The sequence below is a fragment of the Desulfosarcina cetonica JCM 12296 genome (assembly GCF_001311845.1).
In the GTDB taxonomy this organism is placed as follows: domain Bacteria; phylum Desulfobacterota; class Desulfobacteria; order Desulfobacterales; family Desulfosarcinaceae; genus Desulfosarcina; species Desulfosarcina cetonica.
The window spans coordinates 1-43,853 of sequence record NZ_BBCC01000034.1 but is presented as its reverse complement, the minus strand read 5'-3'; the positions used below and the strand labels follow the sequence as shown (position 1 = coordinate 43,853).

At 52.5% G+C, this 43,853-nt stretch carries 52 protein-coding genes and 3 pseudogenes; 23 read left to right on the top strand and 32 right to left on the bottom strand.

Features of this window, described 5'->3' with window-relative positions; translation table 11 throughout:
* The 3 genes from JCM12296_RS10420 to JCM12296_RS41645 form a co-directional block, all read right to left on the bottom strand.
* Positions 1-381: ABC transporter ATP-binding protein (locus JCM12296_RS10420; protein WP_157067520.1), on the bottom strand; the 381-nt coding region annotated here is incomplete at its 3' end.
* Positions 378-806: an efflux RND transporter periplasmic adaptor subunit gene (locus tag JCM12296_RS41650; protein ID WP_054692356.1), complete on the bottom strand. Its 429-nt coding sequence runs from the start codon at positions 804-806 to the stop codon at positions 378-380. The genes JCM12296_RS10420 and JCM12296_RS41650, both read right to left, overlap by 4 nt.
* Complete coding sequence (locus tag JCM12296_RS41645; RefSeq protein WP_246804128.1) at positions 760-1,164, bottom strand: efflux RND transporter periplasmic adaptor subunit; 405 nt, start codon at positions 1,162-1,164, stop codon at positions 760-762. The genes JCM12296_RS41650 and JCM12296_RS41645 overlap by 47 nt, the downstream gene beginning before the upstream one ends.
* A gap of 68 nt (positions 1,165-1,232) precedes the next feature.
* Between JCM12296_RS41645 and JCM12296_RS44070 the strand changes: the two genes are divergently transcribed.
* Positions 1,233-1,631 carry a hypothetical protein gene (locus tag JCM12296_RS44070; RefSeq protein ID WP_246804127.1) on the top strand — a complete coding sequence of 133 codons (399 nt, stop codon included), beginning with the start codon at positions 1,233-1,235 and terminating at the stop codon, positions 1,629-1,631.
* A 127-nt stretch (positions 1,632-1,758) separates the two neighbouring features.
* Here the strand turns inward: JCM12296_RS44070 and JCM12296_RS10405 are convergent, their stop codons facing one another.
* Both JCM12296_RS10405 and JCM12296_RS10400 read right to left on the bottom strand, forming a co-directional pair.
* Positions 1,759-2,178 (bottom strand): hypothetical protein, encoded by a 420-nt coding sequence (locus tag JCM12296_RS10405; protein ID WP_054692351.1) that lies wholly within the window; start codon positions 2,176-2,178, stop codon positions 1,759-1,761.
* A gap of 12 nt (positions 2,179-2,190) precedes the next feature.
* Entirely contained in the window at positions 2,191-2,451 is a 261-nt protein-coding gene (locus JCM12296_RS10400; RefSeq protein ID WP_054692348.1) for a hypothetical protein, read from the bottom strand.
* 495 nt (positions 2,452-2,946) lie between these two features.
* Between JCM12296_RS10400 and JCM12296_RS10395 the strand changes: the two genes are divergently transcribed.
* The 9 genes and pseudogenes from JCM12296_RS10395 (at position 2,947) to JCM12296_RS10360 (ending at position 11,340) form a co-directional block, all read left to right on the top strand.
* Positions 2,947-4,062 (top strand): NAD(P)/FAD-dependent oxidoreductase, encoded by a 1,116-nt coding sequence (locus tag JCM12296_RS10395; protein ID WP_054692344.1) that lies wholly within the window; start codon positions 2,947-2,949, stop codon positions 4,060-4,062.
* A gap of 348 nt (positions 4,063-4,410) precedes the next feature.
* Positions 4,411-6,351, top strand: a complete 1,941-nt coding sequence (locus JCM12296_RS10390; RefSeq protein ID WP_054692341.1) for a heterodisulfide reductase-related iron-sulfur binding cluster — start codon at positions 4,411-4,413, stop codon at positions 6,349-6,351.
* A gap of 41 nt (positions 6,352-6,392) precedes the next feature.
* Positions 6,393-6,853, top strand: a pseudogene (locus JCM12296_RS50365) (electron transfer flavoprotein subunit alpha/FixB family protein); the annotation flags it as partial.
* Positions 6,854-7,381: an electron transfer flavoprotein subunit alpha/FixB family protein gene (locus JCM12296_RS44060; protein WP_306304005.1), complete on the top strand. Its 528-nt coding sequence runs from the start codon at positions 6,854-6,856 to the stop codon at positions 7,379-7,381.
* A complete protein-coding gene (locus JCM12296_RS10375; protein WP_054692331.1) occupies positions 7,381-8,055 on the top strand; it encodes an electron transfer flavoprotein subunit beta/FixA family protein in 675 nt (224 codons plus the stop codon). The genes JCM12296_RS44060 and JCM12296_RS10375 overlap by 1 nt, the downstream gene beginning before the upstream one ends.
* Before the next feature lie 176 nt (positions 8,056-8,231).
* Positions 8,232-8,405 (top strand): annotated as a pseudogene (locus tag JCM12296_RS50360) (NAD(P)-binding protein); the annotation flags it as partial.
* Between the two features lie 545 nt (positions 8,406-8,950).
* Entirely contained in the window at positions 8,951-9,871 is a 921-nt protein-coding gene (locus JCM12296_RS44055) for a phytoene desaturase family protein (RefSeq protein WP_054692328.1), read from the top strand.
* A 148-nt stretch (positions 9,872-10,019) separates the two neighbouring features.
* A complete protein-coding gene (locus JCM12296_RS10365) occupies positions 10,020-10,829 on the top strand; it encodes an SDR family NAD(P)-dependent oxidoreductase (RefSeq protein ID WP_083456030.1) in 810 nt (269 codons plus the stop codon).
* Between the two features lie 214 nt (positions 10,830-11,043).
* A complete protein-coding gene (locus JCM12296_RS10360) occupies positions 11,044-11,340 on the top strand; it encodes a hypothetical protein (protein ID WP_054692324.1) in 297 nt (98 codons plus the stop codon).
* A gap of 99 nt (positions 11,341-11,439) precedes the next feature.
* Here JCM12296_RS10360 and JCM12296_RS47315 read toward each other — a convergent pair whose 3' ends face one another.
* The 6 genes from JCM12296_RS47315 to JCM12296_RS10330 all read right to left on the bottom strand — a co-directional run bounded on the left by JCM12296_RS47315 (position 11,440) and on the right by JCM12296_RS10330 (position 16,690).
* Positions 11,440-12,225 (bottom strand): AMP-binding protein, encoded by a 786-nt coding sequence (locus tag JCM12296_RS47315; protein ID WP_054692321.1) that lies wholly within the window; start codon positions 12,223-12,225, stop codon positions 11,440-11,442.
* Positions 12,225-13,034, bottom strand: a complete 810-nt coding sequence (locus JCM12296_RS10350; protein WP_054692319.1) for an AMP-binding protein — start codon at positions 13,032-13,034, stop codon at positions 12,225-12,227. Before JCM12296_RS10350 ends, JCM12296_RS47315 begins: the two co-directional genes overlap by 1 nt.
* 16 nt (positions 13,035-13,050) lie before the next feature.
* Positions 13,051-14,241: an acetyl-CoA acetyltransferase gene (locus JCM12296_RS10345; protein ID WP_054692316.1), complete on the bottom strand. Its 1,191-nt coding sequence runs from the start codon at positions 14,239-14,241 to the stop codon at positions 13,051-13,053.
* A 60-nt stretch (positions 14,242-14,301) separates the two neighbouring features.
* Complete coding sequence (locus tag JCM12296_RS10340; RefSeq protein ID WP_054692313.1) at positions 14,302-15,126, bottom strand: OB-fold domain-containing protein; 825 nt, start codon at positions 15,124-15,126, stop codon at positions 14,302-14,304.
* Complete coding sequence (locus JCM12296_RS39750; RefSeq protein WP_054692310.1) at positions 15,123-15,725, bottom strand: hydroxymethylglutaryl-CoA synthase family protein; 603 nt, start codon at positions 15,723-15,725, stop codon at positions 15,123-15,125. The genes JCM12296_RS10340 and JCM12296_RS39750 overlap by 4 nt, the downstream gene beginning before the upstream one ends.
* A gap of 221 nt (positions 15,726-15,946) precedes the next feature.
* Entirely contained in the window at positions 15,947-16,690 is a 744-nt protein-coding gene (locus JCM12296_RS10330) for a SphA family protein (protein ID WP_422698676.1), read from the bottom strand.
* 103 nt (positions 16,691-16,793) lie between these two features.
* On the opposite strand from JCM12296_RS10330, the gene JCM12296_RS39745 reads away from it, so the two are divergent.
* On the top strand, positions 16,794-16,961 hold the full coding sequence (locus JCM12296_RS39745) for a hypothetical protein (protein ID WP_172683840.1): 168 nt from the start codon (positions 16,794-16,796) through the stop codon (positions 16,959-16,961).
* A 137-nt stretch (positions 16,962-17,098) separates the two neighbouring features.
* On the opposite strand, the gene JCM12296_RS10325 is transcribed toward JCM12296_RS39745, so the two are convergent.
* Positions 17,099-17,626, bottom strand: coding sequence for a universal stress protein (locus JCM12296_RS10325; protein ID WP_054692308.1), 528 nt, complete (start codon positions 17,624-17,626; stop codon positions 17,099-17,101).
* 82 nt (positions 17,627-17,708) lie between these two features.
* Positions 17,709-18,974, bottom strand: coding sequence for a Tm-1-like ATP-binding domain-containing protein (locus JCM12296_RS10320; RefSeq protein WP_054692305.1), 1,266 nt, complete (start codon positions 18,972-18,974; stop codon positions 17,709-17,711).
* A gap of 1,117 nt (positions 18,975-20,091) precedes the next feature.
* Here JCM12296_RS10320 and JCM12296_RS10315 point away from each other — a divergent pair.
* Complete coding sequence (locus JCM12296_RS10315) at positions 20,092-21,024, top strand: LysR family transcriptional regulator (RefSeq protein WP_172683839.1); 933 nt, start codon at positions 20,092-20,094, stop codon at positions 21,022-21,024.
* A 10-nt stretch (positions 21,025-21,034) separates the two neighbouring features.
* Here JCM12296_RS10315 and JCM12296_RS10310 read toward each other — a convergent pair whose 3' ends face one another.
* The 6 genes and pseudogenes from JCM12296_RS10310 to JCM12296_RS10280 form a co-directional block, all read right to left on the bottom strand.
* Complete coding sequence (locus tag JCM12296_RS10310; protein WP_172683838.1) at positions 21,035-21,622, bottom strand: HD domain-containing protein; 588 nt, start codon at positions 21,620-21,622, stop codon at positions 21,035-21,037.
* Positions 21,623-21,719: 97 nt separating this feature from the next.
* Positions 21,720-22,706: a phenylacetate--CoA ligase family protein gene (locus tag JCM12296_RS10305; protein WP_054692296.1), complete on the bottom strand. Its 987-nt coding sequence runs from the start codon at positions 22,704-22,706 to the stop codon at positions 21,720-21,722.
* On the bottom strand, positions 22,703-23,041 hold the full coding sequence (locus tag JCM12296_RS10300; RefSeq protein ID WP_054692293.1) for a phenylacetate--CoA ligase family protein: 339 nt from the start codon (positions 23,039-23,041) through the stop codon (positions 22,703-22,705). The genes JCM12296_RS10305 and JCM12296_RS10300 overlap by 4 nt, the downstream gene beginning before the upstream one ends.
* Before the next feature lie 80 nt (positions 23,042-23,121).
* The gene (locus JCM12296_RS10295; RefSeq protein WP_054692290.1) at positions 23,122-24,600 is read right to left on the bottom strand and encodes an acetyl-CoA carboxylase biotin carboxylase subunit; all 1,479 of its coding nucleotides are present in this window, start codon (positions 24,598-24,600) and stop codon (positions 23,122-23,124) included.
* Positions 24,593-26,386: a pyruvate carboxylase subunit B gene (locus tag JCM12296_RS10290; protein ID WP_054692288.1), complete on the bottom strand. Its 1,794-nt coding sequence runs from the start codon at positions 26,384-26,386 to the stop codon at positions 24,593-24,595. Before JCM12296_RS10290 ends, JCM12296_RS10295 begins: the two co-directional genes overlap by 8 nt.
* Before the next feature lie 66 nt (positions 26,387-26,452).
* Positions 26,453-27,672: pseudogene (locus JCM12296_RS10280) on the bottom strand (Tm-1-like ATP-binding domain-containing protein).
* Between the two features lie 402 nt (positions 27,673-28,074).
* Here JCM12296_RS10280 and JCM12296_RS10275 point away from each other — a divergent pair.
* The 7 genes from JCM12296_RS10275 to JCM12296_RS10245 all read left to right on the top strand — a co-directional run bounded on the left by JCM12296_RS10275 (position 28,075) and on the right by JCM12296_RS10245 (position 33,502).
* On the top strand, positions 28,075-29,373 hold the full coding sequence (locus JCM12296_RS10275; protein WP_054692280.1) for a Tm-1-like ATP-binding domain-containing protein: 1,299 nt from the start codon (positions 28,075-28,077) through the stop codon (positions 29,371-29,373).
* Between the two features lie 215 nt (positions 29,374-29,588).
* Positions 29,589-29,921, top strand: a complete 333-nt coding sequence (locus tag JCM12296_RS10270; RefSeq protein ID WP_054692277.1) for a helix-turn-helix domain-containing protein — start codon at positions 29,589-29,591, stop codon at positions 29,919-29,921.
* Positions 29,918-30,154 (top strand): cupin domain-containing protein, encoded by a 237-nt coding sequence (locus JCM12296_RS10265; protein WP_157067516.1) that lies wholly within the window; start codon positions 29,918-29,920, stop codon positions 30,152-30,154. Before JCM12296_RS10270 ends, JCM12296_RS10265 begins: the two co-directional genes overlap by 4 nt.
* 362 nt (positions 30,155-30,516) lie before the next feature.
* Positions 30,517-31,068 carry a metal-dependent transcriptional regulator gene (locus tag JCM12296_RS10260; protein ID WP_054692271.1) on the top strand — a complete coding sequence of 184 codons (552 nt, stop codon included), beginning with the start codon at positions 30,517-30,519 and terminating at the stop codon, positions 31,066-31,068.
* A 446-nt stretch (positions 31,069-31,514) separates the two neighbouring features.
* On the top strand, positions 31,515-32,774 hold the full coding sequence (locus JCM12296_RS10255) for a DUF2325 domain-containing protein (protein ID WP_054692268.1): 1,260 nt from the start codon (positions 31,515-31,517) through the stop codon (positions 32,772-32,774).
* A 51-nt stretch (positions 32,775-32,825) separates the two neighbouring features.
* The gene (locus tag JCM12296_RS10250) at positions 32,826-33,269 is read left to right on the top strand and encodes a hypothetical protein (RefSeq protein WP_054692265.1); all 444 of its coding nucleotides are present in this window, start codon (positions 32,826-32,828) and stop codon (positions 33,267-33,269) included.
* Between the two features lie 26 nt (positions 33,270-33,295).
* Positions 33,296-33,502 carry a hypothetical protein gene (locus JCM12296_RS10245; protein WP_054692262.1) on the top strand — a complete coding sequence of 69 codons (207 nt, stop codon included), beginning with the start codon at positions 33,296-33,298 and terminating at the stop codon, positions 33,500-33,502.
* Positions 33,503-33,763: 261 nt separating this feature from the next.
* On the opposite strand, the gene JCM12296_RS10235 is transcribed toward JCM12296_RS10245, so the two are convergent.
* Positions 33,764-34,618, bottom strand: a complete 855-nt coding sequence (locus JCM12296_RS10235; protein WP_083456023.1) for a transporter substrate-binding domain-containing protein — start codon at positions 34,616-34,618, stop codon at positions 33,764-33,766.
* Positions 34,619-34,654: 36 nt separating this feature from the next.
* Here JCM12296_RS10235 and JCM12296_RS10230 point away from each other — a divergent pair, with 36 nt between their 5' ends.
* The 3 genes from JCM12296_RS10230 to JCM12296_RS10220 are packed head-to-tail and all read left to right on the top strand — an operon-like array spanning position 34,655 to position 36,898.
* Positions 34,655-35,059 (top strand): hypothetical protein, encoded by a 405-nt coding sequence (locus tag JCM12296_RS10230; RefSeq protein WP_054692258.1) that lies wholly within the window; start codon positions 34,655-34,657, stop codon positions 35,057-35,059.
* On the top strand, positions 35,060-35,314 hold the full coding sequence (locus JCM12296_RS10225) for a hypothetical protein (RefSeq protein ID WP_054692256.1): 255 nt from the start codon (positions 35,060-35,062) through the stop codon (positions 35,312-35,314).
* Between the two features lie 15 nt (positions 35,315-35,329).
* Positions 35,330-36,898 carry an RNA-binding domain-containing protein gene (locus JCM12296_RS10220; RefSeq protein WP_054692255.1) on the top strand — a complete coding sequence of 523 codons (1,569 nt, stop codon included), beginning with the start codon at positions 35,330-35,332 and terminating at the stop codon, positions 36,896-36,898.
* A gap of 67 nt (positions 36,899-36,965) precedes the next feature.
* Here the strand turns inward: JCM12296_RS10220 and JCM12296_RS10215 are convergent, their stop codons facing one another.
* From JCM12296_RS10215 to JCM12296_RS36195, 9 genes are all read right to left on the bottom strand, one after another.
* Positions 36,966-37,304 (bottom strand): type II toxin-antitoxin system PemK/MazF family toxin, encoded by a 339-nt coding sequence (locus tag JCM12296_RS10215; RefSeq protein ID WP_054692254.1) that lies wholly within the window; start codon positions 37,302-37,304, stop codon positions 36,966-36,968.
* Complete coding sequence (locus JCM12296_RS10210; protein WP_054692253.1) at positions 37,289-37,531, bottom strand: ribbon-helix-helix domain-containing protein; 243 nt, start codon at positions 37,529-37,531, stop codon at positions 37,289-37,291. The genes JCM12296_RS10215 and JCM12296_RS10210 overlap by 16 nt, the downstream gene beginning before the upstream one ends.
* An 88-nt stretch (positions 37,532-37,619) precedes the next feature.
* A complete protein-coding gene (locus tag JCM12296_RS10205; RefSeq protein ID WP_054692251.1) occupies positions 37,620-38,441 on the bottom strand; it encodes a peptidase MA family metallohydrolase in 822 nt (273 codons plus the stop codon).
* A 163-nt stretch (positions 38,442-38,604) separates the two neighbouring features.
* Positions 38,605-39,033, bottom strand: a complete 429-nt coding sequence (locus tag JCM12296_RS10200) for a hypothetical protein (RefSeq protein ID WP_054692250.1) — start codon at positions 39,031-39,033, stop codon at positions 38,605-38,607.
* Between the two features lie 84 nt (positions 39,034-39,117).
* Positions 39,118-39,792, bottom strand: a complete 675-nt coding sequence (locus tag JCM12296_RS10195) for a LysE family translocator (protein ID WP_218188037.1) — start codon at positions 39,790-39,792, stop codon at positions 39,118-39,120.
* A gap of 94 nt (positions 39,793-39,886) precedes the next feature.
* Complete coding sequence (locus JCM12296_RS10190; RefSeq protein ID WP_054692248.1) at positions 39,887-40,153, bottom strand: Txe/YoeB family addiction module toxin; 267 nt, start codon at positions 40,151-40,153, stop codon at positions 39,887-39,889.
* Positions 40,147-40,389 (bottom strand): type II toxin-antitoxin system Phd/YefM family antitoxin, encoded by a 243-nt coding sequence (locus JCM12296_RS36200; RefSeq protein WP_083456022.1) that lies wholly within the window; start codon positions 40,387-40,389, stop codon positions 40,147-40,149. The genes JCM12296_RS10190 and JCM12296_RS36200 overlap by 7 nt, the downstream gene beginning before the upstream one ends.
* 179 nt (positions 40,390-40,568) lie before the next feature.
* Positions 40,569-40,880 (bottom strand): HigA family addiction module antitoxin, encoded by a 312-nt coding sequence (locus tag JCM12296_RS10185; RefSeq protein WP_054692247.1) that lies wholly within the window; start codon positions 40,878-40,880, stop codon positions 40,569-40,571.
* Positions 40,881-40,892: 12 nt separating this feature from the next.
* Positions 40,893-41,171: a type II toxin-antitoxin system RelE/ParE family toxin gene (locus JCM12296_RS36195; protein WP_083456021.1), complete on the bottom strand. Its 279-nt coding sequence runs from the start codon at positions 41,169-41,171 to the stop codon at positions 40,893-40,895.
* 547 nt (positions 41,172-41,718) lie between these two features.
* On the opposite strand from JCM12296_RS36195, the gene JCM12296_RS10180 reads away from it, so the two are divergent.
* Entirely contained in the window at positions 41,719-41,928 is a 210-nt protein-coding gene (locus JCM12296_RS10180) for a tyrosine-type recombinase/integrase (protein WP_083456020.1), read from the top strand.
* 88 nt (positions 41,929-42,016) lie between these two features.
* Here JCM12296_RS10180 and JCM12296_RS10175 read toward each other — a convergent pair whose 3' ends face one another.
* The 3 genes from JCM12296_RS10175 to JCM12296_RS10165 all read right to left on the bottom strand — a co-directional run.
* Positions 42,017-42,832, bottom strand: a complete 816-nt coding sequence (locus JCM12296_RS10175; protein WP_083456019.1) for an SPASM domain-containing protein — start codon at positions 42,830-42,832, stop codon at positions 42,017-42,019.
* The gene (locus tag JCM12296_RS10170; protein WP_054692240.1) at positions 42,757-43,125 is read right to left on the bottom strand and encodes a hypothetical protein; all 369 of its coding nucleotides are present in this window, start codon (positions 43,123-43,125) and stop codon (positions 42,757-42,759) included. The genes JCM12296_RS10175 and JCM12296_RS10170 overlap by 76 nt, the downstream gene beginning before the upstream one ends.
* A gap of 27 nt (positions 43,126-43,152) precedes the next feature.
* Positions 43,153-43,853 (bottom strand): molybdopterin molybdotransferase MoeA (locus JCM12296_RS10165; RefSeq protein WP_172683836.1); only part of this gene is annotated, 701 nt, incomplete at its 5' end.

Genomic DNA, 43,853 nt, shown 5'->3' with positions numbered 1-43,853 from the left:
CTGCAGGGCGGCGGCCACGCGATCCTTGCGTTCCCTTACCGGCATGCCGGCCAGCACCAGGGGTAGGGCCACATTGTCGGCGGCGGTCAGTCGGGGGACCAGGTGAAAGAACTGGAAGATGAAACCGATGCGGAAGTGTCTGAGCCGGGCCTGCTGGTCGTCGCCCAGGGTGGTGGTATCTTTGTCGTCGAGCAGGTAATGTCCGCTGTCGGGACGGTCCAGCAGACCGAGAATGTTCAGCAGGGTCGATTTACCCGAACCCGACGGCCCCATGATGGAAAGATACTCGCCCTGGGTGATCTCCAGGTTTACATGGGCCAGGGCGTGTACCGGTTGACCGCCCACCTGGAAAATCCGGTTGACGTCTTCCAGGAGAATCACGGCGTCTCCTCGATCACCATGGCCCGGGCCCCATCCTCCAGGTTCGGCAGGTCGACATTGACCACCACCTGCGCGTCCGCTGTCAGGCCTTCACGCACCTCGGTGTAATCCCAATTGGACAGGCCGGCGACGATTTTGCGGCGCTCGATCGTGCCTTTGGCAGGAGCGAAAACATACACCGTATCCTCTGCCACCACCGCTTCGGTGGGGACCCGCAGGACATCCGGGCGCGTTTCCAGGATCACTTCGATATCGGCGCTGTATCCGGCCAGGAGCAAGGGGAAATCGTCCGTTCGGGTGAAGGCGGCCTCCACATCCACGGTGCGGGCCTGTTTTTCCACGTCCAGCACATAGTCGGACACCCGGCGCACGCGGCCCTCAAAGACCCGATTGCCGTAGGCATCCATGGTGATGCGTACGGGCATGCCCACCGAATGCCGGCCACATCCACTTCGTCAATGGGGGCGATGACATAAAAACAGCCCGATGCGATGATGTCGATGACCGGTGGGGTGGGGACCCCAGGGGGGAGGGGGTGACGTACTCATAGCGTTCCCCGTTGATTTCGGCGATGATCCCATCGAAGGGGGCATACAGGCGGGTGCGGGCCAGGTTGGCGCTGACCACGGCTAATTGCGCTTCGCGGACCCGCACCTCGCTGCGCGCGGCCTGGCACTCGGCCGCCAGGGCATCGGCTTCGGCCACGGTATTTTCCATGCGTTCCCGGGTACCGACCCTTGACTTGAAAAGCGTTTTTTGGCGTTCGGCGTTTTTTGCCGCCACGCGGCCCGTGAGCAGGCGGACCGTACCCGATCACGGGTGGCGGTAATTTCTCGACGGGAGAATTGGACTTGGGCCGCCAGATCTTCGTTCCACAACTCGAGGAGCAGTTCCCCTTCCTTGACCCGATCGCCTTCGGATATGGGCAACCGGGCGATTTGACCGCCTATGCTGGGGGAGAGCTTGGCCCGGCGGCAGGCCTTGACGGTTCCGGCGCGGGTGTTGGCCACGGTCCGTTCCACCCGCCCACGGGTAACCGGCTTGACCACCACCTTCAGCGGATCGGGGCGGGTGAAGTGACGGAAGCTCCACACCAGAGCCGCCAGGATGAAAATGACGATACTCCAGCGAAACGCTTTTCGCCAGGGATGGCGCTTTGGGGCCGGGGAAACGGTATCCACCTTGTCACCTTTGACGGATTCGTAAAAAAACCACTCAAGCACCTCCTGTGCAACGGGCATCAGCCGTGAAACGGACCATCGTCACCCACTGTATCATTCAGAGGGCGACGATGGCAATGGGACCTATTTGGCTCTCAGCCTTTGTTGGATGACCATAAACGGTCGGGTTGATCGTGCGCGAAAAGGGGGAACCGATTTATTCATCCGCCGGTGGCAGCCATATCCGCTGCAGTCGGTCAAAGCGCCGGTTCAGCCGCTGCGTCTGTTCCGAGGTGAGCACGGCATTCAGATCCTGGCGTGTTTTTTCCAGCTGTGCCAGAAGCTGCTGACGCATTTTTGTCCGCAGGATGTGCAGCGGGTCCAGATCCCGCTTGATGATTTGGGCGACCTGGCGGCGCTGGTCAGGACTCAAGTCCAGATACCGACGATGATTGATGCGTTCGGCGAATAGGGCCGGGTGGTGAAAGCTCTCCTGAAAGCGATCGTAGGCGATTTTCAGGGTCAGGCCGCCGCCGATGACCATGCCACAGGTAAAGACGACGGTCATCCAGAGGATTGTCCAGCGTCGCCGCCGTGTTGGTCGTGGCAGCCGTTCGTTGGGGGAATGGGTTTGCATATGCAGCCTCGTTTAAAGGAACCAGCCGACCGCCGATGCAAAATAGACGTTCAGCGGGTTGGTGAAGAAATCGACCAACGGCAAGATCGCCAGGGTTGTGCCGGCGGCGGCCGTCAGGGTGGTGGCGGCAACCACGGCCATCAATGGCAATGAGGGGCCGGACGGTTGACGAAGACGCGGAATGACCCGCCCGGTGACATCCACACGCGGCAGCGGCTCGTGGCGGGCATACCGGGCCAGGTTGTCGACAATGGCAAGGGGATCGGCTTTCATCTTTGTGCCTCCATCAGGATTCTCTTTCAAGTAAAGCGGTTAGACGTTTGCAAGCATAGTGGCTCAAGTTGGCCAATCGGTTACACCCGTCGTATTTTTTTTTTGCAAATAAAACCTTCCTGGCCGGAATAGATTTCCTGGTAATGCTTCCAGGAGAAAAGGGGACTTAATGAAGCCGCAAACCAGATTGGGCCTATGGGTTGCCGAAATGTCAAATTTTTGAATGGTTTACTTTGAGCTTATCCGAGTGCCGCGTGCTTACAGTAGATTAATAAAGAATAATAATTAAAATATGTTATAATTAAAAAAATCAGCGAAACTTTTCCGGGGGATTAAAAAATATTTTGTTGTGTTGACAAACACGAAACATTTGAATTAAATGTGAAAGGAGATTGAAAGCCATCTTTTTTCTCTTAGCCTGTTTTTTTCGACCCATATCGTGACCCAGACGTGTCAATCGATGCTCATCAACGGCCTTGATAAGGTGAGGTGTAGATGAAGAACCCGCTAAATGCCGATGTTATCGTCGTCGGCGCAGGGCCCGGTGGCGCCGCAAGTGCGAAATACTGTGCGGCAGCGGGGTTGAAAACAGTGCTGATCGAGAAGAAAGCACTTCCCCGAGACAAGGTTTGTACGGGCATGATTATGGGGAATTGGGCGCTCGACACCATTCGGGAAGAATTCGGAACCATCCCCGACACCATTTTTACGTCACCGCCGGAATTGAATGGCCATCGGTTTTACGTCGCCGGTGCCGCCGTGCAAACGCTGACGGCGCACACCCTGCTCACCTGGAGAAAAGACCTTGATCACTGGCTGGTCGCATGTGCCAGAGACGCGGGGGCGGTCCTGGTCTCGAACACAAGGGTGCTTCGGGTGGTTGCGCATGAGGATCACATCCGCGTCGATCTTCTGAAAGATGGAAAAAAAGAGAGCCTTTCAGCGCGATTTGTGATCGGCGCCGACGGGGCGACATCGGTCGTTCGTAAAAGTATTTTGCCGGAACTGCAGGTGAACTATTCAGGCCCTGTTCGGGTGTGGTATCAGGGGCGGCTGTCGTTGGATCAGCGCTACATTCATTGGTTCTTTCCCAAACGGCTTCCCCGGCCAAGGTTCAATGTCAATCACAAAGACGGTATCCTCCTACTGGAAGGGGCCGGGATTAAAGAGCTTGCCCGGGAGATTGCCGAAACCCTCTCCCCTTACGGCTTTGACCCCGATTGGAAGCCCATCAAGAAGGATGGATGCGTGATTGCTTTGCTTCATCGACAACTGCTCGAGGGCGATTTTGTTCCTGCCAAGGGAAATGTGCTTTTGGTGGGGGATGCGGCCGGTCTGATCCTCCCGATTACGTTTGAAGGCATTGGAACGGCCCTAAAAAGTGGAATCGCCGCCGCCCGCACCATCATCGCAAACGCGCATCATGGCCGTATTGCGGCACCGGAGTATGTGTCCGGGATCCAAACGATTATTGACGCGATCCGGCACCTATACATGGACCGCTTTCATCTGAAAGGCGAAATGGACCCGTTGAAACGAAACCTGGGCCCCGACGCCATTGCTGCTGGCTTGGTTTCCGCTTATCGTGAGACATTGCTTCTGCAAGAATAACCACGCTTTTATGCACCGACCCGAAAAGCTCGCCTAAACCGGTTCCAAGGAAAGCAGACCCCCTTTCTAAATTCTCACCTATCAACAATTATCCTCCCCTTTGATCTGAATTCACCGGCTGGTGAACCGTTAAGGTTGTCGGTTTCCATTGAAAGCGACGTGTCTAAGACTTGTAATGAATGGTTTTAAGTTTTTATTAATGGTTTTTTTATTTTTTTGTTTTGCATTTACTATGGTCTTTATGATTCTGTTTTATACAGAAGTCATCTCTAAACGGATTTTCAAAACAAATCCCCCCATGGCCCCTCTTCTCGAGGCAGGAGTAACGCGAATACAGGAGAAATGCCCATGTCAGCCCATCGGATTATGTACTGGCAAATCGAAAACATCTGGCTTTTTTATCTTCTCACAGCGATTGCATTGGTTTTGTTCTTCATCGGTGCGGGCAGCCACGTCTGGGTATGGCGGAAAAGCAGTAAATCCGTCTCACTGTCGGGGATTGGGCGGGCGTTAAACAAAATGATGATGGATATCTTCACCGGTAGGCGCCTGATCCATGGCGACATGGCGGCCGGTTTGATGCATTTCGCTATCTTCTGGGGATTTTTTCTTCTCTTCGCCGGCACCTGTGTGCTCTCCGTGCACCACTACGTGGTCGAGTTCATGGAAGGCGGGATCTACCTGTGGTTTTCCCTGTTGATGGAGATCGGCGGGATCCTGCTTCTGGTCGGTGTCGTCTGGGGGCTCGCCCGTCGATACCTGCAGCGCGTGCCGCGGCTGGAAAGACGGGCAGAGGATGCGCTGATGCCGTTGTGGTTCGTTATGATGGTGCTCTCCGGGTTTGTCCTGGAAGGGGCGCGGCTGTCCGTGCACCAGCCGCAATGGGCAGCGTGGTCGTTCGTCGGCAACTGGACCGCCGGTCTGATCCCGGTCGCTACGGCCGAGGTGCTCTATCCAACCTTCTGGTGGGCCCACGCACTGCTTTGCCTGGGGTTTATCGCGGTGGTCTGCTACTCGAAGATGTTTCATATTCTCGGTGCGCCGGCCAGTATCTTTTTCAGCAGTGCGGCCCCCGTCTCGCCCCCTGGTCTCGACGATGAAGCCGGCCGGTTGGATGTGGCCGAGGCGGTCTTCTACGACGGCTGCATGCGCTGCGGCCGCTGCGTGGCGGCCTGCCCATCGACCGGGGCAGGAGAAGCCTATGCCCCCAGGGATTTTGTGCAGTGGGCACGCAAACAGATGTGGCAAACCCGATTCCCCTACAAGGATATCCGGTTGTGGAACCGAAACGGTTATGAGGGGGTCAACGAGAGCTTGTGGTACTGCACGACCTGCCGGGCCTGCCTGGAAGTATGCCCCGTCTATGGCGCGGCCTTCGAGGCGGTCGCCAAAGAAAGACGACAAGCCGTGGAGGAAGGGACACTGGTGCCCGCCCTGATGAACCAGACTTTGGAGAAGCTGTTCCGTTACGACAACCCATGGGAATCTTCCAAGAAGCAGCGCGGTGCCTGGGCTGAGGAGCTTGATGGCGAGATTACCGATCTGAGCAAACGCGGCGCCGAGGCGGACCTGTGCTATTTCGTCGGCTGTACCACGTCGTTTGATGACCGGGCCAGGGGGATCGCCAAATCGTTTTCAAAAGTCCTGCGACAGGCCGACGTCAGTTTCGGCATCCTTGGAAAAAAGGAGCCCTGCTGCGGGGATATCGGCCGCAGAGTCGGAGAATTCGGACTTTTTGAAGAGCAAAAGGAAAAATGTGAATCCCTGTTTGACAAATACGGTATCTCCGACGTCGTGACGTCATCTCCCCACTGCTACCACACGCTGGCCACCGATTATACGGACACGCAGTTCAAGGCCCGCCATTACACCATGCTCCTCAAAGAACTCCTGGACAGCAAAAAGTTTGCTTTCGACAAGCGCTTGAACGTGACCGTGACCTTTCACGATCCCTGTTATCTCGGACGGCACAATCGCATCTTCGATGCGCCCAGGGACGTGATCCGCGCCATCCCCGGCGTGAGACTGGTGGAGATGGAACATACCCGCGAAAACAGTCTTTGCTGCGGTGGGGGCGGGGGGCGGATGTGGCAGGACTTGAAAGGGGAGCGCAAAATGAGCGAGGTCCGGATCGAGGAGGCCGAGGCCACCGGTGCGCAAATCCTCATCACGGCCTGCCCGCTGTGCCTGATCATGATGGAGGATGCCCGCAAGGCTGCCGGGACCAAGGAGGGCTTTCGGGTCATGGATCTCAACGAACTGCTTCTGGAAGCGCTGGAAACCGAATAAACATTTGAAATAGGCAAAAACACTTGGCAAGGAGGTTCGGTATGAGTGAGGTGTTGATTTTAGGGGAAATAAAAGACGCATCCCTGGATTCGAGAACGCTGGAACTGCTGGGGGCCGGGAAAAAACTGGCCGACGCATCGGGTGGCAAACTCTCGGTGCTTCTCATGGGGGATTCGATCGGGGATGTTGCCGAGGCGGCCACGGCGTATAGCCCGGATCTGGTTTACAAGGCCGAACACCCGTTGCTGAAGGGGTTCAATGCGGATCTCTGGCTGGCAGCTTGGAGCAGGCCTGCAAGGAGATCAAACCCGGCATGCTTCTGATGAGCCATTCCTTCATCGGCATGGAACTGGCCCCCCGGTTGGCCTGCCGGCTTGACAGCCGTCTGACCACCGACTGTATCGAGCTGGCTGTCGATCCTGCAGACGGGTGCTTACTGGCGACCAAACCGGTATCGGGCGGCAATGCCATCTCGGTGTTCAAATGCTCAGGGCAGACGCAGATGGTGACGGTCCGGGGCAACGTGTTTCCACCCGCCGAATCCGGCAGCGCCGGCGGCGCCGTCGCCCCGATCAGCATCACCATCGACGAATCCATGTCCCGTACACAGTCGCTGGAGATCGTCGCCGAGGATACGGTCGCCCTGGACAAGGCCAATATCGTGATCGCCGGCGGTGCGGGGCTCGGCGACGAAGACGGTTTCGAACTGCTCGAGGAACTGGCCGAGGCCCTTGGCCAGTCGTTCGGCTCCGTGATGATCGGTTGCAGCCGCATGGCCGTCGACAAGGGGTGGATCTCCTCCGACCATCAGATCGGCCTCACCGGCACCATTATCGCTCCGGATGTCTACGTGGCCGTGGGAATATCCGGAGCGATCCATCATTTGGTGGGCATGGTCCATTCCAAAAAGATCATCGCCATCAACACGGATCCGAGCTGCAACATCTTCAAGGTTGCCGATTACGGCATCGTCGAAGATTACGAACAGGTTTTGCCGACCTTGATCAAGAGACTTGAGGAGGTACTCTAATGAGTGAACTGAACATTATCGTCTGTGTCAAACAGATTCCCGACCCTGAAGCACCGCTCTCCGATGTGAGCATCGATGCCGACAACATGGAGGTCATCGTTGACGCACCCCAGGTGATCAGCCCCTTTGATGAAAATGCCCTGGAAGCCGCCATTCAATTGAGTGAAGAATCAGGCGGCAAGGTGACCGTGCTGAGCATGGGTAAAAAACTGTCGGACAGCGTGCTGCGCAAGGCCCTTGCGGCCGGTGCCGACGAGCTGATTCTGCTGGAAGACAACGGCTTCGACAAGCTCGACAGCCATTCCACGGCCGCTGTTCTCGCTGCCGCCATAAAAAAAATCGGTTCATATGATCTGGTGCTGACCGGCAGGCAAGCCGGCGATTGGGATTCCGGCCAGGTCGGATTGATTTTGGGCGAGATGCTGGAGCTTCCCTGTATCAGCCTGGCCCGTGAAATTAAAGTTGAAGATGGCAGCGTCATCGTCAAAAAAACCGTCCCCGCGGGCTACGAGCGGGTCAAAGCGGCGTTGCCCGCCCTGATCACCGTGAGCAACGAGGTGGGCGAGCTGCGCTATATCTCCCGAACCCGGATGCTGAAAATGATGCGGGGGGGAATATTCCATCCTGGGCCGCCGAGGAGATCGGCGTTTCGGCGGATGCGATCGAAAAGCTGAAGATCGCCTCGCTGACCACGCCTCCGGATATGACCCGGGATTGCCAGTTCCTTGAGGGGTCCCCCGACGAACAGGCAGCAGCACTGGCCGATGTTTTTGTGTCATTGCGTTAGACCGTCCATTGAAGCCGGACCCCAACTGTTTACCAAACATTCAATACGAGGAGGTAGATCTTCATGGCTGACAAAACTTACGATGCAGTTATTATCGGCGGCGGACATCACGGCACCATCATTGCTCCTTACCTGGCCAAGGCCGGCCTGTCCGTGGGCGTTTTCGAACTGCTGGACCACCTGGGCGGCGGTGCGGTGACCGAGGATGGGCCGGCACCGGGCTACCGCATGAACTTCTGTGCGCATTTTACGCGCTTCATGGGCCATCCGGCCTACAAGGAGTTCAATCTGCGCGAGGAAGGACTGGAATATCTCTTCCCCGAGACCAATGAGGCCATTATCTTCGACGATGAGACCTCTTACGCCAGCTATTCCACCTGGCGGTGCGTCGACCCCCAGACCGGGGCCGTGGAATTCAGCAATGAGAACATGAAGAAGACGTATGATCAGATTTCCCAGTTTTCCAAGGAAGATGCCGAGACCTATCTTCGGCTGACGGAGATCTACAAGGAAAAATGGCGCCCGGCATTTAAAAAATTCCGTTATCGTCCGCCGACACCCTGGGGCACGCCGGATTCCTTTGAAGCGATGTTCGACGATCCGGGCAGTCTGATTACACCGGATATGCAGTTCTGGAACTGCAAACAGTTCGCCCGCTACTTCTTCAAAAGCGATGAGTTACGCATCTTGTGCATGCGGGGCTTTTTGACCTCATGCGGCCTCTACCCCAATGATGTACCGGGAATCGGCATGATGATCGCGGCGATCCACCTGGTGCTGGGATGGGAATCGGCCGCCATCGCCAAGGGGGGAACCGGATCGATCACCAAGCGTTGGCAAACGCCGGGAAAAAACTCGGCGTCGAGTATCATCTCAATTCCGAAGTCGCCAAGATCCATGTCGAAAACGGCAAGGCCACCGGTATCCGCCTGGCCGACGGGACAGAAATCGCCGCCAAGCAAATGGTCATCGGCGATATCGGCAACGCCCAGTTGTTCGACCGCATGCTCAATCCGGATCTCAAAACCGACGAAATGCAGCGCCGGCTGGATACCAACCTGTACGACCGGGGGCATGTCTGGTGGGGAACCATGGGCGTCCATGAGCTTCCCGACTACAAGGCGGCCAAAAACAATCCGGATATCAATGCCACGCCGCGCACCTACTGGGCACCCAAGGATCTGGCGTACATGGAAGACAAATACATGCACGAAATCATGCTCCTGGGCATGGCCTCCAAGTTCTTCTGCCTGTCGGCGCCCGACAGCTACTGGGATCCGTCACGTGTTCCCGAGGGCAAGCATTCCGTGGCCTTCGAGGACTACACCTGTCCCATGCATTTTCACTCCAGGAAAGAGTGGCGCCAAATGTCGGACGAGTTTGTCGAAGAGCTCCTGCGCCAATGGGTCAAATACGCTCCCAACATGAAAAAGAGCAACGTGATCGGCTACCGGGTCATCAACCCCGTGGACCTGCAGGATACGCATCCGGATATGAAAGGCGGGTGCTGGAGCGTGGGCAGTATGGCCGGTTCCCAGAATGGCCGGTTCAGGGGCTCCCCCAACAATGGCTTCAAGACATTTATCGATAACCTCTATATTTGTTCGTCGGCCATGTTCGGTGGCGGCGGCATCGCGCGCGGATCCAGTTATAACTGCTACAAGGTGATCGCCGACGACTTCGGACTGCGTCAGCCGGAATAACCGGTGTCGCTGGCACCTGCAATGAAATAGAAGAGATGGAGAAAAATCGCCATTTGCCTCGGAGATGATGTCACCTTTTTGCGCTGCTGCAATCGCCGATACCGCCGGATTGATTTTTCTCCATCTCTTTTTCTGAGGAGACAACCCTATGTCAATAGAGAAAAGGCTGTTTAATTTGGAGGGCAAAACAGCCCTTGTCACCGGCGCCTCCTATGGGATGGGCAAAAGTTTTGCCCAAACCCTTGCCGAAGCCGGCGCTAATGTCGTGATTACGGCCCGGAACAAGAAGCTGTTGGAAGAAACAGAGGCCGAATTATTAAAAACGGGGCAAAAAGTGCTTTCCATATCCGCGGATGTATCCAATCCCGACGATGTGGCCCGCATGATAGAAATGACAGTGGCTCGATTCCATACCCTGGACATTGCCGTTAACAATGCCGGGATCGTGACCTCGCCCCAGCGATTTCATGAAATGCCGCTGGACGACTGGGAAAAAGTGATTTCCGTCAACCAAACCGGCCTGTTCGTGTGTATGCAAAAAGAGATCCAGCAGATGCTGAAGCAGGGCACCGGAGGCAGCATCATCAACAATTCGTCGGTGTTGGGCCTCGTCGGCCTGGATCCTGACATGAAACCGCGGGTCAACTATGTCGCCTCCAAACATGCGGTCAACGGTCTTACCAAACAGGGCGCTGTCGAATACGCCGAATACGGCATTCGCGTCAATGCCATCGCACCGGCCTGGCATTCGGGGACCGCGTTGTCTAGTGTCCGATCCAACGCGCAAAGCTCCCAGGAGCAGGATGAACGGGAGAAACACCTGGTGGCCCGAACGCCGATGAGACGGCGCGGCCTGGTGGACGAATTGCAGGGATTGGTGCTTTTTCTGGCATCGGATTCATCCACATATGTGACCGGGCAGATCATTGCTTCGGATGGTGGCTGGACGGCCCATTAAGTGGTGCGCCCAAATCCGCGATGGCTGGATAGTGAAGCAGGGGCCAGAACCAACAAACCGGCTTATTGGGAGAAGTACAATGAACTTGCTGAAGAGGTGATTGTATCCGATGATTTCCTCTGCCATCTCCGCGCTATTTGTCCGTTCATGATGTTTACTATTCAAGGCCTTTGGTTTCTGCCGGAGGCTTGTCACATTGAAGAAAGGGGATCCCATGATCGGCGTATTTGTCAGGTTTTGCTATGCAGACGATTTTGATGCAAACGCCGTACAAGCCGTAGCCGACAACGCCCATGCGCGTTTCAAGGGAATGCCGCAGCTGCGTTTCAAGGCATTTACCATCAATCCGGAAAAGCGGGAAGCGGTCAACTTCTACATCTGGGAATCCATGGAAGCGGCCCGGGCGTTTTTCAACGAAGCACTGCTGGAACGCGTCACGGGGCATTACAAGGTGCGTCCGATTCTCGAGTTCGTAGAAATCGCGGCAATAGTGGATAATGCCGCGCAGTGACGCCGTCGTTGCCATACCAATGACGATTTTGCCGTCGTATTCGCATCAGCGCGAGAAGACACGTGGGGGCCTGACAGGCACCCACGTGGCGCACGGCACCTATCGGGAAATGGATATGCCGGCGCGTTCACGATCCCAGGTGGTTGCGGTGAGTCCCGCCTCCTTGAGCCGGAATTTCTGGACCCGTTCGGTAGGCGTTTTGGGTAGATGATCCATGAATTCCACATATCGCGGTACGGCAAAATAGGGCATCCGATCGTTGGCGTAGCGGATAAGTTCCGCAGGATCCATTTGCTCACCGGGCTGGAGGACAACGCAGATTTTTACTTCGTCTTCAGCCAGTTCCGATTTTACCGCCACTGCTGCCGACTCCAGTACCTTGGGATGGGTGTTGATGGCCCGTTCCACTTCGAACGATGAGATGTTCTCCCCGCGCCGTCGCAAGGCATCTTTTTTCCGATCGACAAAATAAAAATACCCGTCAGTATCTTTTTTGGCCAGATCACCCGAGTGAAACCAGAGATTGCGGCAGGCCTCCAGGGTTTTGTCGGGCATGTTGTAGTAGCCCAGCATCATGACCAAGGGCTCTTTGGGGCGGAAAACGATCTCTCCGATGTCTCCCACCGGCACTTCCCGATCCTCATCGTCCACCAGTTTGATTTCATAGATGTCCATGGGCTTGCCGCAGGAGCCGTTTCGTCGGTTGTCCGCCTGAACATGGATGGGAATGCCGATTTCGGTCATGCCGAACCCTTCCAGGCAGGTGATGCCGAAACGCGCTTCCACCTCGCCCATCACCTCGGCCGGACAGCCGGCGCCAAGGGCGATCACCGCCGGATTGTCCAGATCGTCGTCCCGCCTGGGCTGCTTGGCCAGAATCGGCATTACCGCGCCAGGTAGTTGAATTGGGTGGCCCCATAGCGGCGGATATCGTCCCAGAAACCGGATGCGCTGAAGTGATCCGTCAGCACCATTTGGGCTTCGGCCACGAGCGTGGTCAGCGTGGTCAATACCTGGGCATTGAAGTGGTACAAGGGCAAGAAGGTGTAGAAAATATCGTCTTTCCCGCCATTGCGATAGGCCAGCATCTTCTCTGCGCAGACGATCCAGAAGTTATGCGGACCCAAGGCACCTTTGGACAGTCCCGTGGTCCCGGAGGTGTAGATGATGCTGATGGGGTCCCACGGGTGGACCTTGACGTCGACGGCATCTTCCGGGCTGCTGAAGAAATCCTCGTAGGCCATGCGTGGAATCCTGTTGACGTCCTGTCGGTCGTCTTGCATGCCGCCCACAACGATGACCGTTTCCAGTTTCGTCAGCGCCTTTTCGATACGCTCAAGTCGATCCAGGTACTGGCTGTCGATCACCAAGATCCTAGAATCCGACTGATCGACGATATGACGCAGGAATTCGCCTTTGTAGTTGGTATTGACCGGCACTTCAATAGCGCCGATTTTAGCCAGGCCAAACCATAGGTAGATGAAGGCCGGCTGGTTGGGCAGCATGATGCTGACCTTGTCGCCCTTGCCGATTCCCAGATTCAAAAAGCCGTTGGCGCAGCGATTGGCGTAACGATTCAGCTCATCATAGGTAATTTGCTCTTCCTTGAATCGCATGAAGATCTTGTGCGCATTTCTTTCGAGCCGATCGGTAAGCAAGTCTCCCAGCACCCTCGGCGTATCGGCGTTGCTCATTATGCTTTCCCTCTATTCATTTTTCATTTCCCAGCACCACACAGCTGGCAATGCCCATCCCCGCATTCCCGCCCAGATTGTGGGCCAGCCCGATCCTCGGATTTTTTATCTGCCGGGGACCGGCCTTTCCCTGCAATTGCTTGTATATTTCGTACATCATTCTAAGGCCGCTGGCGCCCAACGGATGACCGAAACATTTCAGCCCGCCGTCGGTATTGACCGGCAGGCTTCCGTTCAGTGAGAAGGTTCCCGCCTCGATATCTTCTCCGGCTTTACCCCGGGGAGAAAACCCCAAATCTTCGTACAAAATCAGTTCGTGAGTGGTGAAGCAGTCATGCACCTCGGCGCAACTGATGTCCCGGCGCGGATCTTGGATGCCGGCCTGCTGGTAGGCCATTTGGGCTGCGCGTACGTTTTCCTCGACGTGAACGTAATCGTAATCCTGGCGCATGACTCCCTGGCGGGCCCCCACGCAGATGGACAGCCCCTTGATATAGACCGGATCCGAACGGAAATGGCTGGCCATGTCCGCCCGGACCACGATGGCTGCCGCGGCGCCGTCGCTCACACCGCAGCAGTCATACAGCCCCAAGGGCCAGGCAACCATTGGGGCGTTGACCACTTGGTCCACCGTCAATTCGTTGTGGAAGTGGGCTTTGGGGCTCAAACTGCCGTTGTGATGGTTTTTAACCGCAATTTGGGCGAGCAGACGCTTGCCGTGTTCGCGGGTCAGCCCGTAATGATGAAAGTAGCGAGTGCCCAGATAGGCAAAAGAGGCGGGCGCGCTGAACCCCGAGCCAATACCGGAGCTGCCGTCCGGATTGTCGCCCACGATGGCCGGTCCGCTTACGCCGGTTCGCCCCGAATCCTTGAGCTTTTCCACCCCGATGGCCAGTGCGATGTCGCAGGCCCCGGCGGCAACGGCATACACTGCGCCCCTCAACGCCTCTGAACCGGTGGCACACATGTTTTCCACCCGGGTCATGGGAATGTACTGCAGCCCCAAAGGCGAGAGGGTCAGGGCCGTTACTCCCGAGAAGACGGTTCCCAGCCAGGCGGCCTGGATATCTGCCGGATGGATAGCGGCATCTTCGAACGCTTCATGGGCGGCCTCGATGAGGAGGTCTCCAACACCCATTTCCCAACGTTCGCCGAACCGGGTGCAGCCCATGCCGACAATGGCGACCTTGTCTCGAATACTGTCCATGTCCACCTCTCTATCGGCAAAGCGAATCGGGTTAGACGGTTAAGCCCTGCTGGTGGGCAATCATTTCAAAACAGTAGGCTTGGCCTTCCAGAAGTAGTTGATCATCCCTTCGTCCTGAGACAGTTTCCGAAAGGTCATTTCCAACGGCATGCCGATTTCAACACGATCCAGATCATAATCGGTCAACTCGCATATCAACCTGCCGCCGCCCTCGAAATCGACAACGCCATTGAGTCCCGGGGGATTCTTGGTCGGCTGAAGATGATCGATGGCATAAGTAAACAAGGCGGCCTTTTTGTCTGAAAAACAATAGGGTGTGAAATCGTCTTTGGACTGACATCCAATGCAGACTCTGATTTTTTGTCCAATCGGATGAATTTGCGGAAGTCCACAGGTGTTGCATTGAACGCCGGTCAAGTTCGAAATCGTCTGGCGTTCCCGCCAACGGCTGGACAGGGATGGTTCGGCCCTGGCTGGCAGGCTTGATGCTTGGAGCGGCATCAGCTCCCGCCAGTTGAGATAGGTCGCGTAATCGATCGATCGCCCCATCTTTAGTTGTTGATCCAGACTGGTCTGACAGGTGGTAACCGCTTCCGTTGCCCGCAACACAAAGGCATCTGCGCCGTCCCCATAATTGGCCACAAGAAGCCTGTCTCCTGGCCGCGCCTTTTCTAACGCGGCGATCAGCATGATAACGGTTGCCGTCGCTCCGGTGTGTCCAATCCGATCGAACAATGGCTCTTGGACCTGTGTGGCCTTAAAACCAAGCGTTGCGGCCAGTTGGGCATGGGCCCGGGAATCGGCCGCCGAAAACACGATGGTCGAGAAGTCTTCCGGCTGAAGCGCATTGGCCGCCAGCAGACTGCCGATGGTTTCCAGCATCATCGGTTGATAGCCTTGGTCATCGATAAAGCGTTTCTCCCCGGATTTGACGAAGCGATCCGTCGCTGTGCGCCAGGAACCGGTAAACTCACTGTAAGAACGATAACACGATTCCATCTCGGCGATGACCCCTTTGCGTCCGATGGCCAGACAGGCCGCTGCATCACCAAATAGGGGCTCATCCATTCCTTTGGGAGCACCTTGACGGCAATCCGCAATCGCCACGAGCGCGTCGTCGGCAGATCCGCCTTGACGGCATCGAGGGCCGACATCAAGGCGGTTGTCCCCGCCTTCAGGGAGTTGGCAAAGTCCGCCGTGACGGTTTTGCGATCCATTCCCACTGCACTGGCGATGATGGCGGCATTTTGTTTTTCCAGATACGGTGCGGTGGTGCTGGCAAAAAAGAGGATATCCGGTTGCAACGCGTTACCGTTCACGCAATTCCGGACAGCGGCCACGGCCATGGTGACAGGATCCTCATCATGACCGGCCACCGCTTTTTGCCCGCCGCCGGTAGCACGCGTTCGCCACATTCTGGCGATTTCATCTCGCCGCAGCCTGTAAATGGGGATGTAGGCCCCCAATGCGGTTATCCCGGTCATGTTTATCCTCGCTTTGGAAATGGAAAACCGGAAAAAGAATTGAAAGATTAAAGATTGCTGGGTGGACGCATTTGGACGTGCGTTCGAAGGTCTTGTTGAGATGCGTGGCCCCTTCACGCCGGTTACAGCAGGGTTTTTTTTATTTGGGATTGGCGTGAAGGGACCACACAAGTCTGGGGGTGAACCATTGATGATGGCTCAGCCGATCTCCCTTTGCGTGACTACCATGATTTGGTCAGCGTCAGGACGACTTGCGAGCCTTGTGTCGTATTTTTCGCACCAAACTCGCGCAACGCCCTGAGGTTAAGCTGGAGCAATTTTGGCGGCAGCCAGAAGAAGTTGATTTCCGCACCCAAAGAATAGGCTTGTTTGCGTTCGTCAGCGAGCGTTCCCGGACCGTCGTCACTGTCGTCTCCGATCTGCCAGTAGGCCGATCCACAAATACCCGGTCTGATGGAAAGCTTCTCGTTAATGCCGATTTCTTTTCCCAGCCCGTACTCGACGACGAGTTCCGGACCCGGCGTTACATCGGTCTCATCCTGTTCGGTGTTGACCAGCGTCCGGGTCATGGCGCTGAGCGACCATGATCGATGGTCATCGAAATACACCGTACCGCCGAGGGTCAACATCCCCGACCAGTAACCCAGGCCGGGTGAGGCATAATTGTCACTATCGTACTCACCGGTCGGCGCGTAGACGCCCAATGTGAGTGTTGCATCCCAGCGCGGCCGGTGCCAGATCAGGGTGAAGGGCTCAAAAAAAACGTCGCCCAAGGACAGGGACTTGCTGTCGGATACGCCCAACACATCGATATTGACCTCCTTGTCGACGATGGGTACGACCACTTCATAAGCGTAGTAAGCCCCCAGGATTTTCTTTTGGGTGACGTGAAGAAAACGGTGCACCGTCGCCAAGACCTTCGCGTCAAAACCAACGTCCAGATCATCACCATTGTCATCTTTCAAATGCGTGGGGTTGGTAAAAAACGCATAACCCCGGTAATGGAATCCCGGGGGCGGCCCGCTGCCGGCCAGTACGCCTTCACCGCCGAACGGGTAATGCGAACCCATGGTTGCCGCATGGCCGGGGAAACCACCAAACATGACCAAGCAAAAAACCGAGCCGATTAAAATAAATATTTTTTTGGCGCTTACGACCATGATTTCAAATTTCCTTTCTCGCGTTATTGTCAGCGCAACAAGAAGAATAATCGAAAGGCAATACCTGCTTGGCTGATCATAGACGCAGAACTGGTGATTTTACGTGCTCCTTCGTTGAAAGGAGCGCATTTTAATATCCTCGGTAATGATAAAATGTCTGTCTTCGGCAGATGCCCATCCCTCTTCTGGACGGGCACCGACCCAAGACGGTTTTTAGAGTTGGACAATGCCGGACGGTGGCACGACAATGACCGGAATCTTGGAACGTCGGATAACATCCTGTATCGTTTTTGAAACGTAGGATTCTTGCGGTGAACTTGCATGGGAGCTCAGTATGATCAAGTCGTTTTCTTGTTCTTGCGCCGTATTGATGATTTCTTCGACAACATCCCCTTTCTTGACCAAAATTTTGTCTTCCTGAACCGATCCTTCCGACCGCAAGGCTGAGAAATCTTCTGCAAGCTTGTTCAGCGCTGCTTTAACCAGGTCGCTTTCTTTGCGTTTGCCGATCAGTATCGATCGCGCATCCTGTTCGTGTTCACGCATGATTTCTTCATAACGCGCCTCGCCAAACAGATTTTTTATCCTTTTCTCCAATGAGACGGGTTGGGCAGCGATCACATGCAATAGTGTGATGTTGCCTTGGTAGGTATTGGCTAAATTAAGCGCATAGGAATAGGCATCCCGGCAGTCATTGGACAGATCGGTTGCAAATAGAATATTTTTATTTTCCCTGTTCATTCGTCACCTCATTCGACTCTCGTTAGCGTTGCCAACGTTTGATAGCGTATTGATCGGTAGGTTTCTGACCGGCTTGTCGACATCAGCCTTCGCATGCTTCCAAAGCGGGGACCTTTTCCTCTATGTCCGCAAAGTATTCGACGCATAGTTCTGCGATTCGAACCATGAACTCCAGGTCCTCCCAGTGACAGTCGAGAATTTCGAGGTTGATTTTGGGATCCAGCTTTTCTTTCAGTACGTTGATGAAGGCGGCTCTCCCTTCGGGATTGAAATACATTTTCCCTTCGCGATCATAGTTAAAGAAACCTTGTTTGGGAATGACGACGGCCACTTTCCCCTTGGAGACATTCAATCGGGTGCACATCAATTCCGCCGTCTTGATCATCTCTTCGATGGTGGGTTTCGCGGTTCCCAGAATTTCATTGTGTTCGATGGTAAACCGGCCCTGTTCCTTATAGGCGGGCATTTGCAAGGTGTTCATGGTGAAAACACCAATGGCGCCGGGTGCGACGATCGTCGGAATTCCAGTTTCCGCCGCGGCCATCAATCGGTTGCGCGAATGGCAGGCACCACCGGTCACTTCGTGCAGCAGTTCAAATGGACAAAGATCGAGCATCCCGCTGATAACCCCCTGCCGGATGAGGTCTTCGAGAATGCCGGTTTGCATGCTGACCGAATGCGCGATCGCAACCTTAAACCCTTTTTCCTCGAGTAATCGTTTGATCGGAGGAACACAAGAGACGACCCAACCGATTGCTGTCAGGCCGATCCATTTACCTTCTTCCAGTTTTTCTTCTTCCAGTACGATGTTGCTGATCGTTAATGCAGCCCGCTTGAGGTCTCTCTTTGACCATTGGTTGAGACCGAAAAAATCGGAGATGGGTTGGACCAGGATAACGTCTGACTTAATGAAATGGGGATGCAGATAGTCGGAAACCGCTACGGTGGAAATCAGTACCTTTGGGAACCCTACCGGCAGACATCGCAAGGAGCGCAAACCAATGGCGGTGCCCATGCTTCCACCAATGGCCAGGATGCCATCGATCCTTCCATCTTTGAAAAGGTCAAGAATAATTGCCTCGGCGCCCTTTGCCAGTTTTTCTACGGCGACTTCATAGCGCCCCGCCTTTGCGTCGGCAATCAGCTCCTCCAAAGAAGAACCGATCGACTCTGCAAGTTGCTGCCGCGTGAAATCCGGAGTAAAATTTTTGGGGTCTTCTTTTAACCCTAGATCAAGAACCAAACAGCGGATGCCTTTGGATTCGATGTATTCCTTCAAATATAGGATTTCATCGCCCTTGGTGTCACAGGTCCCGGTTACCAGAATTGCTTTCTGTCTGCTGTCCATACAGATCCTCCCCCATTGTTGGTGTCAAAATTGACAGTCCATTTTATCCCCGCTGTATCCCACCCTAGATCATCATCAGAATATCATCATCAGAGAGTAACCAACGTGTAGTAAAGTATACGGACCCAAATGCTGATTCGTGCTGTTTGTTGATTTCATCGGCCGAAATAGGGTTGGAGAAGAATGCATGATCGAAGCGGACTTCAACACCGCATTTGAATGTGACCGCATTTGTCGGATCCCTTAGCATGCCGATGATTTATTGCGAAATGAGGAAAGGATTATTTTCATCAAGTCCTCAGGTTGATCTGTTGGCGTGTAACCGTCTGATCCCAAATTTAACTAAAATGTTGCCAAAAAGTCAAATAAAAATTTATATAAATTAAAAAAAAATTTCAATTCATTTTATGTATAAGGCGCATCTGCCAGAATTTAATCTGAATTTATCATAATATACTGAAAATTAATGAAAAAAAATCTAATGGCGCAAAACTTGACAAACGTTTTCTAAGGAGAATAAAAAATGTAAAAACAAATAGTTAAGATTTGAATGGGAATTGAACGAAGAACGCCTCCCGTATTTTGCCGGTGAATTTGAATTGGATTAAATTCACGAATAAAGTTGAAAAAATGGAAACACAATTAAGGCGCCTTGAAATCGGTTCGGGGAAGCAGGATAATTTCGATGGGTCGTTTTTTGGCCGCCTTATATTTTTCCTTCCGACCGACCAAAAGTAAAACAAAGGCCGGCAGATCGCATCTCTTGCGATTTTCAATGTCCCTGGATAAATGAAAGTCAGTCATTTTATGATTTATAGTGTTGGTTTGCCCTTGCAAGGGCAATAAAAAAAAACTAAAATGCTGTTAACAATAGCTAAAAATTACATGAATACAGTGAGATAAAATATATCAAAAGGAGCCGCGGAGTCGTTTCATGGCGCGTAAATCCTAAAACGATGAATTTGCTTGTCAACAAGCCTTGGAAAAAGCCGGTCTGAAATGGTGGGACACTCGGCCGGTATTGAATCGGAACTGTCGATCCCTTTTTTGCCGACTGGAATGCGTAGCGTTACGGAAAGGGCTGCTGACACAACATCAGATAGTTGGTATTTTGAATTTGAATCTGAACCAGTTGAGGTACTTCAATACGGCGGCTAAATTCAGAAGTATTACCAAAGCTGCTGCCGATCTTTGTGTGTCACCGGCGGCGGTCACCTTGCAAATTAAGAATCTGGAGGAAAATACAGGTGTTAGACTAATCGTAAGATCTGGAAATACAATGCGGCTGACGGATGCCGGCAGTAAAGTTCATGAAAGAGTGCGTAGCATTTTCGAGCAACTCGAAAATTTGGAAGCATTCATCATGAACATTGGTGAGAATAAAGATGGGATTTTGAGGCTAGGTTGCTCGGAGACGGCCAATATTTATGTGATTCCGATGCTGATCAAAGCCTTTAAATCCATTTATCCAGGCATCAAGCTCGTTGTCGATCGCGGGCCTTCAAAAGATATGCTTGAGAGGCTGCTAAACAATAAAAATGAGTTGGTCATTGCTCAGTACGATCCCAACGACAAAAGAATGAAGATGCGCTACATGGGAAGGAAAGATATTGTCCTGGTTGCCGCGAAAAACAGCCGTTTATCGCCCAAGGACATTATTTCCGCCCACGAGCTGAATGAGATTCCATTGATTGTTCCGACTAACGGATCGGCCTCCCGGGAGATTATCATTAGCCGATTGAAAGAAGTCGGAGTGACGCCGAAGATTGTGATGGAATCATCCAGTATCCCGTTTATAAAAGATTTCACCTGTGCTGACGAAGGGGTCACTTTTTTTTGCAGGGATGTCGTATTGAAGGAGTTGGCTGCCGGCTTGCTAAAGGAAGTCCGTGTTTTGGATTTTACACCGACGATTGAATACGGCGTTGCTTATCTGAAACGCAGTAATTTGTCACAAGCCGCCTTGACCTTTCTCAGGATGATTAAAGAATTCGTGGAAAAAGGGGAATTCGAAAAAAGTGACGCCGGTTTAAACGTAAAATCGCCATGAGGTGGTAAAATTATAAATTTTCTAGACGGGAACGGCTTTCCGCCATGCGGTGACGGAGTTCATGGGTGGCCATTTTTCTTGAATCAGATAGAAAGAACCAGTTTTTTACACCATGCGATAACGCACCAAAAAGGTCTTTTGCTTCTGCGCCGTCTCCCCACTGCGGCCATATTGGCAGGAATCTTTTCGAAAAACGGGATAACTTGTCTCCGTCCTTCACAATTTTGTCATTTAACGACAGGGGCTGTCTACGACTATCGTGACCAATGATGATGGCGATAATTTCATCGATATAGGCACGGTCATAATTCACATCCCTCAAGATTAATTCGGCTATCAGCGCGCTGATCTCTTCATGGACCTTTATGGATTCCTTTTCACCGTCGGGGATCCGAATTTTTTGGGATACTTTTTCCGGTATTTTGGCCCATCCCGTATCGTGTAGGATGGCCGCCGGAATGACGATATGCCTATCTCCACCAACGGATTGCATCAATCGAAGGCAAAAACCGACGACTTCCACGGTGTGCAGCTCGTTGCTCATCACCTGGAGGTGGGGGCGGGCGAGTTGAAAAATCTCTTTTTCTTCGTTGGTCAATGGAAGCGGCATATATTGGGTGCTAATGCGTATTTTCCGTTCAAAGATCGGGGCATCCGCAAAGGCCCACGCACAGTGGGCCTTTGCGGATTGAGAACTATTCATACAATTTTTTTATCAATTGTGTTTTGTACTGATATTTCGGTAGCTCATCGACCAGCTCAACATTGGCCCTGAAGATCAGCTTCTCCCTGATGGTGGTTTCCAACTTCTTTTTGAGAGCCTCTCGATCGCCGGGATTTTCACCGACTTCGACTTTTAGTTTCAGCGGCGGCTCGACGACCGGGCCGGGTTTTTCGAGCTGAATTTCGATGGCACCGCTGACCTCCGGTTTCATGGCCGAAACCACATCGCGGATCGCCAGGGGGTAGACATTCACGCCAAGAATGGTCAACATGTCGTCGGTCCGGCCGATCACCTCGATACGAAAGCCGGTGCGTCCGCAAGTGCATTTGTCCGTTGTCAGTATGCGAACATTGTCTCTGGACCGATAGCGCAGCAGCGGCATGGCCTGCGAATGCAGCGCCGAATAAACCAATTCTCCTTCCGCGCCCTCGCGGATGGTCTTGCTTTCGAGCGTGATGGGATCGATCAGTTCGACATGCACATTTCCTTGAGCGATGTAATGCATGCCATGGCCGCGTTCCTCGACACATTCACCCCAAATGACACAGCTCATTTCCCCCATGCCCATGCCTTCGATGGCCGTGCAGCCAAAACCCTCCTCGATGCGGGATCGGACCAGGTTGGCGCCGCCCTCGGCACCGCCGATGATGGTCCGCAGGCCTAAGGATTTCGGATCGATGCCCTTTCTTTCCACTTCATCCAGAAAATAGGACCAGAACGAAACGGTGCCATGCAGGGCATCCGCTCCCTGGTATTGATACGCAGCGATACAGCGATCCACATTGAATCCAACGGGAATATTCGTTGCCCCGGTTCTTTCGATTCCTTCGCGGAAGGTGTCGGCAATGAACGGCGCCGTGGGGATATTGACCACCTTGCTCAGCGGTCTTACCCCGCCCATCCAGCAGACTCTGGCGATTGCCTCGGCATGCACGTCATGGATGTCATGATGCGTCAAGCCGATATAGGTCGCACGCCGGTGGTGCCGCTGGACGAGTAAACCCGCGACAACTGTTCTTCGGAGCAGGCGCGATGCCGGCCAACCGGGGGTGAAGACTGCTGAGCCTCGCGGAGTTCGTGTTTTTCGGTAAAGGGCAGTTTGACGATATCGTCCAGATTTTTAATTTTATCCGGCTGAATCTCTGCCTGATCGAATTTTTCCCGGTAGAGAGGCGAATGGTTGTACACATATTCAACCTGTCGCAAAAACCGGTCCTCGTGCAATGCACGCAGTCCATCGACGTCCAGGGTTTCCATCTCAGGGTTAAAGATATTTCTTTCACTCGTGCTCATAAATCCTCCATTTGTCAATTTACGGATGGTCGGCCATCTGCATGACGTTTGTTTCCGCCAGCCTAACCTTGCAAGGGGGGCTATTGACCGGCGGCGTTTTTCTGCAAAATGGCGGCTGCGGTAGAAGCCGCGATCAGGGCGGCCTTTTTTGCCTTGTCCTGAGACGAAATCAATTTGTCCGCCAGAGGCGTTTCGCTCTCTGTTTTCGCAACCATGTCGTCGAAAAGCGATTTTTCCTTTTCAATGAAATGCGTATCGATGTCACCGGCGACGAAACGCGGGTGATCCATGATGGCTTTGTGGAAATCGATGTTCGTTTTTACGCCGGTAATGATGTATTCATAAAGGGCGCGTTTCATCCGGGAGATGGCTTCGTCCCGATCCCTGCCCCAGGCAATCAGTTTGGAGATCATTGAGTCGTAAACGCTAGGAATGGTGTACGAGGCATACACGCCGCTGTCCACGCGGATACCCGTTCCTCCCGGCGACCGGTAGCTTTTTACCTTGCCCGGCGCCGGCGCAAAGTCGGCCAGGGGATCTTCCGCGTTGATGCGGCATTCAATGGCCCAGCCGTTTATCTTTACGTCGTCCTGAGTAAAACTCAGCGGCTCTCCGGCGGCCACGCGAATCTGCTCCTTGACGATGTCGATTCCGGTCACCATTTCGGTCACGGGGTGCTCCACCTGAACACGGGTGTTCATCTCCATGAAGTAGAACTCGCCTTCGGAGAAGATAAACTCGATGGTTCCCGCGCCCTCGTAACCTATCCATTGGGCCGCTTTTACGGCCGCCTCACCCATTTGCCGGCGGAGCTGGGGCGTCAGTGCAGGGGAGGGGGCTTCTTCCACCACTTTCTGATAACGCCGCTGGATGGAACACTCGCGCTCGTTCAAATGGACAACATTTCCATGTGAATCACCCAGAATCTGCACTTCGATATGCCGCGGATGGGTGACGTACTTTTCGATATACACGTCGGCCAGATTGAACGCCGCGGACGCGATGGTGCGGGAGTTCTCCAGGGCCTTGATGAGCTCGCTTTGGCTGTGGACAATGCTCATGCCGATGCCGCCGCCGCCGCCGGCCGGTTTGACGATTACCGGATAGCCGATTTCGCCGGCGATGCGCAGGGCCTCGTCATCGTCAACGGTCGGATCGTCCGTTCCCGGGACGATCGGTGTGCCCGCCTTCTGCATTTCATGGCGCGCGGCAATCTTGTTGCCCATCAGATCGAGCACGCGGCTCGACGGTCCGATGAACTTGATGCCTTCCTTTTCACATCGGTCGGCAAACCCACTGTTCTCGGCAAGGAATCCGTAACCGGGATGGATGCCGTCAGCCCCACAGGTTTTGGCGGTTTCAATGAGCTTGTCGATATTCAGATAACTTCTGCTGGCCGGTGCGGGGCCAATCAGGTACGCTTCGTCGGCGTACTTCGTGAACAGGGCCTTCTCATCCGCCTCGGAATAGACGGCCACGGTCTTGATCCCCACTTCCCTGCAGGCCCGCATGACGCGGATGGCGATTTCGCCCCGGTTGGCGATGAGAATTTTATTCATGGGTCGGCTCCACGATCATCAGGACGTCATCGGATTCAAGCATGTCGCCCTCTTCAAAAAAGATTTCCTTGACGACGCCGCCGTGGGGGGCGTTGACTTCCCTGAGCATTTTCATGGCCTCTAAGGTTGCCAGCGGATCGCCGGCGTTAATCGTTTGCGCCGGTGAAACCTTGATGGAAACGAGCGACCCGGCCATGTTCGGTTTGACGGCTCCGGGGGCGTCGGCCGCGCCGCGTTTGGGTGAATTACCATCTGCAGCGGCCACGGATGAGGCATCACCATCTTCCCCGCCAAGCCCCCTCACCGTCACATTGAATTCCTCGCCTTCAACGTCCACCAGAAATTGCATGGGGAAATTCATGGACATGCCGCCTGTAGCCTGTCCGGCCGCCGGTTGTGCCGGCCGTTTGGGCGGTGCCGATGCTTTTTTCTTTTCAGCAGCCTCGACTTTTTCGGCAAATTTTTTGGCATTCACCCCCGGGATCAGGAGTTGTAGCAGGAACTCGTCATCGGAGAGGTCCGGGCCCACCTCCTCGCGCAGCTGTTCGAGAGGCTTGTAGCGGTTGACCGGTTTCCAAGCCAAAATGGCCTTGGCTTCCGGAATGGATTTGATCCGTTCCATCAGGGAAGAATCGATCGGTCCCGGCGGTTCACCGTAGTGGCCGCTGATATACTTGATGGACTGATCGAGGATCCGTTTGTAGCGTTCGCCGACGATGCAGTTCTCAACGGCTTGGGCGCCGACGATTTGCGAAAACGGGGTGGCCATCACCGGATAGCCGAAGTCCTTGCGCACCTGGATCGCCTCCTGGATAAACTCGTCCAGACGGTCTTCGATTTTCAGCTCGCCCAGCTGGCGTTTCAAGTTGGTCATCATGCCCCCGGGAATTTGATGCTCGAAGTGGTATTCACTGTATTCCTGGGGGACACCGACAGGAAAACCGGCTTCCTGGGCAACGGTTTCGAAGTGTTTGCAGACCGCTTCAAGGGCTTCGTCATTGATGTCGTCGGTATATCCCAGGTGCCGGGTATTGGCCAAAATATTGGTGATCGATGGCAAGGATGTGCCATTGGCCAACACCGGAACCGCCGTGTGCAGGGTGTCTGCGCCGGCTTTAACCGCTTCGAGGTAGCAAAGCGGCGCCATGCCGACATTGCAATGCGAGTGGAATTCAACCGGTAGATCGCCGCAGTTGGCTTTGACCGCAGTGATCAGTTCCCGCGTGCGTTCGGGATTGATCACCCCCCCGGCGTCTTCGATCATGATACCGTCGACGACGTCCTTGATTTCCGCGATCAGGCGGGTCTTTTTGATCCAGTGGTCCTTATCGTGCACCGGACTGTAGGTGTACATCAGCGCCGGATAGACCTTGCAGCCCAGATCCTGGGACAATTTGGCAAAATTATAAAACCGTTCCATGTCGGTCTGGTAGTCGCACACCCAGAAGCTGTCCACCCCGTTGGCCGCCATGCGTTTGATCCAAAGGGCAATGGCGTCCTGTGGCGTATCGACATCAAACGAGGCCAGGCTGGCCGTCATATATGATCCGCGCAGGGGGGTCTTGGTGATCAATTGCGCCAGTTTGCGAATCCGGTCCCATGGATCTTCGATCAGATTGCGCACCTGGACGGTGATCCCCATGCTGCCGATGGTGGCGATTTCCTCATAGCCGACCTCGTCCATGGTCGGTGCAATGGGCAGGAGCATTTCATTGGTCATCAAATAGGCCCAGAGACTTTGCTGGGCATCCCTTATGGTTTGGTCGACAAATTTTATCTTGCGCATGGCTTTCCCTTTCGCTCAATATCCCATGTCCGTTTTGTTTATCCCTGCGTCGGTCAGATCAATGTATTATCCCATGAATGCTTCCAGGCTGGATACCAGTTTCTGAGCATACCCCATCTCTTCAAGGTTGAAGTCGACCTCTTCTACGATGATATCGGCGTTGAGGCGGCTTTTCAGCTCCTTGACGAACAGTTGATCCTGCTCCGGATCGTGCAGGATATCTCCTGGCTTGTCGATGGAGGACCACCCTTTGAGGGGAACCACCAGCTTAATCGGCCCCTTGGCGGCATTCATCTTCTCGGCATACATACGGGCGCCTTCGAGTAATTCATCTTCGGGAAAGCGGGTCATGGATCGGATGGCATCCATATGCCAGATCTTGCCAGAGGCCAGGTACTTCTCCCGGTTGAAACGCGTCGGGCCCACACCGGTCAAATTGAGGCAACAAGCGCCCATACCTGGGGAATGCCTCTCTCACCGGCCGCATCTAGCCTGTCAAAGCCAGCGGCGCGATTGCCCTTGTACTTCTCCTCGATCAGTCCCGCGGGTGTAATTTCAATCACACCGTCAAAAAAACCCTGGCCGATCAATTTGTCCATGGCGCGGTCGCTGATGCCTTGGGCATGGAAGGGAAAAACACTATATCCTTTTTCCTGGAGAAGACATTCCACATTTTTGGCGCATTGGTCTGAGAAACCGATTTGGGTGATGGCGATGGCAGGTTTGGGCAATGATAGGCTTCGATGATCAAAGCACGATTGGGCCATCCCGCAAATCGCACCTGCCACCTGGGAGATGGCGTTTTGAATCAGATCATTGGTGCCGGCAATCTCCATGATCAGCTGCATGACCGTGATGTCATTCGCATCGAACAATTTGGCGACATAGACCGGCATGGCCGCCGTGGTACCAATGACTTTGGGAATCCCGAAGGGTAGCTGGTCCATGATTCTGGCACCAATCAAGGCAATGCTCATACCACCGACAGCGACGATGCCATCCAGGGATTTTTCCGCCAAAAGGGCCTGAACCTTGGCAATGGCCCCCTGGGTCATCCATTCGGTGATTACGGAACGGTCATCGGCAGCAAAAATCTCCTGCATCGTTTTCCCCGACAGCGCGGCAACCTCATCCGGTGGGATGTCGGCGGGATAACGGGTTTGGCCGCCCATGCTGAGATCCATCAACAGCGGCTGATGGCCCAAAGCGGCAATTTTATCCCGTAGCATGATCAACTGCTCGCCCTTGGTGTCGGTGGTGCCAATGATGATAATTTTTTTTGCCATTGAAAGGACCTCTTGGTTCGAATCGGTTGAAGAAGAACGGTTTTTAATATTCATGACCTGAATTTTCTTCATTTATAGAGTTATGTTTCCAAACTGTCAACATAAATTATTTCCAAATTAGGATAAAATATCAACCTGTATATAATTATTATCAGATCATTGAGTGTAAAAATATAATAAAAACAAATATAAATATGTTGTTTTGGATGTTTCAGAGAAAACCAATGTCAATGATAAAAGTATCTAAAAATGAAAAAGTATTGCCGTTTACGAAAAAAAAGATGGCCTTTTCGAAGGATAATCTGGTATTTATCAAATTAACGGATTCGCCTGATCACAGTCAGAATCAAAAATGTCTATCGGGTAAACTTTTGCGTAACGGAGAAGGGGCGCATCGCTATCATGGCAATCATCCTGATCGGAATGCTGGACGAACGGGAACCCGCGCTACAACTGGCCATGAATGAGATCCAGGCCCGTGGCCATGAATCCATTTTGGTGGACATCAGCATCGGCAATGGGGCCATCACACCCGAACTCGAGCCTGATATCACGCGTCACCAGCTGGCCATCGCGGGAAGGACCCACATGGATGAGATCCTTCCATTGCAAGGCGCCGATCGTGAACGGGTGACCTCCATGATGGCCAGGGGGTTATCTCAACACCTAGGGACGATGCAGCATGCCGGGCAAGTAGACGGCGTCATCACCGTTACCGGTATGACGGGAATGATGATTTGCTTGCCGGCGTTAAAAATGCTTCCCTTCGGGCTTCCCAAGGTGATGATCACCCCGGCTTCCGCCATTCCGGCCTACGCAGGGCGACTGGCAAGCTTCTTCAGTGTGAGCGATATTACGGTCATGCATAGCGTTGTGGATACGGTGGGGCGAAATGCAATGGTCAATCGCCTAGTGGTCAACGGGGTGGGGGCGATTTGTGGCATGGCCGAGTCACATCTTTCCGATAATACGCCAAAGCCCGCCATTGCCATTACCGAATTCGGTTTCTGCGATGTTGCCGCACAGTTGATTCGTGAACGACTGGAATCGGCATTCGATATGGTTTCGTTTCACGCCACCGGCATGGGCGAGCGGGCCGCTTTTGACCTTATCCGCCAGGGACGGTTCGAGGCGTTTATTGATCTGGTTCCTGCAGGATTCAGTGAGTATCTTCTCGGCGGGAACCGGGCTTTGGGCCTGGATCGGTTCGACGCTGGCATCACGATGGGGAAACCTTATATTATAGCGCCCAGCGGTTTTGATATGATTGGCTGTGGTCCCATCGAGCGCCGGGACCAGGAGGACCCCCTCTGGATGAAGCGCCAACTGGCGTGTCGGCAACTTTTGATCCAGGATGCTATGCGGGTCCAGGCGAGAACCACGGTTGAGGAACTGCAGATAATCGCCCAGCAGGTAGCAGATCACTTGAATCGGTGCAAGCGGCCGGAACTGGTGAAGTTTTTCATTCCCAACCAGGGGTTCTCCTCGATGAGCCGTCCTGGTGCGGTATTGCACAATCCCCTTGCGGATCGGGCATTTATTGAGACACTGAAGCAGCATCTGGATCCAGCGATCGAGATTGTCAACGTGGATGCCGAGATCAACTCGTCTGTATTCGCCGATGCGGTCACGGAGGTCCTGCGCCGGATGATGTCAACTGTGCAAGTCTCTCCGTTGAGCGATGATCGTCATGACGATTGAACAGGGACACCGATCGAAGGTGTATGCTGGCCCATACCTGACAGCCGGCAGACCTTCTGGAATGACCGAAAGCATAAATGCGTCGTTGATTTCATTGAATGTTGGCGAGCGACTTTTGGCTTGTTTCCTGTTAGGCAAAATGATAAGAGTGAAAAAACGTTCCGTTGCAATCCTGCATAGTTAACAGCCAATAGAAAAGGAAAAGGAAGGGGACTATGGTCGGTGAGCTTGTTTGTAAAAACATCAAACTGCTGCGCAAAACAAAAGGCTTGACACTGCAGGACCTAGAAGATCTGACGGGGCTGACGAAAGGTTATCTTTCGAAGATAGAACGTTCCAAAAAAGCACCGCCTTACTCAACCTTGGATAAACTGGCCAGGGCCTTGGGCGTTCATGTTAACCTGCTCACCAGTGAAAAAGTTCAAAAGCTTGAAGATCCGCGTATCGAATTCATTAAGAACGGCGAGGGACAGGTCGAACAGACCGGCGCCGCGGGAAGGGGTACAGCTATCGGGCACTGGCAACGGGGATCGTGGGAAAAAACATGAAACCCTATATCATCGAGCCGGCCTTTGAAGAACAGGGGACATTTCAGCACGAAGGAGAAGAGTTCCTGTTTGTGTTGGAAGGAACCCACGAGTTGGTGTACGACGGAAAAACATATATCATGGAAGAGGGGGACTGTGTCTATTATGATGCCAATGTTCCCCATACGGGAAGAAGCATTGGCAACAGCCGATGTAAGCTGTTGGCAATAAACTATTATTACAAACGATACTAAAAAAGGATCCATACGCTCGAGACCCGTGCCGACCCGATGCGGCCGGTGGACGCTTCATGATCCTGGTTTTCCTCTCTGGGTCGCAAGTATTTTCCCCTTTTATTCATGTATACTCGACCATGGTCATCCTTTCCCCTTCATTCACCTGACCTGCGTGATGGCGATCTGAATGGCATTTTTTTAGGCAAAAAAAGCGTGTAATTAGGATTTGTTTTTACTGCCGGTGACACCCCTTATCCCCGTCCATCGCCTTCCCATGCAGTTGCCCGTAAAAGGAAATGAGGCTTGACAACCCGGTCCCGGGTCACATAGATTCAGTATCTAAAAATAAGTTTGAATCTTCTTACTTCAGGAGACGATGTATGGTAGCGCCGGTGAAAAAAGAGGCCTCTGAAAAGAAGCTGACGTCGGTCATGGAGGATTATCTGGAAGCGATTTTCGATCTGGACCAGGATAAAAAAGTGGTTCGGGTCAAAGATATTGCCAAGCGTATGGACGTTAAGATGCCTACCGTCAGCAGCATGCTGAAAACGCTGAACAGCCGGGGGCTGGTCAATTACGAAAAATATGAATATGTCGAGTTGACACGCGATGGTGCGAAGGTGGGCAAGGAGATGCGGCGGCGGCATGAGGTCTTGCGCAAGTTTCTGACCGACATCCTGAACATCAAACCGGCCACGGCCGATAGCGAAGCGTGCCAGATGGAGCATGCCCTCAGCACGGCTACCTTGAATCGGCTGGCGGATTTCATGGCGTTTGTTCAGGTTTGTCCGCGCACGGGTAACAGCTGGTTGAAGTTTTTCGAGGCGTATCGGAAACACGGACACCGTCCGGAAGAATGTAAGGTCCAAGGCAATGATTTTACGTGCGAGTTTCATCGTGTTGTCGATAGCATGAACGATTCCGAGGATTAACTGGTAAGTTCCAACCCGGCTTTCCCACTTGCAAAAAACGCGTTGACAAACAAATTCGACTGGTGTAAGTCTATCCAACAAAAGTTAGAATATTCTAATTATGAGTGAGGGCCTTACGGTTTTCAGCACACTCTCCGAGTCTGCGTGACAAACAGTGAAGGTGTTCAGTGGACCTTGTTGAGAAGGAAGCGGTGGCGTTCCGGACATCGACAAAAAGGCATTGACACCCATTCTGTTTGTACGTCTATTCGCGCCCACTTCCCTCCTTTATTTCCCGCACATTGACGCGGCGCTTATTTTTGCGCAGGCGTCGCATGGCGAAGATCAGGAAACAGTCTTTCCGACAAGGCCAGACATCTTGGCATACTACACGAGTGCCTCAACCGGATTCTCATGCATATGGAATCAATGGGCAGGTGTGTGCCAATAACCGTAAGGAGGAAACCATGATGACCTTTCAAACCCAGTGCTGCCAGGAACCCGCTCAACAGTCGGGGGCGGGAATTGTGCTCGACACGGATTGCCGTCAACGCTTGCGATGCTGGGAAGTGAAGCATTTCTTCAAATGCCCGATTGCCGGCATGTGTCTGACCCAAACGGAACAGAAACAGTTGCTGAAAAAGACCGGCCTCTTTGACAAAGATGACTCTCCTTACGATATGCACGAGAAAATGGTTGCTGCCATGGAACGCGAGAATCGTCTCTCGCGACGGATCGACGCGTTGTTGAACCAGAAACTCGGTCGAAACCGGGAAGCGCAGGAATTGTACCGGCCTGATGTTGATCCTTTCCAGACGCATTTCAAGGCTGCCCTGGAATCGGGCCAGGCGGCCGAGGCACTATGGATTGTGGCAACCGACCCGACGCTGCCCGTCGAACGTCACCGGGAGATTTTTGGTGAAATCCACATGGCCATGCACTGGACGGTCGAAGCGCGTCTGAAACTCACCCGCCGGCTGGAGCTGAAAACACGGGAGGCGGCCCAGTTGCAGCAGCAGCGGAAAAAAGATGCGGAGGTCCGGCGCGCGTTGCAGAAGACCATGGAGGAGACGCGTCGGGAACACAAAGCCTTGCAACGCCGGCTGGCAAGCGTGGAAGCGGAGAACCAAAACCTGCGCGAAACCCTTTCAGGAGAGAATCACTACCAACGGGCCATGATCTTGGAGCAGGACAATCAAAGGCTGAAGGCGGAGCATGGCGACGTTCAACGCAGGTTGGCGAATGCCATGGAAAAACTGTCCGTGCAAACGGTCCGGAACCGTCGGCTTGCCGACCAGGTCGCCCGGCAGCACGAACGGGAACGGTATTTCAGGGAGGAAAGCCGGGCGGTGATCGGCGAGATGGCGGCCATGAACCGCTGCGATGCCAGCTGCCCTTCCTTTGATCTGTGCCGCAAACGGGTGCTGATTGTCGGCGGGATCACGCGCATGGAATCTCTCTATCGCGAATTGATCGAGGGGTGTGGCGGCCTTTTCGACTACCACGACGGCTACGTCAAGAAAGGCGCCAAGAGCCTTGAATCGAGTTTCAAGCGCGCCGACATGGTTCTTTGCCCGGTCAATTGCAACAGCCATGCAGCCTGCACGATTGTCAAGAACCTGAGCAAAAAGCACAACAAACAGGTTCATATGCTGGCCAATTCGAGCCTCAGCGCGGTTTCCCAGGTGATTCGGGGGGAAGACGCGGGCGAAGGTACGTTGAATTAAAGGTCGAAATGTTTTTTCTGATGTTTCTCATCAAAACAAAGGTGAAATCACATGAGCGCCAATTTCAAGATCGAATACAAGCAAAGCAATGGGGAGCTGCATGTCAATCCCAGCGGGGATTTTGACGGCAGTTCGGCATGGGAACTGATCAATCTTTTAAGCGACAGATATGACGGTCAGGGAAAGGTGCTGATCCATACCGGTGGACTGCGCAAGCTGTGCCCCTTCGGCTGCAGTACCTTTCAGTGCCTGTTCCGCCTCAGCCGGGTACCGGTGGACCGTCTGCTGTTTAAGGGCGAAAACGGACGCGCATTGGCATTGGCCCCCGAGGGCTGCCATGTGCACGCGTTGGATAAGACGCCGCATTGCCGTTGCAACGGCCAATGTGCCAATTGCCGCTGCGCCAATCACCCCCGGAACGCAAAAAACAACCAAAAGCGCGTGATTGATATCAGACCGTTTCCAAGACAAGCCGGTGGGAAAACCACCGACTGAATCGAACCCGGGGGAGCCCGATTCGCATGAAACCCATCGATAGAAACCGAATTTGCGTCGAGATTACCGAATCCACCTTATTGCGGCTGCTAGGCAGCGGCAAGGTGTGTGCGGTCGATTTCCATCCCGCGGACGGCCGGTCGAAAAAAACGCTGCGGCGGTTGTGCCTGAAAAGCTGCGCCCGGCAAACCCTGGCCGGAAGCCGGGAACGATCGATTTGCGGTTCCCGATAACAATTTCTCGGATCATGGACATGATGAAAAAAAATGCGTCCGACAAAGACGTGGTTTGCCGTTTGCCGGTTGATGGATCGCTCTGCTCGTCCATTTCCAGTATCGAAGTGCGCGGGTCCTGCACGCCACCCGGGGTAGTGCCGGAAAAACCCTTGCAACACCGCTGTGGCAAACGGGTGTGTCGTTTTTTTTATTGCATGGAAGGTGATTCAGCGGCCCTTTCCGTGGAAAAGGTCAAACGATCTTGGTTAACGTAAAAGTTTAGGCGACTTCTGCCACCCTAATTTTTAAGTATTTACTCGCTCCGATAGCATTTTTAGTCGGGCCTGTCAATAACCACGGTATCCGCGAACAGGGTGTTTGGGTTTTAAGGTGAATTATTTCTTTCCGCCAGCTGACAGTTTTCCCAGCAAGGTCATCTAATCCACCAACAAAAGGGGCGTCTGTTCGAGTAAAAATAACCCATGGAAGAAAAATGTATTCATCGCTAAAACTTAAAAATTCCTTTCTTCCTTCCGTTATTTTTGCTGTTAGGAGCAAGTCAATTCCTTGGTGTTTTTTGATATCCTCTAATGCAGAATTCCAAGGAATTTCTCGGTCTGAGAAATACTGATAGTCAATTCCATGCAGCTTGAATATCTGTTCGATATAGTCAACTGATATTCCCTTGAACTCACCTTTTGAAAACATAAACGGCGGCCAATTACCGACCCTCACACGCACCTTATGTTTTTGAGCGAGCCAGATTAGCTCCGTCTTACTGAGTGCAATTATATCATTGTTGGCTGAGGAGATATTGCTAAGCGTGAGGATTTGAACCAGAAAAATAAATACTATCAAGTATGGTATCTTCAGTGAATTCATAGATATATACATACTTTCAACGCCCAGAGCGGGAAACGGTATCGGATCAAAGGCAAACGGATGGATTTCGACAATGCATCGGGCTTTGCCGCCGTCAAGCAGCCCCGCATCGCCAGCGTTTGGGTCTGGGTGACCGATGCCGACACCGGTGAAATCGTCGTGGATCAAAAAGCATGCTCGCCCGTGAGTTCCTGATTGAATCAAAATGCATTCGTCTGACAAGTACACCACAACACTGATATTGAGAAGCATTTCAAGGACTGGTTCGCTGCCAAGGGCGTTGAGGCGATGACCAGTAGCGAAGTGCTACCCATCCAAGATGGCGCCCAACTGGATGAAGCGGCCATTCTCAAAATTATCGAGAAGTATGGGAATGATAGCGTCCTAATTACGCATCCGGTCGCTTATGATGAGACGGAGGTGTTCAGCCGTGACGAACTGCCGAATTATCCAGACTACTACAGTTTTTACAGTTATTCGCAGGTTTACGATCACTGGCCGTCCGTCACCTGGGAGAATGAGCAAATCACGATAGAAACCCGATTGTACGACATAAAAACCGAATCCCTGCTATGGGCGGGTGAATCGCAGCTTACCAACCCGGAAACCGTTGGCAAGGCAGTCGGCCAGGTGGTTGAGGCGGTCATGAAAGAGCTGGAAAAAAATGGATTGCTGCCCGCCAAGGTATCCTGATTGCTGATCCGGAAATGGCCGAACCGGCGAGTTAAACTGATTACTGAACGCAAGGCCGCTATCATTGACGGTATCCTCAGTGCCGCGGCCGGCGCCGCTTTTTTGCTGGTCGCCCTGCTTAAAGGAACGCCCCTTTCGTTCCTGGTTCCCATTGCCGATGCGATCGTCGTCATTCGTGAGCAGGGTTTTATCGGCACCTGGATATCCGCCATGTGTGGTGGGCTGGGCATCACCTCGCCGGCCCTTGAAAGATAAGCGATCAGGACATTCATGTACATTTCCCGAACAAAACGTCGACATTTTTCCAGAGATCTCTTGCTGGTGCTGATGCTGCTTTCCGCCGCTGTCCTTGGAGCAGTGGCATTATTCTCATCCCGTGCACGTGAGGATATCGCTCAAAAATACATCAACAATGCCAATGCGAGTGCGGTACGCCAGTTCGAGTCCATGGTCGATTCGATGACCCAATCACTTGAAGTGATCGGCGACTGGATCGCTTCGGGCAAACTGTCGATGTCCCATACGAATGCGTTCAATGATCTTCTGTTTCCCCTACTGAAGCGTGATCGCATTTTATATGGTATTTCGGTGGCCGACACCCTTGGAAAAAGCTATTATGTGTCCATCGATGGCGATGGATGGCGAACAAAAAAGACCAAGGACATCGGGGGACAACACCAATCCGTCCTGTGTTATTGGGCTGCGGACCGTCATAAAATTTCTGAAGAGACCCAACCCTCCACCTATGACCCACGTAGCCGGCCCTGGTTTTCTCCGGCCCTGGCGAGAGAAGGGGTGTTCTGGACGCGGCCGTACATTTATTTCGATCGTAAAGTGGTGGGCATTACCGCCTCTATTGCACGGAACGTCAATAACGGGGATTCTCAAATCGTTGTGGCTTTCGATATTCTTCTGGATAACCTGTTCAGTGAAATCCAACGCATGGCCCCGAGTAAGAACAGTCGCGTTTTCGTCTTCAGAAACGACGCACAGATTTATGTGCCCACGAATGAAAGCGGGTTTTCCGACTTTCTTTCGCTGGGTGAGGTCAACGATCTCCTGATCCGAAAAATGGTTACCTCCTGGGAGGAAAGGCAGTTGCCATCGGGTAAGGTCTTTTTTGTTAACCATGACAGGCAGACTTGGTGGTGCGGCTTCCAAGCCATGGAGGGTACCAACCGGAAGGTCTGGGTGAGTGTCATGGTTCCGGAGTTGGACATCATCGGCGACGTAAGCCACCGGCGTGCAGAACTCTGGACCATCGGTGCCATCGTCTTATTGTTGACCGGCACGGTGGCCCTTTTCATGATCCGGCGCTATGGACGATCGTTCGACCTGTCCGAGGATCGATACGACAGCAGGCACCCCGAAAAAAGCATCCGGCAGATGATCGCCAAAGGTGAAGGACGCACAATCGAGTTCAAATCCACCATGCGCATGAATCTGCATACTCAAAAAGCAGGCAAGGAGATCGAACTTGCCTGGCTCAAAGCCGTGGTGGCCTTTATGAATACCGACGGCGGCACCCTGCTCCTCGGTATATCGGATGACAGTGATATCATGGGGCTGGATGCAGATGGTTTCGCCAACGATGACAAGTGCCGGCTACACTTCAAAAACCTTATCAATCAACACATCGGGGCCGAGTTGCATAAATATCTAATCTTTGACCTCGTCCATGTGGACGGCAAGCAGATCGGCGTCGTCTCATGCAGTCGGTCTGCCGAACCGGTATATCTGAAAACGGCAAAATCAGAAGAATTTTTTATCCGCAGTGGTCCCTCCAGCGACGCATTGCCCGTAAGCAAAATCGTGACCTATATTCAGAAAAGAAGCTAACCGCGATTCTTTCCCAAACGCCAGCTTCACGCGCGGCGGCTTTTTGCCGTCGCCCTGAAAGCAAAGGTTAACCGCCAATTATTTCATTCAAACCGTCAATAATAAGAGCTAATTCTTCGTCAGATGCCTTTGCTATTTTTCTGCGTATCCGTTTCGTAGAAAGAGTTCGAATCTGGCTGATCTTTACCCAAGACCTTTTGGGGAGTTTGGTATCCGATAGTTCCATGGTCAACGGATAGCCAGCCTTTTGTGGCTGGCTGGTGATCGCCACAGCAATGACAGTACCAGATCTGTCGTTGAAAACATTGTGGCTTAAAATAAGAACAGGGCGTAATCCGCCCTGTTCACTACCAATTACTGGATTCAAATCCGCCCAGTATATATCACCCCTTAATATTCTGGCCATTCTTCCGACTCCGATGAGAAGCCCTCCTCCGCTAAAAATTGTTCGAATTTTGGATCTAGCTTAGCACACTCCTGGGCAAGACGGCTTTTCTCAAGGCGCATTAATTTTTCAGCAACAGCCTCCTGAATAGCTTTGCTGCGGTTTGGAAAAATTTTTGATTTGACGAGAGTATCTAAACGTTTAAGTGTGTTGTCGTCGATTGTAATTGCAATTTTAGATGCTGTCATTTAAATCACCTCCAGTATGACAATATATCATACCATGGTGCTATGCAAGCTTAATTTGCCTGACGGTTAACGTTGCAAATAGCCTGTGCTAATGAAGCGCAGCGGAATTAGCACCCGAGTTAATTTGCTTTGTTAGGTTTTCCTTAAATTCTGTCCAATAAATGTCAATTTCTTTTCCATACGATGCGTGCAAAGCATTTTGGAAATTGTTCTCATTTTGGATAGCTTGCAGTAGTCTTTTGAATTTTTCAGAATCATATTCTTTTAGAAACTGAACAAACATGGCTGATTGGCGATAGAACATATGTGGTTTCAAATGATATGAACTGGCGGTTTTGGGAAATAAGAAGCTTCCGGTGCTATCTGGATGGAAGCAAGCCCCATCCAGAATGGCATGCGCTGCATCTGCCTCACTTGCATTTTCAGCACCTCCACCATTTGAAACAAAAACTGCCAAGCCTTCAACGAACCAGCTTGGGATATTGTGGACATATTTTGAGGTTCCAACCTGCTGAATAAGATGGAGATGCGAAAGTTCATGGGTTGTCAGGGTCGAAATCCGCTCGGGTTGCTCTCTAAGGCTTGCCGATAGAAATATTTTCCCATTGAAAACAGCCGCCTTGATTTTTTGATTCAAGCCGGTGAACTTAGCGAAATTTTCCTTGGTACCACACACATAAATCGCAATCGGTTTGTTAAACGAACCATACTGTTCTTCTTCAACTTTTTTAACTGAACATTCCAAATTTTGTGCGACTTGCAGTGCGATATCCAAAGCATCATTTTCGTATAAAATACGATTATCTGATTCAAGTTCAATAAAATGATCTGTTGATCTAAAAAATGCGCCAATTTTTCCACATGAAGTTAATGTTATAGACAAAAATAGAATTATCAAGGCTTCTTTCATGTTGCTTCCTTAAACGAACGCCCTTTAAATGCTATTCGTTTACCGCGATTCCTAACACATGTTTCATCTGCGTTGCTCAGAGCGAGGAACGATCGGCGGGTAACGTCAGCTGGAAACACTCTGTTGCGAAATATTTATGATGTCAGTACCCCGATGTTATCAGTTAATCTAAGTCCTCTTCATTACTGTTTCTAACTTCTTCAAGAACTGACATTGGGATGCCAAGCCAATCAACAGCCTTTTGCGCATCACGAAATACTTGGTTATTATCCTCTATCTCATCTGCATATGCCTGGTACATCCTTGTTAAACCGTAGGTGATGTCACGGGGTGCAATAATTGCGGCCTTTCCGTGCAGATTGTAGATCGTCTTCATTTGCTTGCTAAATTCCGCTAAAGGTTGTATCGCATCAGAACTAAGTAACTCGCCTTTAGCATTGGTGTGGTCCACCAAAAATGCATAACCACTTTCGATCTCCGAGTTTTCAATTAGTTTTTTGTAGAAGGAAATCTTTTTTTCATCGATTATATAGCCATCCTGCACAACGACAACCACACTATACCCAGGAATTATCTTGTACCTTATCCCCATAGATACCCCCTCCCTTTCTATTAACAACGGGCGCTTCAGGCGCGGCGTTTTAGCTGTCGCATGCAAGCGATGGTTGTACTATGTTTATATTTTATCAGTTGTTGCTAATTTGATACCCAAACCAATAAATAAAGCACCTAGTCCGCGATCCATCCAACGCGATACTTTTCTGGAATTACTTAGATATGCGGTTAACTTGCCTCCAATAAGAATTAAAGGCGGTTCGACAAAGGCTGCCACAACAATGATAAGAACACCATGAAGGAATAATTGCGCACTGACTGGCCCAGCACCTTCCACAGTAAATTGTGGAAGAAAAGCAAGAAAAAACAAAGCTACTTTCGGATTTAGTACATCTACCCAAACACCTTGTTTGAATATTTTAGCCATACCTTCTGACGATGTGTGCTCTCCTGCAGATATTAAAACTCCTTCAGAACGTATGGCTTGTATTCCAAGCCAAATTAAATAGATAGCACCTATCCATTTTACTATCGAAAAGACGAGAGCCGATGTGGCTAAAATGGCGGATAAACCGAGGGCCGCAAAAATGACATGGACAAATGCACCAGACCAAATACCAAACATAGCAGAAAAACCGGAAGAGATGCCTCTTCTTGCTGTTTGGCCAAGGATAAAGGCCATATCTGGCCCTGGAGATAGATTCAATAAAAAGGCAGCTGTCAAGAAAGTAGCCCAATGTGTAAAAGTATAATCAAACATTTTAGCAATTCTTTTCCCGTCAAAGCGGTTCGGCAAGTTAACCGGCTGTCGATTCGAAGCCGATAAAACTGAAAAACCACCAACTTCAGGCAGTCCGTGCTAAACGACTTGATATGTGTGTTCTGCCTTGCTATTCATAATGTGTCCACATACGGATAACTTTTACAATCTTTTGGTCTTCGATAACCTCATAGACCAGTCGGTGTTGAATGTTTATACGACGGGAATATGCGCCAGCTAAATCGCCTACAAGTTTTTCATAGAAAGGAGGGGTCTGATAAGGATTTTCCCGCAATATTTCGATAATATTTTCGGCCTTTGTCTTGAGGCCGGAGGCGGATAATTTTTTCGCGTCTTTTTGTGCTTGTTTTGTAAAAACGACCTTGTAATTTACCAATCGAGTTCCTCTTTGCAATCCTCAACAGGTGTTGCCAAACCTTCACGAATTGACTCGCGCATGCCTGGGATGTTTAACAGGTACATTGTTTCTTGGATTGCCCGCCAATCGTCCTCGGATAACAGAACAGCATTGCCTCTTTTACTTGTAATTACAATTGGTTCATGGGACAAGGCGGTTTGGTCGATAAGACGGTAAAGTTTCGATCTTGCCTCAGTGGCTGATAAAGTCGGCATAAGTCACCTCAACGTATTTTTCAGACAGCGTACGCTAATACGTACGACTTGTCAAGGTCTTTACAGGCAGAACGCGGAAGCGAGCGGCCGGGAGATGTGTGACAAAGGAATTATTGTCACAAACAAAAGGGCCTTTACAGGTGAGGGTAACAAAAGCGCATGGTTTCTCCCGGTCCCGCTCAACTGTGTTGTTGAGCCACTTGTTCTGACCAAGGTTTGATTTTTTTTAGTATCGAGGCAAGGGTTTGCTCCGCAACCTCTGTATCATGTGCGGCTTGGGCGCGGAGCCAGTAACCATTGGATAAGCCAAAGAATCGGCAAAGACGCAGATCAGTATCAGCCGTAATGGAACGTTTACCGGTGACAATTTCACTGATACGCTGGGCTGGAACTCCGATTTCCTTAGCCAATCGATATTGACTAAGTCCCATAGGTTTTAAGAATTCTTCCAATAAGATCTCACCTGGCGTAATTGGGTCAAGTTTTTTCATGATTATAACTCCTCAATGGTAATCTACAATCTCAACCTCTTCAGCACCAGAATCTAACCAGCGAAAGCAAAGCTTCCACTGGTCATTGATGCGAATGCTATACTGACCAGAACGATTACCTTTGAGCGCTTCAAGATGATTTCCTGGGGGTACCCGTAAGTCATCAAGTCGATTTGCAATTTCAAGCTGTCTAAGCTTGCGACGTGCAACTTTTTCAATGTTTACGAACTGTTTTACCCGATATCCTTTTGCCAGCGCTTCGGTGTTTTCACATTTAAAGGATCTGATCATAGAAATTATAATAACGCGTTCCGTTATTAACGTCAAACGTGATTAGAAAAGGGCTCAACGGCAAGGTGAGGGGCCGGGAGCAGGCACTGCCGAATGTCCAAAAAGCCCCGAGTTTTCAATCAATGTCATCCGTTCAAAATGGCACCGTAACGCCCGGTTCCGCTTAAGCGACTTGTTGTTGCTTCGACGAAGCCCGAGGTGTGTGTCTACTGACACCGATACCGCATATTCAAACATACACCATGGGCGCCGAATGAAGCCACCCCCAACCGGCCACAAGCAAACAGGGAAGCAGGATCGGAAAAATGCCTGAGACAGAACAAAATACCAAAAAGATCACAAAGAAAACCGATGAGCGACGGGCGATAAGCGACGCTCACGCTCCAGACTGAGACCACAATTCAATGAGAGAATCAAAATCAGCATGGCAAAGTAAGGAAAAGGCGCCCAGAGCAACGACCGATAGACAGGTTTTAGCTGCAACTCAACGTCAAGCTTTAAACGCAATCATCTTTTTGTACAAGCATGTTTTGAATCGGATTGATCTATGTCCGGCTGGGCAAGGGCGGTAAGGATCGGACCGTTCCCATTCCCAAAACACTGTCCGGTAAACCACCTTCTTGAAAATGGTGTGAATATCCGCGTGATTCAGGAATTGATGGGGCATGCGGATGTCAAAACCACAGAAATCTATACCCACGTGATGCAAAAGAATCTTGATGCTGTCCAAAGCCCCTTGGACCGGCTGCAAAAGTGATCGACTCGTTGAGCAACGGTTTGAGCGAGTCTACCTCCCTCAGGTGTCCTTCCAGTCCTTGCACGTGCCCAGATGATACGCTAAGCGATCAACCCGCCGCAGGACGTTGCTTGAGCGCCTCGATCGCCCGCAGCCGGGGAATGATCTCCCGATGCACATCGCAGAAAATCGACTTGCCCGCCCGGTTGCCGGTGAGCAGCAGTTTGTCGCGCGGACAGCCGCCCTGGCAGGCGGTTTTGACTTCGCAGGTGTGGCATTCTTCGGGGATGTCCGGTTGGATCACCTCATAATGGTAGGTTGCGCACTGCATGGCGGAGAGCGGGTCCTCGTCGAAGATGGATCCGCTTTTAAAGGCATGCTCCCGGATGCAAGGGCCCACCGATCCATCGGGGAATACGGTGGCGATGCGCTTGCCGCAGGGGTAGGGCGATGCTTCCCGATCCCACAGGGGAATCAAAAAGTCGAGCATGAAGGTGGTGTGCACATCGAATCCGCGCTGCGCGTAATCCTCCAGGAGATCGCACAGGGCGTGGTAGCTTTTCAATAAACGGCGGTGGTAAGCGGCGTTTTGCCCCTCGAACAGGTTCTTGTTGTAGCGCAGGCGGTAGCCGTTTTCGATGGCGAAACGGGCGATATCGAGAATTCGTGCCAGGTTTTTCTCATCCAGGGTCACGGCGACGGTCTGGTTGATCACGTTGGAGCGCGCTTGAATCACCCGCATGCGCCGCGCCAGCTCGTCGATGGTAAGATCGGTGATGTTGATGGACATCCATTGAATGGCCGCAAGGTCATCCCAGTTCACCTTGTCCACCAGATCCCCGTTGGTGTTCACCAGGCCCTGCATGCCGTCGGTCTGTGCGTCCACGGTGTCCATGACGCGCCTGATGCGGTCGGTCCACAGCATGGGCTCGCCGCCCAAAAATTGATGATGTTGACCTTGATATTATTGGCCTGCCACACGGCCGGAATCCATTCCAGGAGCCGTGAGAAGGTCCGATCGTCCATGTCCCTGGCGTTGTCGTCGCCCACCTGGTTGAAGGCATAGCAGTACGGGCAGCGCTTGGTGCATCGGTAGGAGAGAAACAGGAGAAACCAGAAAAGGGGAAACTTCTCCCATCCCGGTTTTCCTTGAATGCGTGAGTCGTCCTTGGCGTACAATGCCTGCAATTGCCGGCTGTGGGCGGTCTCTTTTCTCAAAATGGGTTTCCTTCTTGGCGTGTTTGGCTAAAAAAGCATTTGGGCGGCAATCATGGAACCGGCGGGCAGGGTTTTGACGCCCTCGGGAATGGCGATGACCCCCTGGGCCAGGGCCAGGGATTTCAGGCGGCTGGATCCCTTGAGCGGCCTAAAGACGGGTTGTCCGTCATCGTCGTCGAAGGTCCCATAGACAAATTCGGTCCAATCGACATCCCGGCAGGAGACCGATTGGTCCAGACGAACCTTCATTTGGGGTAGGGCCGTTTGATGGTGCCCGCCGAGCCGCAAGAGGCCGGGTAGCGCAATCTGCAAAAAAGCGGTCAGGTTGGACGGCGGTCCACCCGGCAGCAGGAAGATCGGCTTGCCCTTCAATAAACCGAATCCGGCGGCCTTGCCCGGGCCGATGCGAATCCATTGAAAAACCCGCTGCCACGTCAAGGCAGATAACGCTTCGGCAACAAAATCGCGTTCGCCGGTCCAGGCACCGCCGCTGGTGATCATCGCATCGCTGTCCGCCGCTGCCTCGGCCAGACGTTGGACGATGGTTTCCGGTGTGTCGCTTAAAATGGAAAAGCGGGTTTGCATGCCGTAGCGCCGGCACCAGGCGTTGAGCATCACCAGGTTGCTGGCATAGAGTTTTCCCTCGGGCAGGGGGCGACCCGGCACCACCAGCTCATCGCCCGTGGCCAGGATGGTCACGCGCGGCTGGCGGTAGACCGGCACCTCGC

Excerpts from the sequence above, each read along its gene's own strand:
- JCM12296_RS41650 (WP_054692356.1), bottom strand. The coding sequence starts at position 806 with ATGCCCGTACGCATCACCATGGATGCCTACGGCAATCGGGTCTTTGAG.
- JCM12296_RS10405 (WP_054692351.1), bottom strand. The coding sequence starts at position 2,178 with ATGCAAACCCATTCCCCCAACGAACGGCTGCCACGACCAACACGGCGG.
- JCM12296_RS10400 (WP_054692348.1), bottom strand. The coding sequence starts at position 2,451 with ATGAAAGCCGATCCCCTTGCCATTGTCGACAACCTGGCCCGGTATGCC.
- JCM12296_RS10395 (WP_054692344.1), top strand. The coding sequence starts at position 2,947 with ATGAAGAACCCGCTAAATGCCGATGTTATCGTCGTCGGCGCAGGGCCC.
- JCM12296_RS10390 (WP_054692341.1), top strand. The coding sequence starts at position 4,411 with ATGTCAGCCCATCGGATTATGTACTGGCAAATCGAAAACATCTGGCTT.
- JCM12296_RS44060 (WP_306304005.1), top strand. The coding sequence starts at position 6,854 with ATGGTGACGGTCCGGGGCAACGTGTTTCCACCCGCCGAATCCGGCAGC.
- JCM12296_RS10375 (WP_054692331.1), top strand. The coding sequence starts at position 7,381 with ATGAGTGAACTGAACATTATCGTCTGTGTCAAACAGATTCCCGACCCT.
- JCM12296_RS44055 (WP_054692328.1), top strand. The coding sequence starts at position 8,951 with ATGGGAATCGGCCGCCATCGCCAAGGGGGGAACCGGATCGATCACCAA.
- JCM12296_RS10365 (WP_083456030.1), top strand. The coding sequence starts at position 10,020 with ATGTCAATAGAGAAAAGGCTGTTTAATTTGGAGGGCAAAACAGCCCTT.
- JCM12296_RS10360 (WP_054692324.1), top strand. The coding sequence starts at position 11,044 with ATGATCGGCGTATTTGTCAGGTTTTGCTATGCAGACGATTTTGATGCA.
- JCM12296_RS47315 (WP_054692321.1), bottom strand. The coding sequence starts at position 12,225 with ATGCCGATTCTGGCCAAGCAGCCCAGGCGGGACGACGATCTGGACAAT.
- JCM12296_RS10350 (WP_054692319.1), bottom strand. The coding sequence starts at position 13,034 with ATGAGCAACGCCGATACGCCGAGGGTGCTGGGAGACTTGCTTACCGAT.
- JCM12296_RS10345 (WP_054692316.1), bottom strand. The coding sequence starts at position 14,241 with ATGGACAGTATTCGAGACAAGGTCGCCATTGTCGGCATGGGCTGCACC.
- JCM12296_RS10340 (WP_054692313.1), bottom strand. The coding sequence starts at position 15,126 with ATGATGCTGGAAACCATCGGCAGTCTGCTGGCGGCCAATGCGCTTCAG.
- JCM12296_RS39750 (WP_054692310.1), bottom strand. The coding sequence starts at position 15,725 with ATGACCGGGATAACCGCATTGGGGGCCTACATCCCCATTTACAGGCTG.
- JCM12296_RS39745 (WP_172683840.1), top strand. The coding sequence starts at position 16,794 with ATGGTTGCCGCATGGCCGGGGAAACCACCAAACATGACCAAGCAAAAA.
- JCM12296_RS10325 (WP_054692308.1), bottom strand. The coding sequence starts at position 17,626 with ATGAACAGGGAAAATAAAAATATTCTATTTGCAACCGATCTGTCCAAT.
- JCM12296_RS10320 (WP_054692305.1), bottom strand. The coding sequence starts at position 18,974 with ATGGACAGCAGACAGAAAGCAATTCTGGTAACCGGGACCTGTGACACC.
- JCM12296_RS10300 (WP_054692293.1), bottom strand. The coding sequence starts at position 23,041 with ATGAGCACGAGTGAAAGAAATATCTTTAACCCTGAGATGGAAACCCTG.
- JCM12296_RS10295 (WP_054692290.1), bottom strand. The coding sequence starts at position 24,600 with ATGAATAAAATTCTCATCGCCAACCGGGGCGAAATCGCCATCCGCGTC.
- JCM12296_RS10290 (WP_054692288.1), bottom strand. The coding sequence starts at position 26,386 with ATGCGCAAGATAAAATTTGTCGACCAAACCATAAGGGATGCCCAGCAA.
- JCM12296_RS10275 (WP_054692280.1), top strand. The coding sequence starts at position 28,075 with ATGGCAATCATCCTGATCGGAATGCTGGACGAACGGGAACCCGCGCTA.
- JCM12296_RS10270 (WP_054692277.1), top strand. The coding sequence starts at position 29,589 with ATGGTCGGTGAGCTTGTTTGTAAAAACATCAAACTGCTGCGCAAAACA.
- JCM12296_RS10265 (WP_157067516.1), top strand. The coding sequence starts at position 29,918 with ATGAAACCCTATATCATCGAGCCGGCCTTTGAAGAACAGGGGACATTT.
- JCM12296_RS10260 (WP_054692271.1), top strand. The coding sequence starts at position 30,517 with ATGGTAGCGCCGGTGAAAAAAGAGGCCTCTGAAAAGAAGCTGACGTCG.
- JCM12296_RS10255 (WP_054692268.1), top strand. The coding sequence starts at position 31,515 with ATGATGACCTTTCAAACCCAGTGCTGCCAGGAACCCGCTCAACAGTCG.
- JCM12296_RS10250 (WP_054692265.1), top strand. The coding sequence starts at position 32,826 with ATGAGCGCCAATTTCAAGATCGAATACAAGCAAAGCAATGGGGAGCTG.
- JCM12296_RS10245 (WP_054692262.1), top strand. The coding sequence starts at position 33,296 with ATGAAACCCATCGATAGAAACCGAATTTGCGTCGAGATTACCGAATCC.
- JCM12296_RS10235 (WP_083456023.1), bottom strand. The coding sequence starts at position 34,618 with ATGCTTCTCAATATCAGTGTTGTGGTGTACTTGTCAGACGAATGCATT.
- JCM12296_RS10230 (WP_054692258.1), top strand. The coding sequence starts at position 34,655 with ATGACCAGTAGCGAAGTGCTACCCATCCAAGATGGCGCCCAACTGGAT.
- JCM12296_RS10220 (WP_054692255.1), top strand. The coding sequence starts at position 35,330 with ATGTACATTTCCCGAACAAAACGTCGACATTTTTCCAGAGATCTCTTG.
- JCM12296_RS10215 (WP_054692254.1), bottom strand. The coding sequence starts at position 37,304 with ATGGCCAGAATATTAAGGGGTGATATATACTGGGCGGATTTGAATCCA.
- JCM12296_RS10210 (WP_054692253.1), bottom strand. The coding sequence starts at position 37,531 with ATGACAGCATCTAAAATTGCAATTACAATCGACGACAACACACTTAAA.
- JCM12296_RS10205 (WP_054692251.1), bottom strand. The coding sequence starts at position 38,441 with ATGAAAGAAGCCTTGATAATTCTATTTTTGTCTATAACATTAACTTCA.
- JCM12296_RS10200 (WP_054692250.1), bottom strand. The coding sequence starts at position 39,033 with ATGGGGATAAGGTACAAGATAATTCCTGGGTATAGTGTGGTTGTCGTT.
- JCM12296_RS36200 (WP_083456022.1), bottom strand. The coding sequence starts at position 40,389 with ATGCCGACTTTATCAGCCACTGAGGCAAGATCGAAACTTTACCGTCTT.
- JCM12296_RS10185 (WP_054692247.1), bottom strand. The coding sequence starts at position 40,880 with ATGAAAAAACTTGACCCAATTACGCCAGGTGAGATCTTATTGGAAGAA.
- JCM12296_RS36195 (WP_083456021.1), bottom strand. The coding sequence starts at position 41,171 with ATGATCAGATCCTTTAAATGTGAAAACACCGAAGCGCTGGCAAAAGGA.
- JCM12296_RS10180 (WP_083456020.1), top strand. The coding sequence starts at position 41,719 with ATGTCCGGCTGGGCAAGGGCGGTAAGGATCGGACCGTTCCCATTCCCA.
- JCM12296_RS10175 (WP_083456019.1), bottom strand. The coding sequence starts at position 42,832 with ATGCTGTGGACCGACCGCATCAGGCGCGTCATGGACACCGTGGACGCA.